54 protein-coding genes and 3 tRNA genes (2 of these 57 only partly in view) are annotated in these 55937 nt (G+C 71.2%); 35 read left to right on the top strand and 22 right to left on the bottom strand.

The genetic code is table 11. The features are described 5' to 3' along the window. Both IQ251_RS08970 and IQ251_RS08975 read right to left on the bottom strand, forming a co-directional pair. Window positions 1–45, bottom strand: the beginning of a protein-coding gene (locus tag IQ251_RS08970; RefSeq protein WP_193928022.1) for a Fur family transcriptional regulator. 369 nt of this gene lie to the left of the window's left edge; 45 of the gene's 414 nt are visible here — the first part of the coding sequence; the start codon lies at window positions 43–45; the stop codon falls past the left edge of the window. Further along, window positions 42–542, bottom strand: coding sequence for an ArsR/SmtB family transcription factor (locus tag IQ251_RS08975; RefSeq protein WP_193928023.1), 501 nt, complete (start codon window positions 540–542; stop codon window positions 42–44). Before IQ251_RS08975 ends, IQ251_RS08970 begins: the two co-directional genes overlap by 4 nt. 326 nt (window positions 543–868) lie before the next feature. Between IQ251_RS08975 and IQ251_RS08980 the strand changes: the two genes are divergently transcribed. From IQ251_RS08980 to IQ251_RS09010, 7 genes are all read left to right on the top strand, one after another. Further along, on the top strand, window positions 869–2254 hold the full coding sequence (locus IQ251_RS08980; protein WP_193928117.1) for a glycine--tRNA ligase: 1386 nt from the start codon (window positions 869–871) through the stop codon (window positions 2252–2254). Between the two features lie 52 nt (window positions 2255–2306). Beyond that, window positions 2307–2954 carry a YdcF family protein gene (locus tag IQ251_RS08985; RefSeq protein ID WP_370591292.1) on the top strand — a complete coding sequence of 216 codons (648 nt, stop codon included), beginning with the start codon at window positions 2307–2309 and terminating at the stop codon, window positions 2952–2954. Window positions 2955–2994: 40 nt separating this feature from the next. Further along, window positions 2995–4287 carry a deoxyguanosinetriphosphate triphosphohydrolase gene (locus IQ251_RS08990; RefSeq protein ID WP_193928025.1) on the top strand — a complete coding sequence of 431 codons (1293 nt, stop codon included), beginning with the start codon at window positions 2995–2997 and terminating at the stop codon, window positions 4285–4287. 187 nt (window positions 4288–4474) lie between these two features. Then, window positions 4475–4660 (top strand): hypothetical protein, encoded by a 186-nt coding sequence (locus IQ251_RS08995; protein ID WP_193928026.1) that lies wholly within the window; start codon window positions 4475–4477, stop codon window positions 4658–4660. 149 nt (window positions 4661–4809) lie between these two features. Next, a complete protein-coding gene (locus tag IQ251_RS09000; protein ID WP_370591293.1) occupies window positions 4810–5901 on the top strand; it encodes a serpin family protein in 1092 nt (363 codons plus the stop codon). Between the two features lie 81 nt (window positions 5902–5982). Next, the gene (locus tag IQ251_RS09005) at window positions 5983–6576 is read left to right on the top strand and encodes a carboxymuconolactone decarboxylase family protein (RefSeq protein ID WP_193928028.1); all 594 of its coding nucleotides are present in this window, start codon (window positions 5983–5985) and stop codon (window positions 6574–6576) included. After that, a complete protein-coding gene (locus IQ251_RS09010; RefSeq protein WP_193928029.1) occupies window positions 6573–7700 on the top strand; it encodes an NAD(P)/FAD-dependent oxidoreductase in 1128 nt (375 codons plus the stop codon). The genes IQ251_RS09005 and IQ251_RS09010 overlap by 4 nt, the downstream gene beginning before the upstream one ends. Before the next feature lie 13 nt (window positions 7701–7713). Here IQ251_RS09010 and IQ251_RS09015 read toward each other — a convergent pair whose 3' ends face one another. Further along, on the bottom strand, window positions 7714–8601 hold the full coding sequence (locus IQ251_RS09015) for a sigma-70 family RNA polymerase sigma factor (RefSeq protein WP_193928030.1): 888 nt from the start codon (window positions 8599–8601) through the stop codon (window positions 7714–7716). A 79-nt stretch (window positions 8602–8680) separates the two neighbouring features. Between IQ251_RS09015 and dnaG the strand changes: the two genes are divergently transcribed. The 5 genes from dnaG (at window position 8681) to IQ251_RS09040 (ending at window position 12349) form a co-directional block, all read left to right on the top strand. Continuing rightward, window positions 8681–10576 (top strand): DNA primase, encoded by a 1896-nt coding sequence (gene dnaG / locus IQ251_RS09020; RefSeq protein WP_193928031.1) that lies wholly within the window; start codon window positions 8681–8683, stop codon window positions 10574–10576. After that, window positions 10573–11106: a hypothetical protein gene (locus tag IQ251_RS09025; protein WP_193928032.1), complete on the top strand. Its 534-nt coding sequence runs from the start codon at window positions 10573–10575 to the stop codon at window positions 11104–11106. The genes dnaG and IQ251_RS09025 overlap by 4 nt, the downstream gene beginning before the upstream one ends. A gap of 105 nt (window positions 11107–11211) precedes the next feature. After that, window positions 11212–11283, top strand: a tRNA-Asn gene (locus tag IQ251_RS09030). 586 nt (window positions 11284–11869) lie between these two features. Beyond that, a complete protein-coding gene (locus tag IQ251_RS09035) occupies window positions 11870–12076 on the top strand; it encodes a hypothetical protein (protein ID WP_193928033.1) in 207 nt (68 codons plus the stop codon). Between the two features lie 198 nt (window positions 12077–12274). Beyond that, a tRNA-Ile gene (locus tag IQ251_RS09040) sits at window positions 12275–12349 on the top strand. Window positions 12350–12361: 12 nt separating this feature from the next. Here IQ251_RS09040 and IQ251_RS09045 read toward each other — a convergent pair. After that, complete coding sequence (locus IQ251_RS09045; RefSeq protein ID WP_193928034.1) at window positions 12362–12751, bottom strand: hypothetical protein; 390 nt, start codon at window positions 12749–12751, stop codon at window positions 12362–12364. A gap of 138 nt (window positions 12752–12889) precedes the next feature. Between IQ251_RS09045 and IQ251_RS09050 the strand changes: the two genes are divergently transcribed. From IQ251_RS09050 to IQ251_RS09065, 5 genes are all read left to right on the top strand, one after another. After that, window positions 12890–13084 carry a MerR family DNA-binding transcriptional regulator gene (locus IQ251_RS09050; protein ID WP_370591294.1) on the top strand — a complete coding sequence of 65 codons (195 nt, stop codon included), beginning with the start codon at window positions 12890–12892 and terminating at the stop codon, window positions 13082–13084. Window positions 13085–13161: 77 nt separating this feature from the next. Next, entirely contained in the window at window positions 13162–13296 is a 135-nt protein-coding gene (locus IQ251_RS19965; RefSeq protein WP_255526571.1) for a hypothetical protein, read from the top strand. A 308-nt stretch (window positions 13297–13604) separates the two neighbouring features. Then, the gene (locus IQ251_RS09055; protein WP_193928035.1) at window positions 13605–15350 is read left to right on the top strand and encodes a type I restriction-modification system subunit M; all 1746 of its coding nucleotides are present in this window, start codon (window positions 13605–13607) and stop codon (window positions 15348–15350) included. Beyond that, a complete protein-coding gene (locus IQ251_RS09060; RefSeq protein WP_193928036.1) occupies window positions 15347–16585 on the top strand; it encodes a restriction endonuclease subunit S in 1239 nt (412 codons plus the stop codon). The genes IQ251_RS09055 and IQ251_RS09060 overlap by 4 nt, the downstream gene beginning before the upstream one ends. After that, window positions 16585–19713 carry a type I restriction endonuclease subunit R gene (locus IQ251_RS09065; RefSeq protein WP_193928037.1) on the top strand — a complete coding sequence of 1043 codons (3129 nt, stop codon included), beginning with the start codon at window positions 16585–16587 and terminating at the stop codon, window positions 19711–19713. The genes IQ251_RS09060 and IQ251_RS09065 overlap by 1 nt, the downstream gene beginning before the upstream one ends. 308 nt (window positions 19714–20021) lie before the next feature. On the opposite strand, the gene IQ251_RS09070 is transcribed toward IQ251_RS09065, so the two are convergent. Further along, window positions 20022–20408 carry a hypothetical protein gene (locus IQ251_RS09070; protein WP_193928038.1) on the bottom strand — a complete coding sequence of 129 codons (387 nt, stop codon included), beginning with the start codon at window positions 20406–20408 and terminating at the stop codon, window positions 20022–20024. 263 nt (window positions 20409–20671) lie between these two features. Here IQ251_RS09070 and IQ251_RS09075 point away from each other — a divergent pair, with 263 nt between their 5' ends. The 3 genes from IQ251_RS09075 to IQ251_RS09085 all read left to right on the top strand — a co-directional run bounded on the left by IQ251_RS09075 (window position 20672) and on the right by IQ251_RS09085 (window position 23225). After that, window positions 20672–21052, top strand: coding sequence for a hypothetical protein (locus IQ251_RS09075; protein WP_193928039.1), 381 nt, complete (start codon window positions 20672–20674; stop codon window positions 21050–21052). A gap of 108 nt (window positions 21053–21160) precedes the next feature. Then, entirely contained in the window at window positions 21161–22378 is a 1218-nt protein-coding gene (locus tag IQ251_RS09080; protein WP_193928040.1) for an amidohydrolase family protein, read from the top strand. A 70-nt stretch (window positions 22379–22448) separates the two neighbouring features. Beyond that, window positions 22449–23225, top strand: coding sequence for an SDR family NAD(P)-dependent oxidoreductase (locus IQ251_RS09085; RefSeq protein WP_193928041.1), 777 nt, complete (start codon window positions 22449–22451; stop codon window positions 23223–23225). Here the strand turns inward: IQ251_RS09085 and IQ251_RS09090 are convergent. The 4 genes from IQ251_RS09090 to IQ251_RS09105 all read right to left on the bottom strand — a co-directional run bounded on the left by IQ251_RS09090 (window position 23182) and on the right by IQ251_RS09105 (window position 26934). Then, on the bottom strand, window positions 23182–24600 hold the full coding sequence (locus tag IQ251_RS09090) for an APC family permease (RefSeq protein ID WP_193928042.1): 1419 nt from the start codon (window positions 24598–24600) through the stop codon (window positions 23182–23184). The genes IQ251_RS09085 and IQ251_RS09090 overlap by 44 nt on opposite strands. Continuing rightward, window positions 24600–25391, bottom strand: a complete 792-nt coding sequence (locus tag IQ251_RS09095) for a carbon-nitrogen hydrolase family protein (RefSeq protein WP_370591295.1) — start codon at window positions 25389–25391, stop codon at window positions 24600–24602. Before IQ251_RS09095 ends, IQ251_RS09090 begins: the two co-directional genes overlap by 1 nt. Before the next feature lie 111 nt (window positions 25392–25502). Beyond that, on the bottom strand, window positions 25503–26198 hold the full coding sequence (locus IQ251_RS09100; RefSeq protein WP_193928043.1) for a class I SAM-dependent DNA methyltransferase: 696 nt from the start codon (window positions 26196–26198) through the stop codon (window positions 25503–25505). 46 nt (window positions 26199–26244) lie between these two features. Next, window positions 26245–26934, bottom strand: coding sequence for an HAD family acid phosphatase (locus IQ251_RS09105; protein WP_193928044.1), 690 nt, complete (start codon window positions 26932–26934; stop codon window positions 26245–26247). Between the two features lie 223 nt (window positions 26935–27157). On the opposite strand from IQ251_RS09105, the gene IQ251_RS09110 reads away from it, so the two are divergent. After that, window positions 27158–28138, top strand: coding sequence for an adenosine deaminase (locus IQ251_RS09110; RefSeq protein WP_370591296.1), 981 nt, complete (start codon window positions 27158–27160; stop codon window positions 28136–28138). Window positions 28139–28178: 40 nt separating this feature from the next. Here the strand turns inward: IQ251_RS09110 and IQ251_RS09115 are convergent, their stop codons facing one another. Together IQ251_RS09115 and IQ251_RS09120 are read right to left on the bottom strand one after the other, a co-directional pair. Beyond that, window positions 28179–28571 carry a Zn-ribbon domain-containing OB-fold protein gene (locus tag IQ251_RS09115; RefSeq protein WP_193928045.1) on the bottom strand — a complete coding sequence of 131 codons (393 nt, stop codon included), beginning with the start codon at window positions 28569–28571 and terminating at the stop codon, window positions 28179–28181. Between the two features lie 20 nt (window positions 28572–28591). Then, on the bottom strand, window positions 28592–29761 hold the full coding sequence (locus IQ251_RS09120; protein ID WP_193928046.1) for a thiolase family protein: 1170 nt from the start codon (window positions 29759–29761) through the stop codon (window positions 28592–28594). Window positions 29762–29850: 89 nt separating this feature from the next. Here IQ251_RS09120 and IQ251_RS09125 point away from each other — a divergent pair, with 89 nt between their 5' ends. The 4 genes from IQ251_RS09125 (at window position 29851) to IQ251_RS09140 (ending at window position 35385) form a co-directional block, all read left to right on the top strand. Continuing rightward, window positions 29851–30459: a TetR/AcrR family transcriptional regulator gene (locus tag IQ251_RS09125; RefSeq protein WP_193928047.1), complete on the top strand. Its 609-nt coding sequence runs from the start codon at window positions 29851–29853 to the stop codon at window positions 30457–30459. A 149-nt stretch (window positions 30460–30608) separates the two neighbouring features. Continuing rightward, window positions 30609–33023: a CaiB/BaiF CoA-transferase family protein gene (locus tag IQ251_RS09130; protein ID WP_193928048.1), complete on the top strand. Its 2415-nt coding sequence runs from the start codon at window positions 30609–30611 to the stop codon at window positions 33021–33023. 42 nt (window positions 33024–33065) lie between these two features. Further along, window positions 33066–34163, top strand: a complete 1098-nt coding sequence (locus tag IQ251_RS09135) for an acyl-CoA dehydrogenase family protein (protein ID WP_193928049.1) — start codon at window positions 33066–33068, stop codon at window positions 34161–34163. 43 nt (window positions 34164–34206) lie between these two features. Next, on the top strand, window positions 34207–35385 hold the full coding sequence (locus IQ251_RS09140) for an acyl-CoA dehydrogenase family protein (RefSeq protein ID WP_193928050.1): 1179 nt from the start codon (window positions 34207–34209) through the stop codon (window positions 35383–35385). A 66-nt stretch (window positions 35386–35451) separates the two neighbouring features. Here the strand turns inward: IQ251_RS09140 and IQ251_RS09145 are convergent, their stop codons facing one another. From IQ251_RS09145 to IQ251_RS09155, 3 genes are all read right to left on the bottom strand, one after another. Next, on the bottom strand, window positions 35452–35661 hold the full coding sequence (locus IQ251_RS09145) for a YbdD/YjiX family protein (protein WP_193928051.1): 210 nt from the start codon (window positions 35659–35661) through the stop codon (window positions 35452–35454). Continuing rightward, window positions 35658–37802: a carbon starvation CstA family protein gene (locus IQ251_RS09150; RefSeq protein ID WP_193928052.1), complete on the bottom strand. Its 2145-nt coding sequence runs from the start codon at window positions 37800–37802 to the stop codon at window positions 35658–35660. Before IQ251_RS09150 ends, IQ251_RS09145 begins: the two co-directional genes overlap by 4 nt. Window positions 37803–38126: 324 nt before the next feature. Beyond that, a complete protein-coding gene (locus IQ251_RS09155) occupies window positions 38127–38951 on the bottom strand; it encodes an LLM class F420-dependent oxidoreductase (RefSeq protein WP_193928053.1) in 825 nt (274 codons plus the stop codon). Window positions 38952–39148: 197 nt separating this feature from the next. Here IQ251_RS09155 and IQ251_RS09160 point away from each other — a divergent pair, with 197 nt between their 5' ends. From IQ251_RS09160 to IQ251_RS09180, 5 genes are all read left to right on the top strand, one after another. Next, entirely contained in the window at window positions 39149–39694 is a 546-nt protein-coding gene (locus IQ251_RS09160; RefSeq protein WP_370591297.1) for a SigE family RNA polymerase sigma factor, read from the top strand. After that, window positions 39691–40695: a hypothetical protein gene (locus IQ251_RS09165; protein ID WP_193928054.1), complete on the top strand. Its 1005-nt coding sequence runs from the start codon at window positions 39691–39693 to the stop codon at window positions 40693–40695. The genes IQ251_RS09160 and IQ251_RS09165 overlap by 4 nt, the downstream gene beginning before the upstream one ends. Before the next feature lie 123 nt (window positions 40696–40818). Further along, window positions 40819–41463 carry a hypothetical protein gene (locus IQ251_RS09170; protein WP_193928055.1) on the top strand — a complete coding sequence of 215 codons (645 nt, stop codon included), beginning with the start codon at window positions 40819–40821 and terminating at the stop codon, window positions 41461–41463. Window positions 41464–41779: 316 nt separating this feature from the next. Beyond that, window positions 41780–42289 (top strand): DUF3145 domain-containing protein, encoded by a 510-nt coding sequence (locus IQ251_RS09175; protein WP_193928122.1) that lies wholly within the window; start codon window positions 41780–41782, stop codon window positions 42287–42289. Between the two features lie 81 nt (window positions 42290–42370). Next, entirely contained in the window at window positions 42371–42916 is a 546-nt protein-coding gene (locus tag IQ251_RS09180; protein WP_193928056.1) for a hypothetical protein, read from the top strand. Window positions 42917–42938: 22 nt separating this feature from the next. Here IQ251_RS09180 and IQ251_RS09185 read toward each other — a convergent pair whose 3' ends face one another. The 6 genes from IQ251_RS09185 to IQ251_RS09210 form a co-directional block, all read right to left on the bottom strand. Next, on the bottom strand, window positions 42939–44375 hold the full coding sequence (locus tag IQ251_RS09185) for an acyl-CoA carboxylase subunit beta (protein ID WP_193928057.1): 1437 nt from the start codon (window positions 44373–44375) through the stop codon (window positions 42939–42941). A gap of 97 nt (window positions 44376–44472) precedes the next feature. Further along, window positions 44473–45717, bottom strand: a complete 1245-nt coding sequence (locus IQ251_RS09190; protein ID WP_193928058.1) for a beta-ketoacyl-[acyl-carrier-protein] synthase family protein — start codon at window positions 45715–45717, stop codon at window positions 44473–44475. Next, on the bottom strand, window positions 45714–45965 hold the full coding sequence (locus tag IQ251_RS09195) for an acyl carrier protein (RefSeq protein ID WP_193928059.1): 252 nt from the start codon (window positions 45963–45965) through the stop codon (window positions 45714–45716). The genes IQ251_RS09190 and IQ251_RS09195 overlap by 4 nt, the downstream gene beginning before the upstream one ends. 58 nt (window positions 45966–46023) lie before the next feature. Next, a complete protein-coding gene (locus IQ251_RS09200; protein WP_193928060.1) occupies window positions 46024–47007 on the bottom strand; it encodes a beta-ketoacyl-ACP synthase III in 984 nt (327 codons plus the stop codon). After that, window positions 47000–47923, bottom strand: coding sequence for an ACP S-malonyltransferase (locus IQ251_RS09205; protein WP_193928061.1), 924 nt, complete (start codon window positions 47921–47923; stop codon window positions 47000–47002). The genes IQ251_RS09200 and IQ251_RS09205 overlap by 8 nt, the downstream gene beginning before the upstream one ends. A gap of 193 nt (window positions 47924–48116) precedes the next feature. Continuing rightward, window positions 48117–49325, bottom strand: a complete 1209-nt coding sequence (locus tag IQ251_RS09210; RefSeq protein WP_193928062.1) for a PucR family transcriptional regulator — start codon at window positions 49323–49325, stop codon at window positions 48117–48119. Window positions 49326–49520: 195 nt separating this feature from the next. On the opposite strand from IQ251_RS09210, the gene IQ251_RS09215 reads away from it, so the two are divergent. After that, window positions 49521–50393, top strand: coding sequence for a peptidoglycan recognition protein family protein (locus IQ251_RS09215; RefSeq protein ID WP_193928063.1), 873 nt, complete (start codon window positions 49521–49523; stop codon window positions 50391–50393). Between the two features lie 3 nt (window positions 50394–50396). Here IQ251_RS09215 and IQ251_RS09220 read toward each other — a convergent pair whose 3' ends face one another. Further along, complete coding sequence (locus tag IQ251_RS09220; RefSeq protein WP_193928064.1) at window positions 50397–50606, bottom strand: DUF3263 domain-containing protein; 210 nt, start codon at window positions 50604–50606, stop codon at window positions 50397–50399. A gap of 114 nt (window positions 50607–50720) precedes the next feature. Next, window positions 50721–53495, bottom strand: coding sequence for a pyruvate dehydrogenase (acetyl-transferring), homodimeric type (gene aceE / locus IQ251_RS09225; protein ID WP_193928065.1), 2775 nt, complete (start codon window positions 53493–53495; stop codon window positions 50721–50723). A gap of 293 nt (window positions 53496–53788) precedes the next feature. Between aceE and IQ251_RS09230 the strand changes: the two genes are divergently transcribed. The 4 genes from IQ251_RS09230 to IQ251_RS09245 all read left to right on the top strand — a co-directional run. Beyond that, entirely contained in the window at window positions 53789–54223 is a 435-nt protein-coding gene (locus IQ251_RS09230) for a DUF3052 domain-containing protein (protein WP_193928123.1), read from the top strand. Between the two features lie 137 nt (window positions 54224–54360). Beyond that, window positions 54361–54825 (top strand): peroxiredoxin, encoded by a 465-nt coding sequence (locus IQ251_RS09235; RefSeq protein WP_193928066.1) that lies wholly within the window; start codon window positions 54361–54363, stop codon window positions 54823–54825. A gap of 85 nt (window positions 54826–54910) precedes the next feature. Beyond that, a tRNA-Val gene (locus IQ251_RS09240) sits at window positions 54911–54982 on the top strand. Between the two features lie 180 nt (window positions 54983–55162). After that, window positions 55163–55937, top strand: the 5' portion of a protein-coding gene (locus IQ251_RS09245; protein ID WP_193928067.1) for an NAD-dependent epimerase/dehydratase family protein. 137 nt of this gene lie beyond the right edge of the window; the window shows 775 of its 912 coding nt (coding positions 1–775); its start codon is at window positions 55163–55165; its stop codon lies off the right edge, out of view.

Raw genomic sequence — 55937 nt, forward strand, 5'->3', positions numbered from 1 at the left:
CCGCAGTCCCGGTACCCCGACCGCGGGACGCTCGCCGGTGGTCACGCTGTCTCAGTCTCCTGTCGGCTCAGGGGCACCGCGGTGCCCGCAGCAGCCTCGGACCGGGGAACCTCGGTGTCCGGTCCGGACTGCCGTGCTGCGGTGGTCTCCTCGGCGTGCGCCGCCGCGTCCACGACGATGTGCGCGAGGTGCTCGTCGACGAGGCGGTAGACGACTTCGCGCCCCTGCCGCCGACCCTGCACGACACCGGCCGACTTCAGCACGCGCAGGTGCTGGCTGATCAGCGGCTGGGCGACGCCGAGCGCGTCGACGAGTTCGTGCACGCAGCGCCCGCCGACCCGCAGCTGCAGCACGATCGCGATCCGGACCGGGGCGGCCAGCGCCCGCAGCAGCTCACCCGCTTCCACCAGGGTCTGCTGGTCGCGCAGCGGCGCGGGGCTGGCCGCGCGGTCCGGCGAGTGCACGTGGTCGGCGGTGGTGTCCAGCCCGCCGTCTGCCCCGGGAGTCGGTTCCGCAGCGGGATCCGGGCTGTCGGCGGCCATGGTCTTCCTTTCCGGGGCGGCCCGACACGGGGTCGCCTGCCTGCGCTGTCTGCTGGCTGGAGCGCGGTCACCTGCCTGCGGGGTCCGCCTGCCGGTGCTGCGCGACGGGCGCCACGACCACCATCTTACGGGTAAGGTCACCCGCCCCGGCGGCTCAGCCGCCACCGCCGCCCACGCACCGCACCGGTCCGGGTGCGCCGCGTCGCCGCGGGCGGGCCGGACCGGGCGCGCGAACCGGAGTCCGCCATCGGTACGCTGGGAGATCTCACCAGCAGTCATACCAGGGCAGCTGGACCTTTCCCGTCGAAGATGATTCCGGAGTGACCGTGCCCGCCGACCAGATCGACACGATCGTCAATCTCTGCAAGCGCCGTGGTTTCGTCTACCCGTCCGGGGAGATCTACGGCGGTACCCGCTCGGCGTGGGACTACGGACCGCTCGGGGTCGAGCTCAAGGACAACATCAAGCGCCAGTGGTGGAAGTCGATGGTGCAGGGCCGCGACGACGTCGTCGGCCTGGACTCGTCGGTGATCCTGCCGCGCCAGGTGTGGGAGGCCTCCGGGCACGTGACGGCCTTCCACGACCCGCTGGTGGAGTGCACGCACTGCCATCACCGGCACCGCGCGGACCAGCTGGCCGAGGAGTACGCGGCGCGCACCGGCAAGGACGTGGACGAAGGCGACCTGTCCGACGTGCCGTGCCCGAACTGCGGCACCCGCGGCCAGTACACCGAGCCGCGCGAGTTCAACATGATGCTCAAGACCTTCCTCGGTCCGGTGGAGAGCGAAGAGGGGCTGCACTACCTGCGGCCGGAGACCGCCCAGGGCATCTTCGTCAACTTCGCGAACGTGATGACCACGGCGCGCAAGAAGCCCCCGTTCGGCATCGGCCAGATCGGCAAGTCGTTCCGCAACGAGATCACCCCGGGCAACTTCATCTTCCGCACCCGCGAGTTCGAGCAGATGGAGATGGAGTTCTTCGTCGAGCCGGGTGATGACGAGCAGTGGCACCAGTACTGGATCGACGAGCGCACGCGCTGGTACACGGACCTCGGGATCGACCCGCAGAACCTGCGGCACTACGAGCACCCCAAGGACAAGCTCTCGCACTACTCCAAGCGCACGGTCGACATCGAGTACCGGTTCCGGTTCGGCGGGCAGGAGTTCGGCGAGCTGGAGGGGGTGGCCAACCGCACCGACTTCGACCTCAGCACGCACTCGAACCATTCCGGTGTGGACCTGTCCTACTTCGACCAGGCCAGCGATTCCCGCTACCGGCCGTACGTGATCGAGCCGGCGGCCGGGGTGGGGCGTCCGATGATGGCGTTCCTGGTCGACGCGTACTACGAGGACGAGGCCCCGAACGCCAAGGGCGGGGTGGACAAGCGCACCGTGCTGCGTCTGGACCGCAGGCTGTCGCCGGTGAAGGTCGCGGTGCTGCCGCTGTCCCGCAACTCCGACCTCTCGCCGAAGGCCAAGGACGTCGCCGCCGAGCTGCGCAAGAACTGGAACGTCGACTTCGACGACGCCGGTGCCATCGGCCGCCGCTACCGCAGGCAGGACGAGATCGGCACGCCGTTCTGCGTGACGGTCGACTTCGACACGCTGTCCGACCACGCGGTCACCGTGCGCGAGCGGGACACCATGTCCCAGGAGCGGGTCGCGATCGACAAGCTCCCCGAATACCTGGGAGCCCGCCTGGTCGGCTGCTGAGGAGATGCGCCGCTCGCGGCGGGCCGATCCGCGGATCTGGGACGATGCGAAGGTGAATCATCAGCGATCCGCCCCGGTCGGGTTCGGCCGGATCCTGCGCCGGGTTCTGGTCGGGGCGCTGCTCGTGGCCTTGCTGGTCGGTGGCGGTACCGCCATCCGCGTGTGGCAGGTGGCGCGCACCGACGACCGGCGGCCGGTGGACATGGTGGTGGTGCTCGGCGCCGCCCAGTACCACGGCGAGCCCTCGGACGTGCTGCGCGCGCGACTGGAGCAGGCGCTGGACCTGTACCGGGCGGGGCTCACCCAGCACATCGTCACGGTCGGTGGCAGGCAGTCCGGCGACGTCTACACCGAGGCGCAGGCCGGCCGGGAGTGGCTGGTCGAGCACGGCGTGCCGGAGCAGCGGGTGCTCGACGTGGATACCGGCAGCGACACGCTCGGCAGCATCTCGGCGGTGGCGCGGCTGGCCGGCGCGCACGGTTGGGACAGCACGCTGATCGTCAGCGACCCGTGGCACTCGCTGCGTGCCCGCACCATGGCGGGCGATTTCGGGCTGGACGCCTGGGCCTCGCCGACGCGCTCCGGTCCGGTCGTGCAGACGCGGGCGGCGCAGAGCTACTACATCGGCCGGGAGACGGCCGCGCTGCTGTACTACCGGCTGACGCACTCCTCGGCGGAGGCGATGTTCGTCGGCTCGTGATGCCGCCGCGGTGTCGGCGCGGGCTCGTAGGCTGGCAGCGATGAGCTCCAGCCCCGCCCGATCCGACCCCGCCGGCTACGCGGCGCACGACGTGCAGCGCCGGTTCGCCGAGCCGACCAAGCTCGCCGCGGAGGACGACGGGGACGCGCGCTCGGCCTTCGCCCGGGACCGGGCCCGGGTGCTGCACTCGGCGGCGCTGCGCAGGCTGGCGGGCAAGACCCAGGTGGTCGGCCCGGAGGAGGGCGACGTCCCGCGCACCCGGTTGACGCACTCGCTGGAGGTCGCGCAGATCGGGCGCGGTATCGCGAGTGCGCTGGGTGCCGATCCGGACGTGGTCGACATGGCGGGCCTCGCGCACGACATCGGGCACCCGCCGTTCGGGCACAACGGCGAGCGGGCGCTGGACGAGCTGGCGGCCGGGATCGGCGGTTTCGAGGGCAACGCGCAGACGCTGCGCATCCTGACCCGGCTGGAGCCCAAGGTCGCCGAGCCCGCGGAGGTGCGGCACGGGCTCAACCTCACCCGCGCGTGCCTGGACGCGGCGACGAAGTACCCGTGGCCGAAGCATCCGGAACACGCCAAGTTCGGTGCCTATGCCGACGACCTCGCGGCGTTCGAGTGGATGCGCGCGGGTGCGCCGGAGGGGCGCCGGTGCTTGGAGGCGCAGATCGTGGACTGGTCCGACGACGTCGCCTACTCGGTGCACGACCTGGAGGACGGCGTCGTCTCGGGGCGGATCTCGCTGCGCTCGCTGACCTGCCCGGATGAGCGCGCCGAGATCGTGCGGATGGCGGCCGAGCGGTTCTGGCCGAGCGGTCCGGGCAGCGAGCCGGGGGTGCTGGAGGAGGCGGTGGACCGGCTGCTCCGGTTGCCGGTGCTGGCCGCCGCGCTGGACTTCGACGGCGGGTTCGCCGCCCAGGTTGCGCTGAAGCGGCTGACCAGCGAGCTGGTGGGCCGGTTCGTGGCCGCGGCGGTGTCCGGGACGCGGGAGGCGTTCGGTCCCGGCTCGCTGACCCGGTATTCCGCCGACCTGGTGCTGGATCGGCCGGTGGTCGCGGAGGTGGCGGTGCTCAAGGCGGTGGCGCTGCGCTACGTGATGAGTGATCCGCGCAGGCTGCGCATGCAGCGCGAGCAGCGCGCCCTGCTCGCCGAGCTGTTCCGGGCTCTGGTGGCGGGGGCGCCGGGCTCGCTGGACCCGGTGGCGGCCGAGGCGTGGTCGCGGGCCGGGGATGCGGACGCCCGGCTGCGCGCGGTGGTGGACCAGGTGGCCTCGCTCACCGATGCGCAAGCGGTGGCCTGGCACCGCCGGCTTGTACTCTCCGAAGCAAGGTAGATGTGACGTTCACCGGTTAGGGATGAGTTGATCTGGGTCTTTCCCGGAGAATACTCACTCAGCGTGATGCGTGGCGTGGTCCGACGCCGAGCAACGCGCGGACCTGCACCCCCGTCAGGTCGTTCGGTGGCCGTGCGCCGCGGGCGACCACGGCGCGGCTCCGGCCCGCGCCGCGAGGAGACCCCCGATGCCCAACCGGCACTACATCCAGAAGCTCGTCGTCAGCGGTGAGCCCTACATCAACACCGACAACCTGGCCGACTGGGTCAGCGACCTGCACTGGGACGACCCCTCGGCCCAGCACGCGGCCAACTACATCGCCCAAGAACTGCGGCTGATGGGCCTGTCCGACATCGAGGAATCGCTGCGCTGACCGCGGCCCCCTGATCCGCCGGTGGCGCTCGGACCCCCCGACGTCCGGGCGCCACCGGCATGCCACCCGCCGCACGGGCACCACCGGGCGCACGCGGCTGGCAGACTCGGCGTGCGCCTGGTCCCGACGCGGAACGGAGCACGCCGGCCGTGCGAGAACACCTCGACTTCTGCCTGTCCCTGCACCAGCGGTTCCCCGCGAGCGGTGCGGCATCGACGTGCTGGTCGCCGTACTCGGTGGTCAGCGCGCTCGGACTCGCCGCTGCCGCCACGGCCGGTGCCACGCGGCAGGAACTGGTCACCGCGCTGCGCAGCGACCCCGGACCGCTCGGGCGCGCGGTCGGCGCTGCAGCGGACCTGCCGGGCGCCGGCGACGGTGGTCCGGAGCTGGCGGTGGCCAACACGCTCTGGACCCGTTCGGACGTCCCGGTCGAGGACGCCTACCTGCAGCAGCTGCGCGGTTGGCCGGGCAGCGCGGTGCGCAGCGCACCGTTCGCCGAGGACCCGGACGGGGCGCGGCGCTCGATCAACGCCGATGTCGCCGACACCACCCGCGGACTGATCCCGGAGCTGCTCGACGCGGGCTCGGTACACCCAAACACGGTCGCCGCCCTGGTCAACGCGCTGTACTTGAAGCTCGCCTGGCAGCACCCGTTCGACACCGCGGCCACCAAGCGCCGCGCGTTCCACGCCCCCGGCGGTCGGCGCGAGGTCGCCACGATGCGGCACACCCGCACCTTCGGGTACGCGGCGCAGCACGGGTGGCAGGTGGTCGCGCTGCCGCTGGCAGGCGGCGCCGAGGCGGTGGTGCTGCTGCCGGACGGCGAGCTCACCGCGGCCGAACCGGACCTCGACGCCGCCCGGCTCACCGACCTGCTGCAGGCCCCGCAGGACCGCCGCCTGGACCTGTACCTGCCGAAGTTCGAGGTCACCGGACGCGCCGAACTGCAGCAGCCGCTCGGCGCGCTCGGCGTGCGGACGCTGTTCACCCCGGCCGCCGACTTCTCCGCGCTGACCTCGCTGCCGCTGCGGGTATCGACGATCGTGCACCAGGCGGTGCTGGAGGCCGATGAGAGCGGGATCGAAGGCGCGGCCGCGACCGCGGTGATGATGCGGCTGACCTCGGCGGTGCGCGAACCCGATCCGCTCGTGGTCCGGGTCGACCGGCCGTTCCTGTTCCTGGTGCGCCACCCGGGAACCGGGCTCGTGTACTTCCTGGCGCGGGTGACCGACCCGAGCTGACCGGCTGTCACACCGCGGCTCACCGCCCCGTCACCCCGGTACGGCCCGAATCGCGCGGGCCGACGGCGAAAGGGGCGCGTCATGCCGAGGATTCCACGCAGGCGCAGCGACCAGGACGGGCCGCTGGTCCGGCTGATCTACGCGTTCTGCAAGCGCAAGTACGGTGCGGTGCTCGATCCGGTGGCGGTGCTGGCGTGGCACCCCCGGTTGGTGCTGGCCGGTGCCGCCGGTGAGTTCGCCGCCGAGCGGGCGCTGCGCGTGCTGCCGGGCGAGTTGCGCGAGATCGCGCAATACCGGGTGGCCACCGAGATCGGCTGTTCCTGGTGCGTCGACTTCGGGCAGATGCAGCAGCGGCACCGGGGACTGGACGTCGAACGGCTCGCCGAGATCGGCGACTACCGCACATCGCCGGCGTTCACCGCGGACGAGCGGCTGGTCATCGCCTACGCCGATGCCATGACCGCGGTGCCGATGCAGGTCACCGACGAGCAGGTCGCCGAACTCGACCGCCGGTTCGGGCACGCGGGCGTCGTGGAGCTGACCTATGCGATCGCGTTGGAGAACGAGCGCACGCGGGTCAACCACGCGCTGGGCATCACCGAGCAGGGCTTCACCTCGGGGACGGCATGCCGGGTGCCGGAGCCCGGTGCCGCGACCGCCGGGAGTGGTTCGTGACCCGGCGGATCGTCGTCGTCGGCGCCGGGTACGCGGGTGTGGTCGCCGCGCACCGCATCGCCGCGCGCTCCGCGGCCCGGGTCACGGTGCTCAACGAGCGGGAGCACTTCGTGGAACGCGTCCGGCTGCACCAGTGCGCCGCCGGGCAGCAGCTGCGCGCGCGGCGGCTCGGGGAGGTCGTCGGTCCGCGCGCCGAGGTGCTGGTCGGCCGGGTGGCGGCGATCGAACCGGAGGCGCGGAACGTGCGGTGGTCCGGCGGGGGAGCGGTGGGCTATGACCTGCTGGTCCTGGCCACCGGCAGCGTCCCGGACGTCGGCCGGATCCCCGGTGCGGCCGAAAATGCCTGCCACATCGGCGATCTCGATGGGGCGGTGCGGGCGCGCGGTGCGCTCGCGGCGGCCCGCGAGGTCCTCGTGCTCGGCGGCGGGCTCACCGGGATCGAAGCCGCCACCGAACTGGCCACCGAGCGGCGGTCGGTGCGGCTGGTCAGCGCGGGACCGGTGGGCGCGGACCTGTCCGCACGCGGCCGCGAGCATCTCGCCCGGGTGTTCGCGCGGCGCGGGATCCGGGTGCACGAGGGCCGCGCGGTCCGGCGGGTCCGCGCCGACGGCGTCGAACTGGCCGACGGTGCGCGGCTGTCCGCGGACGTCGTGCTGCTCGGCGCCGGGTTCACCGCGGCACCGCTGGCCGCCGCGGCCGGGCTGGCGGTGGACTCCACCGGGCGGGCGCTGGTCGACGCCGGTCTGCGCTCGATCTCCCACCCGGAGATCCACGCGGCCGGTGATGCCGCGCACGTCGTCGGTTCCGGGGGCGAACCGCTGCGCATGGCCTGCGCGGTAAGCATCCCGGCCGGCCGCGCCGCGGCGGATGCGGTGCTGGCCCGCATCGCCGGACGGCCGCCGGAGCCGTTCCGGTTCGGGTTCCTGCTGCAGTGCATCAGCCTCGGCAGGCGTGACGCCCTCGTCCAGCCGGTCCGGCCGGACGACTCGCCGCGCGAACTGGTGCTGACCGGACGCCCGGCCGCCGTCGTCAAGGAGACCATCGTGCGCGGAGCGGCAACGGCCGCGCGGAACCCGGTGCTGTCGGCCTTCGGCGCCACGGGCGCGCCGGTGCTCGGCAGCTGACCGGCGCAGTGGATCAGAACGGGACGCGGGTGAGCTTGTCCGGGTTGACCACGTCGTAGATTTCGCCGACCCGGCCGTCGCGCACCGCCAGGCACATCACCCGCGGTTCGACGTCGGCCGAGCCCGGCAGCAGCAGGCCGAGATCGCCGTTGACCAGTACCGGACGCCCCCCGGCGAACAGCTCGGCCCCGTACTTGGCCACCAGGCCGGCCGCGAACCGGGCCACCTTGTCCGCGCCGACCACCGGCCGTCGGGCGGTTCGGGCCCGCCCGCCGCTGTCCCCGTAGACGACCGCGTGCGGGTGCAGGGCCCGGCTGATCGCCGCCAGGTCGCCGGAGCGCACGGCGGCCAGGAAGTCGTCGAGCAGCTGCTGCTGCACCGGCAGCGGCGCGCGCTCCGGCGGATCGGCCGCGGCCAGCGAGCGGCGTCCGCGGGACGCGTGCTGGCGGGCGGCCGCAGCGCTGCAGCCCAGCACCTCGGCGATCTCGCCGAACGGCACCTGGAACCCGTCGTGCAGCACGAGCGCGAACCGCTGGTCGGCGGGCAGCTCGTGCAGCACCCGCAGCACCGCCATCCGCAGGTCGTCGCGATCGGCGGTGATGCTGCCCGGATCGTCTTCCCCGGTGCGCACCAGCGGTTCGGGCAGCCACGGCCCGACGTACTCCTCGCGCCGGGCCGCCGCCGAGCGCACCCGGTCCAGGCAGAGCCTGCTGACCGCGGTCGTCAACCACGGCCCGAGGTCGCGCACCTGGTCGGGACCGGTGCGCACCAGGCGCAGCCACGCCTCCTGCACCGCGTCCTCCGCGTCGGCGACGCTGCCGGTGAGCCGGTAGCCGATGCCGATCAACCTGCCGCGGTGCTGGTCGAACTCGGTGGCCAGCGCACGCTCGTCGGTGGGCACGCCGCCGATTCTGCCGCACCTGCGGCGCTAGGTCCCGGGCAACGGTGGAACCGCGCGCCGGTGCGCCTAGACTGGTGCCGTGACGGGAAGGATCCGGGAGAGCGATATCGCGCAGGTGCGCGAGCGCAACCGGATCGACGACGTCGTCGGCGAGTACGTAGCGCTGCGCAACGCGGGCGGCGGCACGCAGAAGGGCCTGTGCCCGTTCCACGACGAGAAGACCCCGTCGTTCAACGTCCGGCCCAGCCACGGCACGTTCCACTGCTTCGGCTGCGGTGAGGGCGGCGACGTCATCGCGTTCCTGATGAAGACCGAGCACCTGGGCTTCGTCGAATCGGTCGAGCGGTTGGCCGACAGCGCCGGGATCGAGCTGCAGTACGAGGGCGGCACGCCCGGGCCGAAGCGCGATCGCGGCACTCGCGCGCGGATGGTCGAGGCGCACCGGCTGGCTGCCGAGTTCTACGCCGAGCAGCTGCGTTCGGCCGAGGCGCGGCCCGCCCGCGAGTACCTGGCCGAGCGCGGGTTCGACGAGGCCGCCGCCGACAAGTTCGGCTGCGGATTCGCTCCGTCCGGGTGGGACAAGCTGACCAAACTCCTGCTGTCCAAGGGTTTCGAGCCCGAGGAGCTGATCAAGGCCGGGTTGTCCAAGGAAGGCCGCCGCGGGCCGATGGACCGGTTCCACCGGCGACTGCTGTGGCCGCTGAAGGACCTCAGCGGCGATGTGGTCGGTTTCGGCGCGCGCCGGATCTTCGACGACGATCCGATCGAGGCCAAGTACGTCAACACCTCGGCCACCCCGATCTTCAACAAGTCCCAGGTGCTGTTCGGCATCGACCTGGCCAAGCGGGAGATCGCCAAGCGCAGGCAGGCCGTCGTCGTCGAGGGCTACACCGATGTGATGGCGCTGCACCTGGCCGGGGTGCCCAGCGCGATCGCCTCCTGCGGCACGGCGTTCGGCGACGAGCACATCTCGGTGCTGCGGCGGCTGATGATGGACGAGGACACCTTCCGCGGCGAGGTCATCTTCACCTTCGACGGCGACGAGGCCGGGCAGAAGGCGGCGCTGAAGGCGTTCGAGGGCGAGCAGCAGTTCGCCGGGCAGACCTACGTGTCGATCACCCCGGATGGCATGGACCCCTGCGAGCTGCGCCAGGCCAAGGGGGACGCGGCAGTGCGCGATCTGGTCGCGCGCAGGCGCCCGCTGTTCGAGTTCGCGATCCGCAGCCTGCTCGGCGACTACGACCTGGATTCGGTGGACGGCCGGGTCGCCGCGCTCAAACGCACCGTGCCGCTGGTCGCGCAGATCAAGGACCCGGCCAGCCGGGACGGCTATGCCGCCAAGCTGGCCTGGTGGGCGGGCTGGAACGACGAGAACCAGGTGGTGCGCCGGGTCCGCGAGTCGTCCGGCGCGCCGGTCAAGCCGAACCGCAAGCGCCCGCGCCGGGACACCGGCCAGCAGTCGCTGGGCGTGGAGGCCGAGCTGCCCCAGCGCCCGCCCAGGCATGATCCGCGCTGGCTGCAGCGCGAGGCGCTCAAGGCCGCTCTGCAGGTTCCGGCGCTGGCCGGTCCGGTGTACGACGCGCTGCCGGAGGACGCGTTCACCGAGCCCCTCTACGCCGAGCTGCACCGCGCGGTGCTCGCCGCCGGCGGGACGACCTGCGGGCTGGCCGGCGCGGAGTTCGTGGACGCGATCGGTCAGCAGTGCGCGAGCCAGCCCGCGCGGTCGCTGCTGACCGGGCTGGCGGTCGAGCAGCTGGAGATGAAGTCGGCCGACGACCCGAAGTACGTCTCCGCGATCGTCGCCCGGCTGCAGGAGCAGCTGGTGAGCGGGCAGATCGCGGACATCAAGTCGAAGGTGCAGCGCATGTCGCCGCTGGAGGACGCGGAGGAGTACAACGCGCTGTTCGGCGATCTCGTCGCGCTGGAGGGCTACCGCAAGGCGCTGCTGGAGCAGGCGATGGGCGGTTTCGAATGATCGCGCCGCTGCGCAGGCTGGTGCGCCGGCTGTCCGGCGGCGGAGTTCCGGACGGTTTCGCGGGGGAGCTGGCCGCCGACGAGCACGTGCTGGCGTCCGCGCGCACCGCGGACGGCGGGGTGCTGCTGGCGAGCCGGTTGGGCGTGTGGCTGCCGGAGGGGCGGCGGGTCGGCTGGCACCTGCTGAGCAAGGTCTCCTGGAATTCCGGTTCGTTGTCGGTGATCGAGGCCGAAGAGGTGGACGCGGCGGGCGAGGCGGTGCTGCTGCGCGATCTGCCCGCGCGCCGGTTCCGGCTGGCTGAGCCGGGCCGGATCCCGCAGGTGCTGCGCGAGCGGGTGGACGGGTCGATCCGGTCCCGCGATCACCGCGAGCTGCCCGGCGGCGGGGTGTGGGTCGTGCAGCGCAAGGTGCCCGGCCGGGACGGGGTGCTGCTGCAGGTGCGTCCGGATCCGGGCACGGACGAGGCGGCGGTGCGCCGGGTGGCCGCCGAGGTCGCCGATCGGGTCCGCCGCGCGCGCGAAGCCCGCTGACGCTCGTCCCTGACCTGCACAGATGCTGGATCCGGGGGGTGGTTGAACCCCGGTGGCGCCGATCGGCTAGAGTGGAATCCGTCAGCGGGAGAGCTGACCGGACGTTCCTCCGTAGCTCAATGGCAGAGCATTCGGCTGTTAACCGAAAGGTTGCTGGTTCGAGTCCAGCCGGAGGAGCACTTCACCCCAGATCTGCGGATCTGGGGTTTTTTTCTCGTCTACCGCCCCGGTTGCGCGTTTGTGATCACCTCTTGCCGAGGTCGTTGTCCGGGCCTCGGGAGCCCGCAGTGGGCCCGCCGGACTGCGTTTCCGCCGGTCGCGGACGAGGTGGGGCCCATCACCGCACACCGTGGGACGGCTGCCGGTTCGGGTAATCTCGAAGCACGCGATCACGATCGATCGTCGGCGTTCGCACGACACTGCGAGTCGGTGCGCGCCGTCCCGGCAGAGTGGCCAGATCGCGGATGTGCCAAGAGTTTTCGCTCGTCCTGTCACCTGTTCAGGCGGATGGTCCGGGCGGCGGCTAACGGCGCGGAGCGTCTCTCCGATGCCTTGGTTGTCCGGCTCGCGGGCGCCGGTGCGGACGAGCACGATGTGCACAGGCCCTCGTTCGAGGTCCAGGCACACCACCGGTAGTTCCCGCGCGATCGTCGGCGACATCGAACCGTGATCGTGCGGATGCAACGCGCTCTCCGCTGCGCTCCGTCTCCGGCGCAGCGGGTGTTCCGCCCACGGAGGCAAGCGAAGGACGGGGGAACTCGACATGTCCGCACCGGGTATCGGCAAGCCACCACACCTCTCGTTGCCCGATTTCGACGCCGTGACCAGATTGCCGAAACCGATCAAGGCCGTCGTGTACTTGATCGGACTGTCGGTGCTGACGGTGGCCGGCCTGATCGTATTGGCGGCGACCACCCTGGTCATCGGGCAGCTGTCCGGAGTGTTCGACGTGTTCAGCATGCTCGGCTGAGCCCGCTCGGCGATTCCCCGGGGCCGGCGCACCGCGGATGCGCCGGCCCCGTCTCGTGCCCGCCCCGAGATCGAGGACCCCGCCCGCGCAACGGTGTTCGCGCCGGTCCCGCCCGCTCCGCCACGCCCGTGCCGCGCACCCGGAGACCGCTCAGCACCCGGACCTCGCTACGATCGCCGTGGTGTGCACAACACCGCGGGGGCAGTAGCTCAGCAGGTCAGAGCAGCGGACTCATAATCCGTCAGGTCGGGGGTTCAAGTCCCCCCTGCCCCACATATCCGCAGGTCATAGCTTTGCTGACCTTCGTTCGGTAGGACTGGACGAGCCGTTCGATCGGTGCACGCCGTCGTCGTTCAACGATGCCGCCGAGACGATGTGCGACGACGCCACCGGATTCCGGTGCGCGATGGACGCGGAGACGTTGGGAAAGCTGCTGACCTCCTCGCTCCGAAGCGGAGTCGGCGTGATCGGCTTCGGGGTCTGCCGTCGCGCCCGTTCCCGGCGATAAGCCCAGCACCACTGGCGGAACGCGTCGAAGTCCGCGAATCCGGGGACTTCGACGCATCGGTGCGCCTGGGCGTCGTCCTCCTCGCCGGAGACCCGTCGTACGTACTCGACCAGACCGAAGACGTAGACCGCCTCGCCGTGCGGCCGCACGTACACCTGGCCTTCCATGGCCAACACCCAGCTCGCTCGACTCACACGCACCCTCAAAACGGACAGATAGGCCAGTCGGGCCAAAGCTATAAGGCCAAACAGGCCCGAAAGGCCAGACAGGCAGCACAGGCCAGTGATCCGCCCTGCCTTCGCGGCGTGGCCAAGCGTTTGCTGTCGTCCGGGGAACTGGCGGATGAGCTCGGCATCTCCCGGCGCTCGATCAGCCGCTACGCCGACGAAGGACTCATCTCGGTCGCCCTGACCACTCCGGGCGGGCGCTACAAGTTCGACCTGAACACGGTCCGCGAAGAGCTCCGCAAGATGGCACAGGAACGCCGCGACCAGCGATAATCACGTCGTGCAGACCGCCAGGCTCTTCTCCCGTCGATGCGTGCCAGCGACGACAAGGTGTTCACCACCCGAACGCAGTGATCGTGCTCGATGGCGCCTCGGCGTCCCACTTGGTTCCGGTCCCCGCCAGCACCTACGCGGATCAGCTCGGCCAGGCCTTGCGTGACGGGCTCACCGAGGAGCCGGATCAGGACTTGCCGGACGCGTTGTAGCGCGCCACTGCGGGCCGACACCAGCCAGCAGAGATCCATACCGCGACGTTTACCGGCGACAGTTTGCAGCGAGTATCCGTCTCAGTCCACTGGGTCCGCGGCTCGCTGACGTCGACGCGCCGAACACGGGACACGGGGAACTGAGTACCCGTGCCTCCACAACTCCGCATGGGCTATGCCCTTACGGATGGTGGGGGCACGTTGGCCGCGCGTATAGGCTGTGGGGTCCGACCATGCCCGAGCGCCGGACCCCGCGTCCGTCTCCGGCAAGATGACAGTCCGCCTAGCTGATCTTCGTAAGGATTGTTGTGAGCACTCTCGGTAGCTTCATCTGGTCGATCGCCGACCAGCTTCGGGGCCCCTACCGCCCCAATCAGTACGGCAACGTGATCCTGCCGCTGACGATCCTGCGTCGCCTGGACTGCATCCTCGAACCCGACCGCGAAACCGTGCGCGAGCTAGCCGCGAAGTTCGGCAACCCGAACCGGCTCAGGGTTGAGGTCCGCAAGGCCACCGGCCGCTCGTTTTACAACACCTCGAAATACTCGTTCGCGAACCTGCTCGCCGACGCGGACGGCCTCGCCGACAACCTCACCGACTACATCGACCGCTTCTCCGACGACGTCGATGTGTTCACGTACTTCAAGTTCAAGGAGGAGATCGACGCGCTGGAGGCGGCCGGTTTGCTGCGCGAGGTCGTCAAGTCCTTCGGCGCCATTGACCTGCACCCCGACGAGGTGTCCAACGCGGACATGGGCGACGCGTTCGAATACATCATCCGCAAGTTCAACGAGGCAGCGAACGAGACCTCCGGGGACCACTACACCCCACGCGACGCGATCCGGCTGCTGGTCGACATGCTGTTCGCCGAGAAGGACGCCGACCTCACCGAGGCGGAGATTGTCCGGTCGCTCTACGACCCCACCGCAGGTACCGGCGGCATGCTCTCACTCGCCGAAGAGCACCTGCTCGCGCAGAACCCCGGCGCCAGCCTGAGTTTGTACGGCCAGGAGTACAACCCGCAGTCTTACGCCATCTGCAAGTCCGACCTGCTCGCCAAAGGGCACGACGCGACCAACATCGCGTTCGGCAATACGCTGACCGATGACGCGTTCAAGAATCGCCAGTTCGACTTCTGCATGTCCAACCCGCCCTACGGTGTGGACTGGAAGCAGTACGCCAAGGCAATCAAGCAGGAGAGCGAGTCCGCAGGCCCCTACGGCCGCTTCGCGCCCGGCCTCCCCTCCACCTCTGACGGTCAGATGCTGTTTCTGCTGCACCTGGCCCACAAGATGCGCAAGCCCGAAGACGGAGGCGGTCGGGCGGGGATCGTCATGAACGGTTCCCCGTTGTTCAACGGAGCCGCCGAGTCCGGCCCGTCGAACATCCGCAAGTGGCTGCTGGAGAACGACCTGGTCGAGGCGATCGTCGCGCTGCCGACCAGTATGTTCTTCAATACCGGCATCGCCACCTACATTTGGATCCTCGACAACACCAAGCACCCCGACCGCAAGGGCACGGTCCAGCTCATCGACGGCTCAGAATTCTGGACCAAGATGCGCAAGAGCCTCGGCTCCAAGAACCGTGAGCTCAGCGAGGAAGACCGCGCCAACATCGTCAAGCTCTACGCGGACTTCACCGACGCCGATCCGGACACGTCGAAGGTGCTGCGCACCGACGAGTTCGGCTACTGGACCGTCACCATCGAACGCCCCCTGCTCGACGACGAAGGCAACCCGGTCGTCGATCGGAAGGGCAAGCCGAAACCGGACGCCAAGAAGCGTGACACCGAGAACGTGCCCTTCACCTACGGCGGTTCCACCGCTGCCGACGAGGGCCGCACCGAGGTCGTCCAGGCGTACTTCGACACCGAAGTGAAATCACACGTCCCCGACGCCTGGATCGACTGGACCAAGATCAAGGTCGGCTACGAGATCCCATTCACTCGGCACTTCTACAAGTACGTGCCACCCCGACCACTCGCCGAGATCGACGCCGATCTGGAGAAACAGGTCTCGAAGATCCTCGACCTGCTGCGGGAGGTCGAGCAGTGACGGAGCCTCTTTGGACGGCGCTGCCCGACAACTGGCAGATCGGGCAGATCAAGAACGTCGCGACAGTCACACTCGGCAAGATGCTGCAGAGCAAGGACTCCGGGGGTGATGTATGCGCCCCGTACATGCGGGCCGCCAACGTGCAGCCCGACGGCGCGCTTTCCCTCGACAACATGAACGAAATGTGGTTCGGCGAAACCGAACTGGACCAGCTGAGCATCCGTTCCGGGGACGTTGTCGTCGTCGAAGGCGGACAGGGTGGGTTCGGTCGCGCCGCCTATATCCGCGAGGATCTTGCAGGCTGGGGATTCCAGAACTCCATCAACCGACTTCGACCAGTTGACAGCGAAATCGATGGCCGCTTCATTGCGTTCTACCTGATCGCTCTGCGCGCGAGTGGCTTCATCCGCGCGTACAGCAACGTGGTCTCGATGCCCCACCTCACGGCCGACAAGCTCGCACGTATTCCGATGCCGCTGCCCCCGCCGGACGAGCAACGCGCCATCGCCGACTACCTCGACCGCGAGACCGCCCGCATCGACACCTTCATCGAGGAGCAACAGCGCCTGATCGAGATGCTCCGGGAGCGCCGCCGTGCTGTTCTGACGGCGACGTTCAGCGCGAATGCCGGAACCGAGTCCACGAAGGTTGGAAGACTGCTGGAAGCTCGTCCTTCCTACGGTGTTCTGGTGCCGTCCTATGTTGAGGAGTCCGAGGGCGTCCCGTTTGTTCGCGCCGGTGACATCTTGAACCTGGCCCCAGAGCGCCCCATGTTGGCGATCGCACCGGCGCAGTCGGACGATTTTTCGCGCACCAAGCTCTATGGCGGCGAGGTTCTTCTTGGCGTCGTCGGCAAGATGGGGCAGGCAGCGGTGGCACCGGAGTGGCTCGCAGGCGCGAACGTCGCCCGCGCAGTAGCGGTCCTCCGCTGTAAGAACCCAACTACAACGAATCTTCTCTGTGCATGGCTCGGATCCGAGCATTTCCTGCGCCAAGCCGAGTTGGCGACGAGCGGAGACAGCATCCAACCGACCCTCGGAATGAAGGATCTCGCTCGCTTTGACATCAACTTGCCGACGGACGCCAACGCCGCTAACGAGTTGGCGGGGCAAACGCGCAGGATCGACACGCTCATCGCCGAGTCCGAGCAGTTCATCGAGCTGTCGCAGGAGCGCCGCTCGGCGCTAATTTCCGCTGCCGTGACCGGCCAGATCGATGTGCGGGAGGCTGCCTGATGGCTGATCACAATGAGGTCGTCTTCGAGTCTGAGATCTGCGATCATCTCCACGCGCACGGCTGGCTGTACTCGGAGAACGACGCCGGTTACGACCGCGAGCGTGCCTTGTTCCCCGACGACTTGTTCGCCTGGTTGGAGGCGACGCAGAAGCCCGCGTACGAAAAAGCATTGAAGGCCGCCGGTTCGCAGGCAAAGTTCCTGGACGTGCTGACCACGGCCCTGGACAAGCCCCTCGAACACGGCGGTGGGACGCTGAACATCCTGCGCAACGGTGTGCACTACATCGGTGGCGGCAAGTTGAAGATGGCGCAGTTCCGGCCGGAGACGTCGCTGAACGAGCGGACCACCGCCGACTATGCGGCGATGCGGGTGCGGGTGGTGCGGCAGGTGCATTTCTCCACCGCTGATCAGCGCAGCATCGACCTGGTGTTCTTCGTCAACGGGCTACCGGTCGCGACGGTCGAGCTCAAGACCGACTTCACGCAGTCCCTCGACGAGGCGATCAACCAGTACCGCAAGCACCGCAACCCGCAGACCAACGGGCGCGCGGAGCCGCTGCTGTCGTTCGGGCGTCGGGCGCTGGTGCACTTCGCGGTCTCGAACGCCCTCGCGGCGATGACGACCCGGCTGGAGGGCGAGAAAACGCACTTCCTGCCGTTCAACACGGGTTGCGACGGTGGGGCCGGGAATCCGCCCGCCGCGGACGGGAAGTCCGCGACCGCCTATCTATGGGAACGGGTCTGGGAGAGGCACGCCTGGCTGAACATCATCGGCCGGCTGATGATCGTGCAGACCAAGGACGAGTGGGACATCACCACCGGCACTTCTGTGCGGCGCACGAGCATGCTGTTCCCGCGGTTCCACCAGTGGGAGGCGGTCACGAACATCGCGACCACGGTCGCCGAGGAAGGCGTCGGGCACCGGTACCTGATCGAGCACTCGGCCGGATCCGGGAAGACCAACACCATCGCCTGGACCGCGCACCGGCTCGCTCGGCTGTATGTCGACGACAAAAAGCTCTTCGACTCGGTGATCGTCATAGTGGACCGGACAGTCCTGGACGGACAGTTGCAGGAGGCGATCCGGCAGATCGACGGCTCCGGCAAGATCGTGGCCACGATCAGCCCCGAGGACGTCAAGAAGGCGGGGGCGAAGTCGAAGTCCGGGCTGCTCGCGCAGGCGTTGCGCAACGGTGAGCTGATCATCGCGGTGACGGTGCAGACGTTCCCGTTCGCCATCGACGAGATCCGGACGCACTCCGGGTTGAAAGGCAAGAAGTTCGCGATTCTCGCCGACGAGGCGCACTCGTCACAGTCCGGGCAGATCTCCTCGAAGCTCAAGCAAGTGCTCACCGCCGAGGAGCTCCAGGATATCCGAGACGGCGGCGAGGTCGACATCGAGTCGGTGCTGGCCGCGGAGATGACCGAACGCGCGGAGTCCCCAAACGTCTCCTATCTCGCGTTCACCGCGACGCCGAAGAACAAGACCCTGGCGCTGTTCGGCCGCAAGGGTCCGGACGGCAAGCCGGTCGAGTTCCACCTGTACTCGATGAAGCAGGCGATCGAGGAGGGCTACATCCTCGATGTGCTCAAGGGCTACCAGTCCTACGACACCGCGATGAAAATCGCGGGCAACGCGACCAGCGAGCACGAGGAGGTTGACGAGGCCGCCGCCCGCAAGGGCCTCATGCGGTGGGTGCAGCTGCATCCGACGAACATCGCGCAGAAGGTTCAGATCATCGTCGAGCACTTCCACGCCAACGTCGCGCACCTGCTCGACGGCAAGGCCAAGGCGATGGTCGTGACGGCTTCCCGCAAGTCCGCGGTGAAGTACAAGAAGGCCATCGACGCCTACATCGCGAAGCGCGCCGCCGAGGACCCCACCTACGACTACCGGACGCTTGTCGCGTTCTCCGGCGGCGTGACGATGGCCGAGGACGAGACATGGGACTCGGACTGGGGTCCTGCGCCGTCGACGGACGACGAGTTCACCGAGGCGAACATGAACCCCGGTGCCGGGAGCGATCTGGCGACCGCGTTCGCCGGAGAGACCTACAAGATCATGCTGGTCGCCAACAAGTATCAGACCGGGTTCGATCAGCCCTTGCTGTCAGCGATGTACGTCGACAAGAAGCTGTCGGGCGTCACCGCGGTGCAGACGTTGTCGCGACTCAACCGGACCCACCGCACCGCCTCCGGTGAACAGAAGCGCAAGACGTTCGTCCTCGATTTCGCGAACAAGCCAGAGGACATCAAGGCAGCGTTCGAACCGTACTTCACCAACGCGACCCTGGAGAGCGAGACCGACCCGTACGTCGTCATTCACCTCGCGACCAAACTCGCGCAGGCCGGGATCTACACCGAGGACGACGTTCGCAACGTCGCCGGGCTCTGGGTCAGGCGCAAGGGCAACAACGCCCTGTCGGCCGCGATCAGTCCGGCGCAGCACGAGTTCGGACGCCGCTACGCCCGCGCGCTGGAAGAAGGCGACAAGGTCACGCTCAACGACCTCGACCTGTTCCGCAAGGACGTCTCCACGTACGTGCGGCTCTACGACTTCATGAGCCAGATCGTCAACTACGGCGACTCGTATCTGGAGATGCTGTCCATCTTCCTGCGGCTGCTGGAGAAGGTCATCGCCGAGTCCGCCTGGTCTGCCGAGGTCGATCTCTCCGACGTCGTGCTGGTCGGTGTGAAACACACCAAGGCGAGCGCGGTCGACATCTCGCTGAGCGGTGACGGCGAGCTGAGGGGCATCAGCGCGGCGGGCAGCGGCGCGAAGAAGGAGCCGAAATTCGTCGCGCTCCAGGTCGTCATCGACAAGATGAACGATCTCTTCGGAGCCGAGGCATTCACCGAGTCGCAGGTCAGGGAGTTCGTGAACGGCCTGGTGCAGCGTCTGCTCGTCTATCCCGAGCTGGTCAAGCAAACCAAGGTGAACTCGAAGAAGCAGTTCATGGAATCGCAAGACTTCCAGACTTTGGTGACCGAAGCCGTCGTCGACAACCAGGACGCGCACAACACCATGGCCGACTACTTCTTCAGCGACGGCCCCGCGATCAACAGCGTGATCACGGCCCTCGCCGACGCCTTCTACGAGGCGGCGATCGATCAGTCGGATAGCTGAGAGAAGAAGGCTGGGAGCCACTAGCATCCACTACGCCACACCCGTGGGTCGGGGGTCATCCTTGATGCACAAACGATGTCAAACGCCCGCAGAACGACCCACCACCTCCAGTAGGTATTTGCATTCGTGATTAGCGCAGGCAGTGATGGGTTTCGGCGGATGTCGTCAAACGTCAACTGAGGTCGCCTCGGGTCGGGGTTCAAGGCCCTGCCCTCACATTTCGCTGGTCAGAAATGCGCGGAAAAGCCGTGGAAGATTTCCCGTGTCGAGGCGGTTGACCGGGGGCGTGACGTCGCTGCGCCCCGGGATCAGTCCTCGCGAGGGCGGTGTTCGTCGCGGGTGTTGTGGTGCACGTGTTCGGCATCGGAGCGGTAGGACTCGGTGTGCCGGGCTGCTGTTTCCAGAGTGCGGCGGAGTTCGATCAGGTGGTCCACCGCCGTGTCGATGACTTCGTACGGGTGGTCGCTGAGCGTGCCCCGGTACAGCCGGTCGCGGTCGATGCGGTCGACCTGTTCGGACAAAAGGCGTGCCAGGTCGCCGAGGTTGTCCAGGGTTGCGCGCAGCGCCCGGCCGTAGGACGGCAGGTCTTGCTTGGTCAGGTCCATGTGCGGCTGCTCGGTCACCGCTTCCTGCAGGGCGTCCCGGGCCCGGTACACGGCTTCCAGCGGATGGGACGGCTCCCAGCTGTGATCCATGCCGGCCTCCTTCCGCGTTCGGCCCCGGCGCGGGGCCTCGGTGTCCAGGTTGCTCGCATCGTCGCTGGTCGGCCAGCCCGTGCCGCCCCGGTCGAGGGGACGACCCCAGCCGCGATGTCCGCCGAGGAGCGCGTACCCGCCTGGTTGCCGGTCGCCGGTGTGCGCGCAGTGCGGTCGCCGCGGGCGGCCGGCGGGATGGTCCTGTTCACGCCGAATCCGCGTGCTGTTGCTGATGATCAGACGACCTGTGCAGGATTCCGGGCATGGCAGCGGACGGCGGTGAGCACGGGAGGCGGGTCCCGGCCGAACCCGCGCTGCTGGCGCCCCGCCCTCGTCCGAAGCGCCGGGAGCGGGACGCCGAACCCGGTGAGCGGCGCGAGACGGTCTGGAACGTGGCGCCGATCGCGCTCAGCCTGGTCGCTGGTGTCAGCGCGGGGATCTTCGGGCGTTTGTTGCCTCACGGCGGAGTGCCGGTGTGGTTGGCCTGGGGAGCTGCCGCCGCACTGTGGCTGCTCGTCGAGTACCGGTTGCAGACGTGGTACGCGCGTCGGTTGCGCAGGCAGCGCGCCGAGGACGATCGGACGTCCGGTGCGGGGTCGGGCGACGTGGGTGGCCGGTTCCGGTCGGGCTTCGACGAGCGCTGACCCGACGTGCGGCGCGACCGGGTCTCGCGACCGGTGCCCGGTGCGGATGATCTCGTCGCGGCGAGCGAGGTGCGGATCCGCTGATCGGTGCGCGGCGGTGGTCCGGGGATGCCGCTGTCCGGCACCGTGGTGCGTGTGCTGGAACTGATCACCGCCGACCGGGTGCTGGTGGGGCCGCCCGGAGAAGAGATCGCCGCAGGCGCCGTGCTGTTCGACGGGGAGCGGATTGCCGCGGTGGGGCCGCGCGCCGCGCTCCGGCAGCGATCCCCCGGGGCCATCGTGCGGGAATTCCCCGGGCACACGGTGCTGCCCGGGCTGATCAACGCGCACGTGCACCTCGCGTTCGACGCGACCACCGACTTCCGGGACAACGTGCGCGGTGCGTCCGACGAGCAGCTGCTGGACGGTATGGCCGAGCGCGCCGCGCAGCTCGCCGCGTCCGGGGTGACCACCTGTCGGGACCTGGGGGACCGCGGCGGCGCGGCGGCTCGGTTGCGCCGGGAGATCGGCAGCGGTGCGCGGGCCGGGCCGCGCGTGCTGGCCGCGACGAGCCCGATCACCATCCACGATGGACACTGCTGGTTCCTGGGTGGCGCCGTGGACGGCGGCGAGAGCTCGTTGCGTGAGCAGGTCCGGCACAACGCGCGGCTCGGCGCCGACCTGATCAAGGTGATGGTCTCCGGCGGGCAGATCACCCCGGAATCACCCCCGATGTGGGCCAGCCAGTTCGACACCGCGCAGTTGGCGATCATCGCGGACGAAGCCGCCGCGCACGGCCTCCCGGTCGCGGCGCACGCGCACGGGGTGGACGCGATCCGGTCGGCCGTCGAAGTCGGCGTACACACCATCGAGCACTGCACCTGGATGACACCGGACCGCGGCTCGGACCTGCGCCCGGACGTGGTCGCCGAGATGGTGCGGGCCGACATCTCGGTGTGCACGGCGATGTCCGCCGCGTGGCGGACGTTCGGCGACCGGGTCGGCCACGAGCGCGCCGAGGCGAACTTCGCGCGGACCCGGCGCATGGACGAACTCGGGCTGCGGCTGTTGTTCGGCACCGACGCCGGGCTGACCGGATCGACCTTCGACGACCCGGTCGGCGCGCTGGAGCTGTACGAATACCTCGGCTTCGACGCGGAGCGCGTGCTGCACCTGGCCACCGGCCGGACCGCGGAAGGGCTCGGCATCGCCGACCGCACCGGCAGCCTGCTGCCCGGCAAGAGCGCCGATCTGCTGGTGGTGCCGGACGATCCGCGCGCAGACCTGCAGGTGCTGCGCCGCCCGGCGCTCGTGCTGTGCGCGGGGCGACCGGTAGCGGGGGAGTAGCCGGCGGGATCCCCTCGGGCCGGCGGTATTCCGGTTGCGCGCCGCGGCGCCCGGTCGCGATGCTGGCTCGATGATCGATGCGGGACTCGACGGCCGGGTCGTCCTGGTGACCGGTGCCGGTGGCGGGATCGGTGCGGCGATCGCGCGGGCGTTCGCGGCCCAAGGGGCGCGGGTGGCGCTGCACTTCCGCGAGGACGAACCCGCGTCGCCGGATGACGCGCAGTACCACCACCGCGCACCGGACCGGGCTGAGGTCGAGCGGCTGGCGTCCGAATGGGACGGAGCGGTCGCGGTCGAAGCCGATCTCGCCCGGCCCGATGCCGCGGTCGACCTGTTCGACGAGGTCGAGCGGAAGCTGGGGCCGGTGGAGGTGCTGGTGAACAACGCCGCGCACTGCGAAACCCCGGACGAGATCGGCACGGTGACCTTCGACGGGCTCGAACGGCACTACCGGGTCAACGCGGTCGCCCCCGCGCTGCTGATTAGCGAGCTGGCCAAGCGCACCGGTGCCGGGCAGCGCTGCGCGGTGAACATCTCCACCGACGCCGCGCGCGCCTTCCCCGGGCAGGTCGGCTACGGCACGTCGAAAGCCGCGCTGGAAGCTCTGACCCGCTCGACCGCGCTGGACCTGGCGAGGGAGTCGATCCGGGTCAACGCGGTGGCCCCCGGTCCGGTGCAGACCGGCTGGATGGACGAGGCCACGGCCGAGCGGGTGCGCACCATCGTGCCGATGGGCACGGTGGGCGCGCCCGCGGACATCGCCGATGCGGTCGTCTTCCTGGCCTCGCACCAGGCGCGGTGGATCACCGGTCAGGTGGTGCAGGTCGCCGGCGGGCACGCGCTGTGAGCTGCCGGTAGGTCAGCAGGCAGCCGAGACCGAAGGCGAGCACCGGGATCGCGCCCAATCCGTACGCGGCGGCGACCGAACTGTCCGCCACGAGCGGGAAATGCGACACCACGAGCCAGAGCGCGACCAGCAGCACCGCGATCGCGGCGGCGGGAGTGAGCCGGCGCACCCGGCCCGTCCCGGCCGGTCGTTCCCGGGCGAAGAACACCAGTGCCGCCACCGAGGTCAACAGCATCAGCAGCACGACGCCCAGCGTGGCGACCCCGGCCATCGACCCGAAGATCTCGGTGAGCGGGTCCAGTCCCAGCACCGCGAACAGCGCGATCAGCGCGGCGGCGGTCGCGGTCTGCACCAGCGAGGACGTCGCGGGTGAACCGTGCCGGGGGTGCACCCGGCCCAGCGCCGCGGGCAGCGATCCCCGCCCGGCCAGCGCGAACTGGTAGCGGGCGAGCACGTTGTGGAAGGACAGCACGCAGGCCACCAGGCTGGTCAGCAGCAGCACCTGCAGCACATCGCCGGCCACCGGACCGAGGTAGCGCTCCGCGGTGGCCAGCATGAGGTCGTCCGGGGACTGCCGGGCGCGCTCGCGCACCGCGGCCACGCCCCAACCCTCCACGATGGACCAGCTGGACAGCGCGTAGAACAGGCCGATGATCAGCACGGCCGTGTAGGTGGCGCGCGGGATCGAGCGGTCCGGATCGCGGACCTCGTGCCGGAACACGGCGGTGGCCTCGAACCCGATGAACCCGGTGATGGAGAACAGCACCGCGATGCCCAACGGTCCGCTGCCGATCTCGGCCGGGGTGAACGACGCGCCGCTGATCCCGGAAGCACCGCCGCCGGCCAGGATCGCCGCGTCCAGCACCAGCACGATGCCCAGCTCACACACCAACGCGACGCCGAGCACCTTCGAGGAGAGCTCGATGCGCCGGTAGCCGAGCACGCCGACCAGGACCAGCAGCACCGCCGAGCACGCCCACCACGGCGGTGCCGCACCCAGGTGGTGCTGCAGGAATCCGGACGCGGCTCCGCCCAGGTAGCCCCAGATCCCGGCTTGGATCGCGGTGTAGGCGGCCAGGGCGAGGAACGCGGTGCCGCCGCCCGGCACCTCGCCGAGACCGCGCTGCACGTAGGCGGAGAACGCGCCGGGTCGCGTGACGTGCGGGGTCATCGCCACGAAGCCGACCGAGAAGATCAGCAGGACCGCCGCGGCGATCAGGAAGCCGACCGGTGCCCCCGCGCCGTTGCCCAGCCCGATGGCCAGCGGGACGTTGCCGCCGATCACCGTCAGCGGCGCCGCGGCGGCGAGCACCATGAACACGATCGAAGCCGTGCCCAGCCGTCCGGAGAGCCGGGGTCGCGCGCCGGTGCGCATCAGCGGTCCCGGCCGGTGGGCAGGTCGGTGCGCAGGTCGGTCAGGTAGGGGTTGTCCCGCTGCGCGCGGCGCACCCGGTCCGGGTCGATATCGGCGAGCAGCAGCGCGGGTTCCTCGACGGCGTGCGCGATCCTCGTCCCGTCCGGAGCCACCACGCTGCTGCGGCCCACGTAGGTGGTGTCCCGCTCGCGGCCGATCCGGTCGGCGTAGCAGACGTAGACCTGGTTCTCCCACGCCCGGACCGGGACGACCTGCTCGGCGACCCGGGCGAACGGCGTCATCTGCGCGGTGGGTACGACGATCAGCTGCGCGCCGTCCAGCGCTGCCCGGCGCGCCCATTCCGGGAATTCGACGTCGTAGCAGATCAGCAGCGCGATGCGCACGCCCTCGTGGTCGACCGCGGTGACCGCGCGGTCGCCGGGGGTGAACCGGCTGCGGTCGAGGTCGCCGAACAGCTGGATCTTGTGGTGCTCGGCGCGGACCGCGCCGTCCGCGCCGAGGAAGACCGCCGCGTTGACGAGGTTCCCGTCCCGCAGCAGCGGAGTTCCCACGACCAGCGCGATCCCGTGCCGCGCGGCGATCCCCGCGCAGGGCTCGACCGGGTTCCGGCGGGCCAGTTCGCCGGCCAGTTCCCCGATGTCGTAGCCGGTGAGGAACAGTTCCGGGGTGACCAGCAGGCCGGCTCCCGCCTCCGCGGCCCGCTGCGCGGCGCGGTCGAGTTCGGCCAGATTGGCGTGCAGGTCACCCGGAGTGCCCGCGGTCTGCAGGCATGCCAACCGGAATGCGGCCACAGCAGCGTCCTTCCACCCGAGGAGGTGGGCTCATCGTGGACGCTGCCCGCCCCGCGCGGAACCGGCGGAGTGTGCGCGGCGAGCGGTCCGGCTGGACGGGTTGTGCACCGCTCAGCCGAGTTCCCAGACGTGCGCGAAGGAGACCGGGTGGTTGCGGAACCGCTCCCACTTCGGTTTGCGCTCCAGCCACGCCTCGTCCACGACGCCCTCCTCCATCTCCACCAGTCGCCAGCCGTTCTCCCGCGCGGCTCGCACGTGCTCGCTGACCAGGTGGACGTGCGTCGCGATGGCCACCGAGCGCCCGGTGTCGTCGGTGTAGTGCGTGGGCATGCCGGAGGTCATGATGAAGTGCGGGTGGAATCCGACGATCGCGAACAGCGCGCCAGGAGCGGCCAGCCGGCGCGCCTCGCGGTAGAGCGGAGCGAGATCAGGTAGGTGCTCGTCGATGAGCGAGGCGATGACCAGGTCGTAGCGGCCGGAGTCGAAACCGGTCGCCGTGGCGTCGGCGTCCACCAGCCGGTCGTGCGCGCCGCGGGCGCGGGCGGCGTCGAGCATTTCCGGCGTGATGTCGGCCCCGTCGATCGCGGCGACCCCGCGCTCGCGCAGCCAGCTCCCGGTGCGGCCGGTTCCGCAGCCGAGGTCGGCGGCCCGCCGCACCGACGACCACGCCGGGGTCCGCAGCCGGTCGAGCAGCGCCAGGTCCATGGTGTCCTCGACGGTGTCCTCGTAGGTCGCGGCCCAGCCCGCGTAGCCGGTGCGCACGTCGACGATCGGGTAACCGCGCGCATCGAACGAAGTGAACTCCATGCTCGCGAGCATGCCGGACGGCAGGACCCGCGCGATACGTGGTTTTTCACGGCAGCCGGTACATCGGGTTGGGCAGCTTGATGCCTCGCTCGGCGTGCCCGCCGAGCAGATCGCTGTGCTGGTCGCCGACCGACAGCAGCACGTCGTAGCCGCGTTGCTCCAGCCCGGCCCGCGTCGCGGACTTGTACGGCACCGCGGAGTCCTGCTCGTCGTCGGCCGGGCGCAGGTACAGCCCGTCGAACGGGCCGAATCCGCGGTCGTGCAGGTTGCGCGCGGTCGCGGCCCGCAGATCCGGATCGTCGCGGCGCCCGGTGATGAAGAACACCGCAACGCCTTCGCCGCGCGCGTGCTCGACGAGGTCGCGGGTCGGTGCGATCGCGGGCAGTTCGGCGGCCAGCTCCACCTCGCGGAACGCGTCCTCGTCGAAACCGAAGTCCGCGTCCTTCTCGAACGCGTAGGTGGACAGCGCGGTGTCGTCGATGTCCAGCACGATCGCCGGGCGGCGCACCCCGTCGTCGAGCCTGCCGTCCAGGTGCGCCCGGGCCTCGTGCACAGCGCCGGTCACGTCCGCGTGCCAGTCACCGGATTCGTAGTAGTGCTGCACCGCGTCCTTGGCGCCGGTCAGGTTCGCCGGTCCGGTCTCGTCGGTGCCGCTGCCCGCGGCCAGCGCGGTGCCCGCGCCGAGCAGCCCGGCGGTGGTCAGGGCGATGGTCAGGCGCGCGGTGCTGCGGGACATGTGTTCCTCCTCGCTGTCGGGCGGGCCCGGCTGACCGGTGGCCCGCGAATCTTGCGAGGATCGCCGAACCGACCGTCCGCGCGCGTGTGCCACACCGGTGATCTGCGCGCGAGCGCACCATCGCGCCCGCCGTGCGAACCTGGCGTGCGCGGGGGTGCGGCGGGTTCCGGTGCGGCTGCGCGGCCGCGGCCGGTGCTCGTGAACCTGCTGAGGAGGAGATTCCGTGTCGTTGGGTCTGAGCCTGCCCAAAGCCGAGTTGCACGTGCACATCGAGGGCACGCTGGAGCCCGAGCTGGTGATGGCCTGCGCGCAGCGCAACTCCGTGGACCTGCCCTTCCGCAGCGTGGAAGAGCTGCGCGCCCGGTACGTCTTCGACGATCTGCAGTCGTTCCTGGACCTGTACTACCTGGCCATGGACGTGCTGCAGGTGGCGCGCGACTTCACCGAGGTCGCCGACGGCTACCTGGCGCGCGCGGCCGCGCAGGGCGTGCGGCACGCGGAGATCTTCTTCGACCCGCAGGCGCACCTGGTGCGCGGCGTTCCGCTCCGCGAGGTGGTGGACGGGCTGGTCGCCTCGCTGCGCACCAGCGAGCAGCGCTTCGGCGTCTCCACCCGGTTGATCGCCTGCTTCCTGCGGGACAAGGGCCCGCAGGCGGCGGAGGAAACCTGGGAGGCGCTGCAGCCGCACCTGGAGCACATCGACGGCGTTGGCCTGGACTCGGCGGAGGTCGGCTACCCGCCGGAGGACTTCCGCGGCGTGTTCGAGCGGGCCCGCGCCGCGGGGCTGCACCTGGTCGCGCACGCGGGGGAGGAGGGGCCGCCGGCGTACGTCTGGCAGGCCCTGGACACCCTCGGCGTCGAGCGGGTGGACCACGGCGTGCGTTCCGTCGAGGACCCGGAGCTGGTGCGCAGGCTCGCTCGCGACCGCACGCCGCTGACCGTGTGCCCGCTGTCGAACGTGCGGCTGCGCACCGTGGCCGCGCTCGACGAGCACCGGCTGCCGGAACTGGTCGACGCCGGGGTGCTGGCCACGATCAACTCCGACGACCCGGCGTACTTCGGCGGTTACGCGGGGGACAACTTCGACGCCGTGCAGCGCGATCTGGGCTTCTCGGACGCGGCGCTGCGCGAGTTCGCGGCGAACTCGTTCCGCGCCTCGTTCCTGCCCGAGGAGCAGCGCGCGGCGTACCTGCGCGAGCTGTGAGCCCGCCGCCCGGGCGGGATCTGCGCCTGCCCGGGCCGGGTCAGCCGGGGGCGAACACCGGGATCGCCTCGCCGCCCGCGGGCTGCTCGAATTCGACGGTCACCGCCATGCCGGTGCGGACCTCGTCCGGTGCGGTGCGCACGATCTGCGCACGCAGCCACGGTCCTTCCGCCAGTTCCACGATCGCCACCACCAGGGGATTCGTCCGGCCGTCGGCATCGGGCTTGTCGTGCACCACCGCCCAGGAGGTGATGGTGCCGCTGCCTGCGGCGGGCACCCACTCCAGGTCCGCCGAGCCGTCCGGTCCGGTCTGCTCGGTGGGCGAGATGAGCGCCCCGGTGGTCCGGTCGCGGCGGATCAGCAGCCGCCCCTCGGCGGCGGCGTCGAAGAACGGTGCGGATTCCGCGTCGCGCTGCAGCGGGTGCACGGGCATCGTCGGGCTCCTTCCCTGCGTCAGCTGCGGGCGTGCGGGCTCAGCAGCAGCGTCGAGTGGTGGTCGAGGATCCCGCCGTTCCCGCTGACCAGCACCACATCGTTGTCGGCGACCTGGCGCTGTCCGCCGTGCCCGCGCGCCTGCAGGACCGCTTCGGACAGCGGCGTCATGCCCCACATGTAATAGCTGGACAGCTGGCCGCCGCCGGTGTTGGTGGGCAGCGAGCCGCCGGGGCCGAGCGCGCCGCTGGACGCCAGCTGCCCGCCTTCGCCCTTGGCGCAGAAGCCGTAGTCCTCCAGCGTGACCAGCGTGGTGTAGGTGTAGCAGTCGTAGATCTCGCGGATGCCGACGTCGGCGGGACGCAGGCCGGCCATGCCCAGTGCGGTTCGCCCGGACTGCGCCGCGCCGGTGACCAGACCGAACTCGCTGCCGCCGTGCTCGCGGTAGCCCGGATGGCCCTGGCCCCAGCCGAGCACGTGCACCGGCGGGTTGCGCAGGTCCCGGGCACGTTCGCCGGAGGTGACCAGCACCGCGATCCCGCCGTTGGAGACCATGCAGCAGTCCAGCAGGTGCAGCGGTTCCACGATCCAGCGCGAGTCCTGGTGGTCGGCGACGCTGATCTTGTCCCGGAAGCGGGCCAGCGGGTTGAGCACCGCCCATTCGCGGGTGCTCACCGCCACGTGCCCGAGTTGCTCGCTGGTGGTGCCGTAGCGGTCCATGTGCCTGCGCGCGGCCAGCGCGTACCCCGCGTTCGGCGACAGCGCTCCGCCCGCGGCGCCCAGTCCGGCCAGTCCCGGGCGGATCCGCTGGGCCGGGTCGGCGTAGGCGCTGCCGCTGGACCCGCTGGGCCGCAGCGGCGCGTCGGCGAACACGCAGGCGACGGTGGAGGCCATGCCCGCGCCGATCGCCAGCGCGGCCTGGGTCACCATCGCACCCGCCGAGGAGCCGAAAGCCTGCAGTTGCGCGGCGAATCCGAGGTCGGTGAGCCCGAGCGCGCGCTGGATCTGCAGGTCGATGCCGCCGCTGATCCCCGGGTTGATCAGCAGTCCGTCGATGTCCGGGATGCCGATGCCGGCGTCCTCGGCGGCGAGCCGGATCGCGTCGATCCCGAACTGGGCGCTGCTGCGGTCGTAGACCTTGCCGAGCTCGGTCATCCCGAGTCCGGCGATGGCCACGTCGGGCACGTGCATCGGCGACCTCCGCGTCGGATGGTCACCGATCCTATTGCCGACGGACATCGTCGTAAATGGTCGCCGTGCGAATGCGGGAGGATGGGGCGGTGAGCACCACGCAGCGCGCCGGTCGTCCGCGGGACCCGGCGGTCGAGGACCGGGCCCGCCGGGCGGCGCGGGCCGTCTACGCCGAGCGCGGGTGGAGCGGGTTCACCCTCGACGAGGTGGCCCGCCGTTCCGGGATCGGCAAGGGGTCGCTGTACCTGCGCTGGCCGGACAAGGCCGCGCTGCTGGTGGAGGCGGTGCGCGAGCGGACCCGGTTCATCGCCGAGATCGACACCGGAGCCCTGCGCTCCGACCTGATCGAGTTCGCCACCGGCTGGCTGGAGTACATGACCACCGACGACGGGGTGCTCACCTACCGGCTCAACGTGGACTCCCGGTTCGTGCCCGAGGTCTGGGAGGCGCTGGCCGACGATCCCTACCCGGAGCACGTGCGCGCCACGCGGGCGATGGTGCGGCGCGGCATCGCCCGCGGGGAGCTGCCGCAGGACGCCTCGGTGGCGCTGATCGCGGACCTGGTGGCCGGCGCGGTGTCCAACCACGTGCGTGCCACCCCGCAGTACCTGCAGGGGCGGGTGCGGGCTCGATCGGCCGAGTACGTGGCGCACCTGGTGGACACCGTCCTGGCCGGGGTGGCGGCGCGCTCGGTCTGACCCGTCGTCCAACGCGGCGTACCTCGCTGCGCGGAATCGGTTCTGCCTGGTGCTACCGGGTGGACGTGCGGCGTGACGGGTGTTGCAGACGGCGATCGTCGGAAATAGTCGCGCGGACGCACCCCGGCACGAAACCAGCGGAGGTTTCGATGAGCCAGCACCGCGAACCGGACGACGAGCCCGCCCCGCTGCGTTCGCTGCGGGTCATCGACACGGCCGACGCCCCGGCGGAGATGTGCGCCCGGTACCTCGCCGACCTCGGTGCCGAGGTCGTCCGGGTGGAGCCCCCGGGCGGATCCGCCTCGCGCACCGCTTGGCCGCGCTGGAACGGGATCGGGCTGCGCGAGGCCACCCGTGCTGCGGGCAAGCTCGGTGTGCTGCTCGACCCCGCCGACGGTCGGGACCGGACCGACTTCCTGCGCCTGCTGTGCACCGCCGACATCTGGATCACCACCGCCACCGCCGAGCAGCTCGACCGGATCGGCATCGACGAGATCCGGCGCCGCGCACCGCATCTGGTGATCGCGTCGGTGACGGACTTCGGGCTGACCGGGCCGTACCGGGACTACGCGGCCACCGAGTGGGTGCACGCGGCGATGTCCGGGCTGCTGTGCCGGTCCGGGATCCCGGGACGCAGACCGCTGCTGCCGCCGCGGGAGATCCTGGAGCAGGCCGCGGCCGCGCAGGCCGCGTGGTGCGCGCTGTTGGCCCACTTCCGGCGGTTGCGCACCGGCGGCGGCGACCACCTGGACATCTCGCTGCACGAGACGCTGACCCAGGTCATCGACCCGCCGTTCGGCGCCGGGCCCACCGCGGGCTACGGCCGGTCGTGGTGGGACTTCCCGCACGACCGCCCGGACGCCGGCTCGTACTACCCGGTGCTGCCCTGCGCGGACGGGCACGTGCGGATCTGCGTGCTCAGCAAGGCGCAATGGACCGCCATGCGGGCCTGGCTCGGCGAACCGGTGGAGTTCCAGGCCCCCGAGTACGAGCTGATCATCGAGCGGCAGAAGGCCGACGCGCGGCTGCGCGAGCTCATCGGCGCGCTGTTCGCCGACAGGTCCAAAGAGGACCTCGCGGTGGAGGGACAGCGGCGCGGGATCCCGGTCGCCCCGGTGCTGGACCTGCGAGAAGTGCTGGACACCGAGCACTTCGCCGAGCGCGGCTGCCTGCGCCCCGTCGACCTCGGCGCCCGCACCGGGCGGATGCCCGGCTGCAGTGTGCAGATCGACGGGCACCGGCCGGCCACCGCCGCGCGGGCACCGGAACTCGGCGAGCACACCGAGCAGGTGCTGTCCGGACTGCCGCCGCTGCCGCCGCTGCGGTCGGCGGGCGAGGACGCCCCGGCGGCCGTGCCGTTCGCCGGTCTGCGGGTGCTCGACCTCGGAGTGATCGTCGTCGGTGCCGAGGCGGGCCGGATGTTCGCCGACTACGGCGCCGATGTCGTCAAAGTCGAGCACAGCACGCACCCGGACGGCAGCCGCGCACCGTTCGACGGCACGGTCAGCAGCGGTTTCGCCTGGGGACACCGCGGGAAGCGCAGCCTCGCCGTCGACCTGCGCGATCCGCGCGGGCACGAGATCGTCGAACGGCTGGCCGCCACCGCCGACGTGCTGCTGAGCAACTTCAAACCCGGAACGCTGGACCGGCTGGGCCTGGACGAGGACAGGCTGCGCTCGCTGAACCCCGGACTGGTGATCGTGCGCAGCAGCGCCGTCGGGCACACCGGGCCGTGGCGCGGCTGGATGGGCTACGGCCCGCTGATCCGGGCCGCGACCGGGCTCACCGCGCTGTGGCGCGATCCCGAGATCCCGGACGGCTTCTGCGATGCGGTGACGGTCTACCCGGACCACCTCGTCGGCAGGCTGGTGGCCACCGCGGCGCTGGCCGTGCTGGTCGAGCGGGAGAACACCGGCCGCGGCCGCGCGGTCACCTGCGCGCAGTCCGAAGCCATCCTGGAAGGGCTGTCCGCCCAGCTGCTCCGCGAGTCGCTGGAACCCGGATCGGCGCAGCCGCACGGCGGAGTCGCCGAGGAGGAGGCGCCCTGCGGGGCTTACCCGTGCGCGGGGGACGACGAGTGGTGCGTGATCACCGTGCGCGGTGACGCCGATTACGAGCGGCTGCGCAAGGTCGTCGAGCTGCCCGACGTGCCCGACCGCGTCGCGCACCGGGACCGCATCGACGCGCGACTGGCCGCCTGGACCGCTCGCCGCAGCCCGCAGCAGGTGATGCACGAGCTGCAGGCCGCCGGCGTGCCCGCCGGGGCGATGAACCGGATCCCGGACTGCGCCGCCGATCCCGCGCTGCGCGAGCGGCGGGCGTTCACCACCGTGCACCAGCCGACCGTCGAGGCGCCGCTGCCCACCGAGAACGGCCAGTTCCTCGCCGAACGCACCGCCGCGCGCCCACCCCGGCCGGCTCCGGTGCACGGCCAGCACACCCGCGAGGTCTGCACCGGAACGCTGGGCATGTCCGAGCACGCGGTGGACGAGCTCGCGGCGGCCGGTGTGCTGGAGGAACCGGATCCGTTCGGACCGGTCCGCGGCGGCCGGCCCGGCCCGTGACCGCCCGCAGCAGCCCCTTCCACCGATCATCGGGAGTTCCGCATGCTTTTCGAGTTCACCGAGGAACAGCGCGCGCTGCGCAGCGCCGTGCGCGAGCTGCTCGCCGACCACGCCGACGAGCAGCGGGTGCGCAGCACCGCCGCGGGCGAGCTCGGCCACGACCCGCAGCTGTGGAAGCTGCTCGCCGAGCAGCTGGGCGTGACCGGGCTGGCCGTGCCGGAGCGCAGCGGTGGTGCCGGTGCCGGGCCGGTCGAACTCGCCGTGGTGCAGGAGGAATTCGGCCGCGCGCTGTTCTGCGGGCCGTACCTGGGCAGTTCCGTGCTGGCCGCGACCCTGCTCGACGCGCTCGGCGACGAGACCGGGCACCTGACGGAGATCGCCGCGGGCCATCGGATCGCCGCGGTGGCGCTGGCCGAGGACACCGCCGGGTGGGACGTCCCGCGGCTGGGCGCGACGGCCACCGAGGACGGCGGGACCTGGCGGGTCTCCGGTGCGAAGCGGTTCGTGCTGGACGCCGCCTGCGCGGACGTGCTGCTGGTGGTCACCCGCGGCCCGCGGGTGTTCGCGGTGGATCCCGCCGACCGCGGGGTCACTGTGCAGCCGCTACAGGTGTTCGACCCCACCCGCAGGCAGGCCGATGTGCGGTTCGACCGCGCCACCGCGCAGCCCGTCGGCGATCCGGACCGCAGCGCCGCGGCGCTGGACCGCGCGCTGCGCACCGCCGAGGTCATGCTGGCCGCCGAGCAGGCGGGCGGTGCGCGCGCGGCCCTGGACATGGCCGTGGACTACGCCCGCACCCGGTTCCAGTTCGGCCGCGCCATCGGCAGCTTCCAGGCCGTCAAGCACCTGTGCGCGGACCTGCTGGTCGAGGTGGAATCCGCGCATTCCGCCGCGTTCGCCGCGGCCTGGGCGCTGGCCGAGGACGCACCGCAGATCGACGAGCACACCGCGCTGGCCCAGGCGTTCTGCTCGGAGGCGTTCGAGAAGGCCGCTGCGGACAACATCCAGATCCACGGCGGGATCGGCTTCACCTGGGAGCATCCCGCGCACCTGTACCTGCGCCGGGCGCGCACCGGAACCCGGTTGTTCGGTTCCCCGGACCAGCACCGCGAGCGCTACCTCGCGGCCACCGGATGCTGAGCCGCGCGGCAGGCCCGTTCCACGCAGCTGAGGGGAGAACACCATGAGCACGCCCGATGATCCGGATGCCCTGCGCGCCGAGGTGCGCGGGTGGCTCGCGCAGCACCACTCGGCCGACCTGGACCGGCGGGAGTGGCTGTCCGCCGTGGTCGACCGCGGGTACGCCGTACCGCGCTGGCCCGCGGACGCGTTCGGACTCGGGCTGCCCGACGAGCTGGCCCGGGTCGTGGAGGAGGAGTTCCGCCGCGCCGATGCGCCCGGCAGCGGTCAGGACCGGTTGAACCTGTGGGCGGGCACCGTGCTGGCCTACGGCAGCGCGGACATGCGCGCCCGGTTCCTGCGCCCGCTGCTGCTCGGCGAGCTGAACATGTGCCTGCTCTACAGCGAGCCGGGCGCGGGGTCCGATCTCGCCGGGGTGCGCACCCGTGCGGTGCGCGACGGGGACGGTTTCCTGGTCGACGGCCAGAAGGTGTGGACCTCGCACGCCGCCCAGGCCGACTACGGGATGCTCGTGGCGCGCACCGACCCCGGGGTGCCCAAGCACGAGGGGATCAGCTTCTTCTTCCTGCCCATGCACCAGGACGGGGTGCAGGTGCGGCCGCTGCGCCAGATGACCGGTGAGCGGCACTTCAACGAGGTCTTCCTCACCGGCGCCCGCGTACCGGCCGCCAACATGCTGGGCGAGCCGGGGCAGGGCTGGCGCGTGCTGCAGACCGCGCTGGCCTACGAGCGGGTCATGCTGGGCGAGACGAACCGCGGGGCGAGCACCCGCAGCGCCAAGCAGGGCAGCGGGGACGCCGATCTCGTGGAACTGGCCCGCAGCCGCGGGAAATTCGACGATCCGGTGCTGCGCCAGGACATCGCCCGGGTGCTGATGCTGCGCCAGGTGAACCGGTGGAACGGCAGGCGGGCGGATTCCGAGCTGGCGGCCGGCACGTCGTCGCCGCTGGTCTCGCTGGGCAAGCTGGTGATGTCCCGGTTGCTGCACGAGACCGGGCGGGTGCAGTCGGCGATCGCCGGCCCGGAGGCGATGCTGGAAGGCGAGGGGAACCCGGAGGGCGACGACGCCAATTTCGCGGCGATGAACGCGTTCTTCACCTCGATCGGCGGCGGAACCGACCAGATCCAGCGCAACATCATCGGCGAGCGGGTGCTCGGCCTGCCCAAGGAACCGGACCCGTACCGCGGAGTGGCCTTCGAGGACGTGCCCCGCTCCGGGTAGGGACTGGCGCGCGGGGCGGTCCCGCTACCGGTACCGCCCCGCGGGCCTCGCGCAGTTCTCCCGGGCTCAGCAGCAGCGCGATCCGGGGTTGGTGTCGCCCCGGTCGATGTGTCTGCGCCAGAACTCGCGCTCGCCGAGCGGCGGTTCGTCCGGGTGGTGCGCGCGGTGGTGTTCGAGGTAGCGCTCGTAGGCGGTCTCGCCCATCACCCCGCGCACGATCTGCCAGGCCGCGCGAGCGGATTCGCGCAGCCTGGCAGTCGTCGACCGTGCCGTCACGCGCCCCGGTCCGGCTCACCGGCCGTGGCGAGTTCGCGCTGGTGCGCGCGCTCCTCGGCGGTGGGGATCAGTCCGGACGGGGCCCACCGCTGCGATTCCACGTAGGGCTCCTCGGTGGTGGGCAGCGGTTCCGGTGCGCGCAGGGCCTTGATCCACACCCGCACCGAGTCGACCAGGACGATGATGATCAGCACGGCGAACAGGATGCTGAGCACACCGTCCACAGTGGAGTTGACCACCACCTTCTGCATGTCCTCGACGGAGGTGGCTTCGCCCATGCTGGTCTCGCCCGCGTCCAGCGCGGCCTGGTAGGCGTTGCGCTGCGCGAAGAAGCCCAGCAGCGGATCGGGGGAGAAGATCTTCTGCCAGCTCGCGGTCAGCGTCACCGCGACGTCGAAGGCCAGCGGGATGATCGTCACCCAGGCGTACTTGGCCCGGCCGCTCTTGATCAGCAGCGTCGTGGCCAGAGCCAGCGCCACCGCCGCCAGCAGCTGGTTGGCGATGCCGAACAGCGGGAACAGCTGGTTGATCCCGCCCAGCGGGTCGTTCACCCCGGCCCACAGGAAGTAGCCCCAGCCGCCGACGATCGCCGCCGAAGCGATCCAGTTGGCCGGCTTCCAGCTCACGTCACCGAAGCGCTTCCACACGTTGCCGACCGTGTCCTGCAGCATGAACCGGCCGACCCGGGTGCCGGCGTCCACAGTGGTCAGGATGAACAGCGCCTCGAACATGACCGCGAAGTGGTACCAGAACGCCTTCATGGCGTCCCCGCCGAAGACCTCGGAGAGCACTTCGGACAACCCCACCGCCAGGGTGGGGGCACCGCCGCTGCGGCCCACCAGGGTGCTCTCCTCGACCGAGGCGGCCGCGGCGGCCAGCTCCTGCGGGGATATCTGGAAGCCGATCCCGGCCACCGCCTGCGAGGCCGATTCGAGGGTGTCGCCGAGCTGGGCCTCGGGCATGTTCATCGCGTAGTACAGGCCCGGATCGATGATGCAGGCCGCGGCCAGCGCCATGATCGCCACGAACGACTCGGTGAGCATCCCGCCGTAGCCGATGACCCGGACCTGCGATTCCTTATCCAGCATCTTCGGCGTGGTGCCCGAGGACACCAGCGCGTGGAAGCCGGACAGTGCACCGCAGGCGATCTGGATGAACACGAACGGGAACAGCGCGCCGGCGAACACCGGTCCCTGCCCGTTGAACGCGAAGTCGGTGACCGGGGCGGTCTGCATCGCCGGCATCGCGATCACGATCGCGATGGCCAGCAGCACCACCACGCCGACCTTCATGAACGTGCTCAGGTAGTCGCGCGGGGCCAGCAGCATCCACACCGGCAGCACCGAGGCCACGAACCCGTAGATCACCAGCGCGGCGGTGAGCTCGTTGCCGGTCAGCGTGAACGTCTCGGCCAGGCCGGATTCGGCCACCCAGCCGCCGCCGACGATCGCCAGCAGCAGCAGCGCGACACCGATCAGCGAGACCTCGACGATCCGCCCGGGCCGCAGGTAGCGCAGGTAGAAGCCCATGAACAGCGCGATCGGGATGGTCATCCCGATGGAGAAGGTGCCCCACGGCGAGTCCTTCAGCGCGTTGACCACGACCAGCGCCAGCACCGCGAGCAGGATGATCATGATCGCCAGCACGGCGATCAGCGCGGCCACGCCGCCGACCGGCCCGATCTCGTCGCGGGCCATCTGGCCGATGCTGCGCCCGTTGCGCCGGGTGGAGAAGAACAGCACCACCATGTCCTGCACGGCACCGGCGAAGATGACGCCGACGATGATCCACACCGTGCCCGGCAGGTAGCCCATCTGCGCGGCCAGCACCGGCCCGACCAGCGGGCCCGCCCCGGCGATCGCGGCGAAGTGGTGGCCGAACAGCACCCGCCGGTCGGTGGGTTGGAAGTCCGTGCCGTTGTCGTACTTCTCGGCCGGGGTCGCTCGGGTGTCGTCCACCTTGAGCACCCGGTAGGCGATGAACCGGGCGTAGAAGCGGTAGCCGATCGCGTACGACGCCAGCGCCGCGAACACCAGCCACGCCGCGGAGATCTCCTCGCCGCGCGCGAGCGCGATCACGCCCCAGGCGATCGCTCCGGCGATCGCCACCAGGACCCAAACGACGATCTCCTTGGTCCCCATCCTCTTCCGAGCCGGCCCGCTGCTCGGTGCCTGTGTTGTTGCCACCGTCCCCTGACTCCTGTTCGGCTGCGTCGAGCTGTGCGGAGCGGTACCCGGTGCACAGCAGTCCTGAGGATCTGCCCGGCACGGTGAGATGTCCAGAGCGCTGCCAGGACGTAACCAGGATGTAAGGGACTGGTGCCGCATCCGCTGCACGCGGCGGGTAGTGGGTTCGACCCGCGGTGACCGCCCGATCGCCGATCGCGAAAAGCGCGGCGCAGACCGGTAAAACGGATCTATCGGTCGAACCGGGCGGAGCGGATCGCGCTCCGCCCGGTGCGGGGATCAGCCGAAGTCGGCCGCGATCCCGGCGAACTCGTCCAGCCGTCGCAGCGAGTCGTCCCGGTCCCGGGTGGGCAGGAAGAACAGCGTGCGGTCGACCCCGGCGTCGGCGTAGTGCTGCAGCGTCGCCGCATCGCGCGGCGCCGCGTAGACGCTCACCGGTACCCGCCAGCCCGCCCGGTCGCGGACCTTCCCGATCAGCTCGCCCAGGTTCTCCGTGCCCCCGCGCGGCAGCCAGCCGCCGCCGTACTCGGCCACCCGCGCGATCGCGCGCTCGCTCTCCCCGCCCACGTAGATCGGCGGGTGCGGCTGCTGGACCGGTTTCGGCCAGGCGTAGATCGGGGCGAAGTCCACGTGCCTGCCGTGGAACTCGGCCTGCTCGGCGGTCCAGATCTCGCGCATCGCCCGGATCCGTTCGTCCATCAGCGCACCGCGGGTGGCCGGATCGGTGCCGTGGTTGCGCATCTCCTCGCGGTTCCAGCCCGCGCCGATGCCGAACAGCACCCGCCCGCCGGAGACCAGGTCCAGGCTGGCGACCTCCTTGGCCGTGGTGATCGGGTCCCGCTCGACCTGCAGCGCGATACCGGTACCCACCAGCAGATTCTCGGTCACCGACGCGATCGCGGTCAGCGCCACGAACGGATCGAGGGTGCGGTAGTACTCGCGCGGGAGCTCGCCGCCGCCGGGGTAGGGGCTCTCGCGGCTGGCCGGGATGTGCGTGTGCTCGGCGATGAACAGCGCGTCGAAACCGCGCTCCTCCAGGCCCCTGCCCAGATCGGTGGGCCGGATCCCCTCGTCGGTGATGAACGTGGACACGCCGAATTTCATCCGGGTTCCCTTCGCGTCGCGGGCTCTGCCGCGATCGACCGTAGTCCAGCGCGCGTGGTGTGGCATCCGCCCTGCCGCCACGATGATGATCTCGGACCGGGTTGGCCGGTAGGCTGCGGCGCCGATGGTCGGGGCGATGGCGGGGCGCCGGAATCCGGCCGCAACCGCGGAGGGGGACTCGCGCGTCGTGAACGGGTGTGACCGCGTCGATCGCAGTGCGTGCCGCCCCCGGCGACGGGTCGGTGGCCATGATGGATGAGCTGACCGGCAAGCTGACCGACCTCTACCAGCAGCACTATCGCCAGCTGCTGCGGATCGCGTTCCTGCTCGTCGACGACCGCCCCAGTGCCGAGGACATCGTGCAGGACGCCTACCTGCGGGTGTTCGACTCGCGGGCGCGGTTGCGCGATCCGGACAAGGCGCTGGCCTTCCTGCGCCAGGCGGTGCTCAACCGGGCCCGCTCGACGCTGCGCAGGCGCCTGGTTGCCAAGAAGTACCAGCCCCGGCTCGCCGATCGCGGCGTCCAGCCCGATGACACCGGCCGCGGCCTGGACCGGGCGGTCCTGGGGCAGGCGCTGGCCCGGTTGCCGCGCAGGCAGCGGGAGGCCGTCGTGCTGCGCTACTACGCGGATTTCAGCGAGGCGCGCACCGCCGAGACCATGGGCTGCAGCCCGGGCGCGGTGAAGTCGTACTGCTCGCGCGGGGTGGCCAGGTTGTCCGAACTGCTAGGGGAGCGGGTGTGAGCGACGCCGACCGCGAAGAGCTGATGCGCGAGCGCCTGCACCGGCTGGCCGACGACGTCGACCCGCGTCCGGACGCGCTGCCGACCCTGCTGGCGGCGACCCGAAGACGCCACCGCAGACGGCACGTCCCGCTGCTGGTCGCGGTCACCGCGGCCGCGGCCGTGGCCGTGCTCTCCGCGGTCGTGCTGGTCGTGCCGGGCCGCAACGCCGCCGAACCGGTCAGCGTCGGTCCGGACAGCTACCTCGCCCAGCCCCGGCCGGGCGTCGTCGCCGAGTTCGACCTGGGTTCCGGTGCGCACGACCGGCGGCTCGCCGAAGTCCCGGCCGCGACCGGTGCACTGGCCGCCGACGGCGAGCGCGTCTACGCGGGCACCGCGGACGGGATCGTGCAGCTCGCCCCGGACGGGACCGGACGCGCGCTGCCCGGTACCGATGACGTGCCGGAGCGGATCAGCGCAGCGGGCGGGCGGGTCGCCTTCCCGACCGCCGGTGCGGTGGCGGTCCTGCACGGTGGGGCGCGCACCTCGGTTCCGCTCCCGCCGGGCCTGCGGGTGCAGGACCTGGCCCTGGCACCGGACGGTGCCCTGGCGGTGCTGGCCGCCGCGCCGGGGGAGTCCGCCGCCCGTCTGTACGTGCTGCCCGCCGGTGCGCACGACTGGCGCCCGCTGCCCGACCCATCGGGGTGCGGTCCGGTGGCGGTCTCGTTCAGCGGTGCGGATGTCGCCGCGCTGCAACCTGTTTCGTGCACCGATCCGCGGCTGCGGGTGACGACGCTGCGCGCGGAGGACGGCCGGATCGTCGGCGGCGGTGCGGTGCTGCCCGCCGAGCGCCCGCTCGAACCGGGCGAGGCCGGGCTGTCCACCGATGCGCTGGGCCGGCACCTCGTGTCGGTCCCGGGCGGCGGCCAGTGGCTGGTGGACGGGGCCGAGGTGCGCGACGTGCCGTGGCCGTGCACCCGGGAGGGGGAGTGCGCGCCGGATCCCGGTGTGCTGCGGAGCTGATCTCGTGGCGCGGCGTGCCCGTCGGGCGAGCGGACACGCCCCTGATCTGCGCAATGCCGGGTCCGGCGCGCGGATCCTCGGCACGATCCGGGTGATCGCGCGCAGTCGACGGCGGAGGTGCCGATGCCGACCCACCGACACCAGCTGGTGCGGTTGTGCCGGGTGGCGCTGGACAGGCCGGGTTGGCAGCAGCTCCTCGCGTGCGCCGTGTCGGTGTGGGCGCTGGCCTGGATGGCCGGCCAGCTCCCCGACCGGCCCGGGGAACCGGGTGCGCTGACCGTGCTCGGCGAGCTGGCGGCCCGCGCCGGGCTGGCGGGCACCGGGTGGGCGGACCGGATCGCGCTGGCGTGGGCCGATTCCGGTGCCGGGCCGGCCGTGTTCAGCGGGTTGCTGTGGGCGGCCACCACGGAGCGCGGCCAGCTGCCCGCGCTGCTGGGCTGGGTGGGAGTGATGCTGTCCTCCGAGCAGCTCGGCTACCGGCCCGCGGTGCTCATCGCGCTGGGCTCGATGCTCGCGTTCATCACCGTGCTGTGGTTGGCGGCGCTGACCGGCAGCGGTTTCGTGGACCGCGCGCCCGCGCTGCTGCCGCGCGACGTGCTGCGCGCCGGGGCCACCGCAGCGGCGTTGTCGGCGGTGGTGCCGCTGTTCGCGCCGCTGCTGTTCGTCACCCGCGTCGCGCGCCCGTACGTGACGGTCGGACCGCGCAGGCTGGATCCGGCCGAGCCGCGCGAGCAGTTCCGCGAGGACAGTCCGCCGCCGGACCGGTGATCGTCGCGCTCCGCGCTGCGACATTCCCCCGTTCGAGTGGTATCGGACACTCGTTCGCCCAGCCCGCGCTGCTGCATCCGGGTCCCGCCGCCCCCGCGAACAACACCGCAGAGCTGGGGTTTTCCGCTGATCGGAGCAGCGTGTCGCGCCTCCCGGCAGGACCGGTCGCCACCGGGTCCGGCCCGCGGGCGAGAAACTCCGGTGTGGCGCGGTGCTCGGCGGTCCGTGCAGAATGATCCGGCAGCTGGTGATCGACCGTGCAGCGAGGGCGTAGGGGAAGACGTCCCTCGTCGAACAGCGGAGGTCAGCAGTGAGCATCCGTGGCAGCGACCGTGGCCTCACCAGTGGTGTCGTCTACGTCCATTCGTCGCCGTCAGCGGTGTGCCCGCATGTCGAGTGGGCGATCTCCGGCGCACTCGGCTTCCGGGCGGAACTCCGCTGGACGGCACAACCGGCCGCCCCCGGACAGTTGCGCGCCGAATGCGCGTGGTCCGGTGAGGCCGGTACCGGTGCGCGTCTCGTGGCGGCGCTGCGCCCGTGGCCGATGCTGCGCTACGAAGTCACCGAGGACCCCAGTCCCGGTGTCGACGGCCAGCGGTTCTGCCACGCACCCGGGCTCGGCATGTGGCGCGCGTGCACCGGGGCCAACGGCGACATCGTCGTCGGGGAGGACCACCTGCGCGCCCTGGCCGGCGAATCCGCGGGCGAGGACGCGTTCCGGCACAGCCTGCAGCAACTGCTCGGCACCCCGTGGGACGAGGCGCTGGAGCCGTTCCGCCGCGCCGGCGACGGGGCTCCGGTCACCTGGCTGCACCGGGTGGGCTGATTCGTCGACCCGCGACCGCGCCGGATCGCGGTGTGGGAAGCTCGCCGGGTGGGGTCTTCACGTCTCTGGCTGAAAGCGGGTGTGCCGACGGCGCTCCTGGTTCTGGTGGCCGCTGCGGGCAGCGGTGTGCTGGTGCAGCGGATCTACCCGGACGCGGCGGCGGCCCAGGACTCCGTCGAGCAGATGTTCCGCGACCCGGCGGCCGATCCGGCGCCCGCGCCGCAGGAGGTCACGCTGAGCCCCGCCGCGCAGCGGCATCCCGACCGCGACCAGGTCGTCCGGCTGCTGGACGCGCACTTCGCCGCGATCAACGCGATGGACTACGCGGCGTGGAAACCCACCGTGGTCCCGGAGAAGTGGGCCGAACTGCCCGAGGACGCGTGGCTGCAGGAGTACGCCAGCACGCAGGACAGCTTCATGCGCGTGCACCGCATCGAACCCGGCGTCGACGACTCGCTGCGGGTGCAGCTGACCTTCCAGAGCAGGCAGGACCCGGAACACGCACCACCCCAGCTGCCGGAGCGGTGCGTGCAGTGGAGCGTGGTGTACCCGCTGGTCACCGACGGGACGCACTTCCGGTTGGACGTCACCGCACTGCCCGGCAGCGCGCTCGTCTCCGAGTGCTGAAGCCGGCCGGGGGAGCCGGGGGCTAGAGCGGGATGTTGCCGTGCGCGCCGCGGCCCGCCGGCGCGGCGGCCAGCGCCTCGGCCAGGTGGCGGCGGGTCTCGGCCGGTTCGATGACCGCGTCCACGACGCCGATGGACATCGCGCGGCCGACCCCGCCGGCGACCCGCTCGTGCTCCTCGACCAGTTCGTCCTGCAGCGCCTCGCGCTCGGATTCCGGTGCGGCCGCGAGCTTCTTGCGGTGCAGGATGCCCACCGCCGCCTTCGCGCCCATCACCGCGGTCTCGGCCTCCGGCCAGGCGTAGACGGCCGTAGCGCCCAGCGCCCGCGAGTTCATCGCGATGTAGGCGCCGCCGTAGGACTTGCGGGTCACCAGGGTCACCCGCGGCACGACGGCCTCGCCGAACGCGTGCAGCAGCTTCGCCCCGCGCCGCACGACACCGCCCCACTCCTGGCCGACCCCGGGCAGGTAGCCGGGCACGTCGACCAGCACCAGCAGCGGCACGCCGAACGAGTCGCACATCCGCACGAAGCGGGCCGCCTTCTCCGCGGACAGCGAATCCAGGCAACCGCCCTTGCGCAGCGGGTTGTTCGCCAGCACGCCGACCGTGCGGCCGCCCAGCCTGCCCAGGCCGGTGACCATGTTCGGCGCCCATTTCGCCTGCAGCTCCTCGAAGTCCGAGGTGCCGTCGGCGCGGGTGTCCAGGATGCCGCGCACCAGCGGCTTCACGTCGTAGGCGCGTTGCGGGCGGTCCGGCAGCAGCGCACCCAAGTCCTGCTCGGTCCGAACCGAATGCAGGTCGAACAGGCCCGGTTTCGCGAACAGCCCGGTGAGCCTGCGGGCCCGCAGGTAGGCGTCCGGCTCGTCCTCGGCGACCACGTGCACGACACCGGAGGTCGTGCCGTGCGCTTCGGTGCCGCCGAGCCCTTCCTGGTCGATGTCCTCGCCGGTGACACTGCGCACCACGTCCGGGCCGGTGACGAAGATCCGCCCGTCCGGCGCCATGATGACCACATCGGTCAGGGCCGGTCCGTAGGCGGCGCCGCCTGCGGCCGGGCCGACGACGACCGAGATCTGCGGGATGCGGCCCGACGCGCGGATCATCGCCGCGAACATCTGGCCCATGCCGTCCAGCGATTCGACGCCCTCCGGGATGCGCGCTCCACCCGAGTGCCAGACGCCGATGACCGGGCAGCGCTCGCGGACCGCCATGTCGATGGCGTCGACGATGTGCCCGCAGCCCTCGGAGCCGAGCGCACCGCCCATCTTGGTGGCGTCGCTGCAGTAGGCGATCACCTTCGTGCCGCTGATGCGCCCGCGCGCGGCGAACATGCCGCTGGCGTCCCGGTGGTGCAGCGGTTCCAGCGAGCCCTCGTCGAGCAGCTGCGCCAGCCGCGCCTCCGGATCGCGCGGATCGCGTTCGGTCTCATCGCTCTCCGGCCGGGTGGCCAAGGCGGTCATCGCATCCTCCGGGAAGTCGGTGTGCTGGCGGCGGGTACGAACGCTCGGCCCGTACCCGCCCGCCGGTTGCGGGCGCCCCGCGGTGCGGGACGTCCGGTCATGCCGAGGCGAAGGCGAGCGCGACGTTGTGCCCACCGAAGCCGAACGCGTTGTTGACGGCGGCGGTCTGCTCGACGTGCCGCGGCTTGTCGGCCACCACGTCCAGTTCCACCTTCGGGTCCAGCTCCTCCAGGTTCTGCACGGCCGGGACGATGCCGTGGTGCAGCGACAGGATCGTCACGATGCTCTCCACGGCGCCCGCGCCGCCCACGAGGTGGCCCAGCGCTCCCTTCGGGGCGGTGACCACGGCGTCCTCGCCCACGGCCTGGCGCACCGAGTTCGCCTCGCCCACGTCACCGACCACGGTGGACGTCGCGTGCGCGTTGACGTGCCCGATGTCCGAGGGCTGCAGGTCGGCGGTGCGCAGCGCCTGGCGCATCGCGTTGACCTGCCCGATGCCGTCCGGGTGGCTCCCGGTGATGTGGTACGCGTCCGAGGTGATGCCCGTACCGGCGATCCGGCCGTAGATCCGCGCACCGCGGGCCTTGGCGTGCTCGGCGCTCTCCAGCACGACCACTCCGGCGCCTTCGCCCATCACGAAGCCGTCCCGATCGACGTCGAACGGGCGCGAGGCCCGCTGCGGATCGTCGTTGCGGGTGCTCAGCGTCCGGGCCTGGGTGAACCCGGCGATCGTGATCGGGTGGATGCAGGACTCCGCACCACCGGCCACGACGACGTCGGCCAATCCCTGCCGGATCATGTCCCAGCCCTTGGCCAGCCCTTCTGCACCGGACGCGCAGGCCGAGGCGGGCGAGTGCACGCCGGCACGGGCGCGCAGGTCCAAGCTGACCATGGCCGCGGGACCGTTCGGCATCAGCATCGGGACGGTCAGCGGAGAGACCTTGCGCAGCCCGCCGGCCTCCATCTGGTCGTCCTGCTGCAGCAGGGTCAGCGGTCCGCCGATACCGGTGCCGAGCGCGACGCCGAGCCGGTCCGGGTCGACGGGCTCGCTGTCCTCGGTGGGCATCTCCAGCCCCGCGTCCTGCCACGCCTCGCGGGCCGCGATGACGGCGATCGCCTCGCAGCGGTCCATCCGGCGCAACTGGACCCGGGGCAGCACCTCGGCCGGATCGACCTTCAGCGGGGCGCCGATCCGGGCGGGCAGCTCGTACTGCTCGACCCAGTCGGCCTCCAGCCGCCGCGCGCCGCTGCTCCCGTTGAGCACCCCGTCCCAGGTGGACGCGACGTCACCACCGAGCGGTGTCGTCGCGCCCAGCCCGGTGATCACGACATCGGCTGTCATGCGTGCTTGGTGATGTAGTTCACCGCATCACCGACGGTCTTGAGGTTGGCCAGTTCGTCGTCCGGGATCTTGACCCCGAACTTGTCCTCGGCCTGCACAGCGATCTCGACCATGGACAGCGAGTCGATGTCCAGGTTGTCCACGAAGGACTTCTCCGCGGTCACGTCCGCGGCGTCCACGCCCGCGACGTCCTCGACGATGCTCGCGAGGCCCTCGGTGATCTGCTCGTTGGTCTGCTCGTTCGACACTGCTGGTTCCTTCCTGGTTCTGCGAATTCCACCCACACGCCGATGTGGTGGCCGGTGCTCACGGGCACACCGCGACCTGGCCCCCGTAGGAGAGCCCCGCCCCGAAGCCCACGAGCAGCAGCACGTCCCCGCTGTTGATCTCCCCGGCGGCCCGCATGTGGTCGATCGCCAGCGGGATCGAGGCCGACGACGTGTTGCCGGAGTAGACGATGTCACGTGCGACGACGAGGTCGTCACGGGCTCCCTGGGACTGCAGCTTGCGCGCGATGGCCTCCACGATCCGCAGGTTGGCCTGGTGCGGGACCAGGACGTCCACATCGGACAGCTGGAGCCCGGCCCGCTGCACGGCGTCCGCGGCGACCGGGGCGATCTGCGTCGTCGCCCAGCGGAAGACCGACTGGCCCTCCTGGTAGATGTACTTGTTCTCCCGCAGGTAGATCGTGTCCACCAGGTCGCCGGCGCTGCCCAGCGACGCGGGACCGAGCTCGGGCTCCTCGGCCGGTCCCACCACGGCCGCGCCGGCCCCGTCGGCGAAGATGATGCAGTTGGCGCGGTCCTCCCAGTCCAGCCACTCCTGGAACCGCTCGGAGCCGATGACCAGCACGTTGCGCGCGGAGCCCGCCCGCACGGCGTCGGAGGCCACCGACAGCGCGTACACGAACCCGGCGCAGGCCGCGCTCACGTCGAAGGCGCTCTGCGCCCGGATGCCGATCCGGTCGGACACCTGCGCGGCGGCGTTGGGGATGTTGCCCGGCATCGTGCAGGTCGCCACGATCACCTGGTCGACATCGGCCGGGGACAGGCCCGCGTCGGCGACCGCCTTGGCGCCGGCCTCGACGGCCATGCTCACCACCGTCTGGTCGTCGTCGCCGAGTCGCCGGTGCACGATGCCCACGCGCTGCTGGATCCACTCGTCGTTGGTGTCGACGATGCGGGCGAGGTCGTGGTTGGTCACCACCCGGTTGCCCTGCGTGCTGCCGAAGCCCAGCAGCTTGGTGCCCGCCGCGGTGGCCGCGGTCTGCGCGATGGTCGGTCTAGTCACCCTGGCTCCCGATTGCGTCGGCGACCTGGTCCAGGTCGTCGGGGGTCTTCAGCGGAATGGTCCGGACACCCTTGAGCTCCTTGCGGACCAGGCCGCTCAGCGTGCCGGCGGGCGGCAGCTCCACCGCGGTCCGCACGCCCCGCTCGCCCAGCGCGGACATGCAGCTGTCCCAGCGGACCGGCTTGGTCACCTGCTCGACCAGCCGGCGCACGATGTCCGGGGCCGCGGTGACCTCCGCACCGTCCGCATTGGACAGCAGGGGCAGCGTCGCGTCGGTGGCGCCGACGCTCTCCGCGTGCTTGGCGAGCATCTCCTGCGCCGGTGCCATGAACCGGGTGTGGAAGGCGCCGGCGACCGGGAGCGGGCGCACCCGGGTGCCCGCGGGCGGCTCCTCGGCGAGCTGGGTCAGCGCCGGCTGCCGCCCGGCGGCGACGATCTGCCCGGCACCGTTGCGGTTGGCCGGGTCCAGGCCCGACTCGGTCAGGTGCGCGACGACGGCGTCCGGATCACCGCCGAGCACCGCGGCCATGCCGGTCGGCTCCAGCGCGCAGGCGGCCGCCATCTCGCGTCCGCGGACCGCCGCCAGCGCCACCGCGTCGTCCGGGGTCAGTGCACCCGCCAGGGCCGCGGCGGCGAGCTCGCCGACGGAGTGGCCCGCGACCGGGGTGCCCGCCGGGACCTGCACCCGCTGCTGCAGCGCCTCGGCCGCGATCAAGGACAGCGCCACCACCAGCGGCTGGGTGACCGCGGTGTCCTTGATCTCCTCCGCGTCGGCGGTGGTGCCCAGTCGCACCAGGTCCAGGTCGGTGCGCTCCGACCACGCCGCGAGCCGGGACTCCACACCGTCCAGTTCGAGCCACGGGGTCAGCATGCCGGGGGTCTGCGACCCCTGTCCGGGAGCGAGAAGTGCGATCACGTGCCCCACTGAACCATGTGCGACCCGGTTCGGATTGATGTCGGCAGTGACGAAGTCACGTCCGCAACGTTGTGGAGCGTCTACAACGCCGTGCCCCGCACCGGGCCGCGTCCCGGGCTCGGTGTTGTCGGACGTGTCCGAGGCGTGACGGTGCGGTGTACGCGGTGCCGGACGGGTGAACACGGCCGGGCGGTCACCACAGGCCGCGTGCCTTGGCCAACCGCCCCACGCCCAGACCCACCCGGAGCACGTACGCGTCCCGCGCGTTGGCCGGGGTGCGCCCGGTCAGCTCGGCGACCCGGCGCAGCCGGTAGCGCACCGTGTTCGGGTGCACGTACAGCTGGCGCGCGCAGTTCTCCAGCACCCCGCCGACCTCCAGGTAGGTGTCCACCGTCTCCAGCAGCGCACCCCCTGCGTCGACGAGCGGGAGCATCACGCTCTCCACCAGCCTGCGCTCGGCCTCCGGGTCGCCGGCCAGCGCGCGTTCCGGCAGCAGGTCGGCGGACAGGGCCGGTCGGGGAGCGCTCGGCCAGGCCACCACCGCGCGCAGAGCGGACATCGCGTCCCCGGCCGAACGGTGCGCTTCGGCGAGGCTGGCCACGGTCGGCCCGGCCACCACCGGCCCGTCGCCGAACGCCTCGGCCAGCCCTTCGGCCGCGTCCTGCCCGGCGCGTTCTTCCGCCGGGCCGCCGTAGACCACCACCAGCCGACTGCCCTGCACGCCGAGCAGCACCGGGCGGCCGACGCGCGCCGCCCGGGCGCGCACCTTGTACACGATCGTCGGCGGGTCCTCGGACGGGGCGTTGCCGACCAACACCGTGGCCTCCGAGGACTGCTCCCAGCCCAGCGCGGCCGCCCGGGACAGCAGCGATTCCTCGGCGTCCCCGCGCACGATCCCGTCCACGACCAGCGCTTCCAGCCGGGCGTCCCACGCGCCCCGCGCCTCGGCGGCCGCCGCGTAGGAGGTGGCCGCGGCGAACGCGATCTCGCGCGTGTAGCGCAGGATCGACTCCTTGAGCTCGGCGCGCTCGTGTTCCCCGGTGGCCAGTTCCGGCAGGCGCTGCTCGAACACGTCGATGGCCACCCGCACCAGTTCCAACGTCTGCCGCAGGCTGACCCAGCGGGACAGGTCGCGCGGTGCCGAGCGGAACGCCTCGGTGGTCAGCCGGATGGCTTCGGTCGGGTCCTGCAGCCACGCCACGAAGTTCGACACCCCGGTCTGCGTGACCAGCAGCACGCTCGCCCGCTGGTCGGCCGGGAGGCGCCGGAACCAGGGCAGCTCCTGCTCCATCGCCCCGATGCTCGCGCTGGCCAGCCCGCCCGAGGCGCGCTCCAGCTCACGCAGCGTGGTCGCGCTGACCCCGCACCGCCGTACCCCTCCCGACTCGCCTGACGTGCTCATCTGGCCAGAATCGCACGTCGTCGGCGGCGGTCTCCGGGCAGCGCTGCTCGCGTGCGCGGGATCACGGCCCGCACGCCGCGGATCACCCGGCGGAGTGGCAGCGATTTTTCATGCTCTTGGTCGTGGATGAGAACCGGGGCGCAGCGCGATCATGGCGGGTGCAGTGCCCGTTCGCGGACCGGGGAGTGATCGGTGATGGCGCTACCGCTGGAATGGCTCGGCGATGTGCTGCGGGATGCCCAGCTCGCCGTGCACGAGACCCCGGGCTGGCGCGAACGCAGCGCGACGTCCGGCGCCCTGCCCGAACCGGTGGGGGTGCTGGTGCACCACACCGCGACCAGGTCGTCGCCGGACGATCCCGCGCCGAGCGTGCAGCTGTGCATCGACGGCCGAGCGGACCTGGCCGGTCCGCTGTGCCACGCGGTGATCGGCTTCGACGGTTCGGTGCACCTGATCGCCGCGGGCCGGGCCAACCACGCGGGCCAGGCCCGGGAATCCGGGCCGAACCCGGCCGGGGACGGCAACACCCTCTACATCGGGTTCGAACTCGACTACCAGGGGGTGGACCAGGCACCGAGCCCCGAGCAGTACGCGGCCGCGCGCACCGCGACCGCGGCGGTGCTCGGCCACCTCGGCCGCCCGCCGGAGGCGGCGCGCGGACACCGGGAGACCAGCGTGACCGGCAAGGTCGATCCCGGGCACATCGATCTCGACCGCTTCCGCGCCGAACTGGCCGGCAGCGGACCCGGCGGCGACCAGGAGCAGAAGATGACCCCGGAACAGGACGGCATCCTGCGGCGGCTGGAGCACGAGCTGCTCGGACCGCGCGGGCCGAACGGCGAGATCCAGGGCTGGCGCACCGACGTCGGTCCGCGGACGATCGTCGCGATGCTGGTGGAACTGGTGAATGCGCAGCTCGGTGGCGGCCGGGCCGAGGGCGCCGCGGAGGGCGGTGTCGATGCCGAGGCGATCAAGCGGGCGTTCCGCGCGCTGCCGCCGGATCAGGCGGCACCGCTGCTGGCCGAACTGGTGCGCATCCAGCAGGAGCGGCAGCCCAGCGCGGGCTGATCATCAGCCGCTGCGGCGGCGTAACCGCAGCAGCCGGTGCACCAGAGCGGGGTTTTCGGCCAGGGCCGCGGGATCGTCCAGCAGCCGGTTGAGCTGCTGGTAGTAGCGGGTCGCGGAGAGCCCGAACCGCTCGCGGATGAGTCGCTCCTTGGTGCCCGGGTGCTGGAAGTGCTCGCTCTCGAAAGCGAGGATCGCGCGGTCCGCGTCGTCCACCGGTGCACCCCTTCCGCGTGAAGATCACGCCGAGTCTACCCGGGGGTGCACGCGTGTTCGATCGGCCGTCCGGGCAGCGCCCGCGCCCCGGGAACGGAGCGCGGGCGCCGGGGATCACGCGTCGCCGGGGTCGGAGGTCTGCGGTCCGGCCGCGCGCACGTCGTTGATCCGGTACTTGCGCGCCGCTTCCGCGGCCGTGCCCGCGGCCACCTGCCCGGACCGGGCCAGCGCGGACAGCACGGCGACGACGGTGGATTCCGCGTCGACGAGGAACACGCGCCGAGCGGCCGGGCGCGTGTCGGAGAAGCCGAACCCGTCGGTGCCCAGGCTGGCCATCTCGCCCGGCACCCACGGGCGGATCAGGTCGGGCACCGCGCGCATCCAGTCGCTGACCGCCACCAGCGGCCCCTCGGCGTCCCGCAGCGCGCGGGTCACGTACGGCACCTCCGGTTCGGCCTCCGGATCCAGCAGGTTGCGCCGGTCGGCGGCTTCGGCCTCGCGGCGCAGTTCGGACCACGAGGTCACCGACCACACGTCGGCCTGCACACCCCATTCTTCGGCCAGCATCCGCTGCGCTTGCAGCGCCAGCGGCATGATCACCCCCGAGGCGGCGATCTGCGCGCGGGGTCCGTCGCGGCCGGGTGCCGGGCGGAACCGGTAGAGCCCGCGCAGCAGCCCGTCCACGTCCAGGCCCTCGGGTTCCGGCTCCTGCTGGTACGGCTCGTTGTAGACGGTCAGGTAGTAGAAGACGTCCTCGGGGTCTTCGCCGTACATGCGGCGCAGCCCGTCCTGGACGATGTGCGCGACCTCGAAGGCCCACGCCGGGTCGTAGGCCACGACCGCCGGGTTGGTGGCGGCCAGCAGCTGCGAGTGCCCGTCGGCGTGCTGCAGCCCTTCCCCGGTCAGCGTGGTCCGGCCCGCGGTGGCGCCGAGCATGAAACCGCGGGCCATCTGGTCGGCCGCCGCCCAGATGCCGTCCCCGGTGCGCTGGAAGCCGAACATCGAGTAGAAGATGTAGACCGGGATCATCGGCTCGCCGTGCGTGGCGTGGCTGGATCCGGCCGCGGCGAACGAGGCCGTCGAGCCCGCCTCGTTGATGCCCTCGTGCAGGATTTGGCCCTGGTCGCTCTCCCGGTAGGCCAGCATCAGCTGGTAGTCGACCGGGGTGTAGAGCTGGCCCTGCGGGTTGTAGATCTTCTGCGACGGGAACATCGAGTCCATGCCGAAGGTCCGCGCCTCGTCCGGGATGATCGGCACGATCCGGTTGCCGATACCGGAATCCTTGGCCAGGTCCTTGAGCAGCCGGACGAACGCCATGGTGGTGGCGACCTCCTGCTTGCCCGAACCGCGCCGGATCACCTCGTAGACCTCGTCACCGGGCAGCACCAGCGGTTTCGACCGCTTCGGGCGCCGTTCGGGCAGGTAGCCGCCGAGCTGGTTGCGCCGGTCGTGCAGGTATTCCAGCTCCGGCGCGTCGGCGCCGGGGTGGTAGTACGGCGGCAGGTACGGGTCGAGCTGCTCGTCGTCGATCGGGATGCGCAGGCTGTCCCGGAACAGCTTGAGGTCGTCGAGGGTCATCTTCTTCATCTGGTGCGTGGCGTTGCGCCCCTCGAAGTGCGCGCCGAGCCCGTAGCCCTTGATCGTCTTGGCCAGGATCACCGTGGGCTGGCCGTGGTGCTCGGTGGCGGCCTTGTAGGCGGCGTAGATCTTGCGGTAGTCGTGCCCGCCGCGGCGCAGGCCCCAGATCTCGTCGTCGGTGAGGTTCTTGACCATGTCCTTGGTGCGCGGGTCGCGGCCGAAGAAGTGCTCGCGCACGAACGCGCCGTCGTTGGCCTTGTAGGTCTGGTAGTCGCCGTCCGGGGTGGTGTTCATCAGGTTCACCAGCGCGCCGTCCCGGTCGGCGTGCAGCAGGGCGTCCCACTCGCGCCCCCACACCACCTTGATGACGTTCCAGCCCGCGCCGCGGAAGAACGACTCCAGCTCCTGGATGATCTTGCCGTTTCCGCGCACCGGCCCGTCCAGCTGCTGCAGGTTGCAGTTGACCACGAAGGTCAGGTTGTCCAGGCCCTCGTTCGCGGCGACCTGCAGCAACCCGCGGGACTCGGGCTCGTTCATCTCGCCGTCGCCGAGGAACGCCCACACCCGTTGCTGCGAGGTGTCCTTGATCCCGCGGGCGTGCAGGTAGCGGTCGAAGCGCGCCTGGAAGATCGCGTTCATCGGGCCCAGGCCCATCGACACGGTGGGGAACTCCCAGAACTCCGGCATCAGCCGCGGATGCGGGTAGGACGGCAGGCCGCCGCCGGGCCCGGCGTGCGAGTACTCCTGGCGGAACCCGTCGAGCTGGTCGGCGGTGAGCCGGTCCTCCAGGTAGGCCCGCGCGTAGATGCCGGGGGAGGCGTGCCCCTGGATGTAGAGGTGGTCGCCGCCGCCCGGGTGGTCCTTGCCGCGGAAGAACCAGTTGAACCCGACTTCGTAGAGGCTGGCCGAGGACGCGAACGACGAGATGTGCCCGCCCACGCCGATGCCCGGCCGCTGCGCGCGGTGCACCATCACCGCCGCGTTCCACCGCATCCAGGCCCGGAAGCGGCGTTCGCTCTCCTCGTCGCCGGGGAACCACGGCTCCAGTTCGGTCGGGATGGTGTTCACGTAGTCGGTGCTGGTCAGCGACGGAACACCGACACCGGATTCCCGGGCGCGCTGCAACAGCCGCAGCATCAGGTAGCGGGCGCGCTGCTGGCCTCCCTCAGCGAGCGCGGCGTCGAACGACTGCAGCCATTCGCCGGTCTCCTCCGGATCGATGTCCGGCAGGTGCGAGGCGAGACCGTTGCGGATGACCCGGACCCGCTGCGTCGGGCGGGTGCCGTCGGAGTCGTTGTTGAGCGGGGACAAAGGAACTCCTCGACGAGGTCGTGGATGTGGCAGGGTGTCGATTGATCGTGATGTCCGACACCCGCATGGTCCCCCATTCTCGTCCGCATCGCGTCAACCGGCGGGCGTTCCGGACCGCTCCACTGTTGCCGGTGCCCCCGCCCGTCTACAGTCGGTGCGCAACGCGTGGTTGCGGCGTGTCGTGACGTCAGCGGTTGCGCGGGTGGTGGTCGGCAGTGTTCGCTATCGACCAGACCGAAGGGCGTGCGGTGCTCGGCAGTGCCGCACCGGTGCATTGGAGGAGTGAGAAAACCGTGGTCGCCGCGGGAGACGCCGGCAAAGGCGGGTCCGACGTCGCCGAGAGGCTAGACATCGAGCCCGAGATGATTGTCCAGGAGCTCGGCTGGGACGAGGACGTCGACGACGGCGTCCGGGCCGCGATCGAGGAACGTTGCGGCAGTGACCTGCTCGACGAGGATGCGGACGACGTGGTCGACGTCGTCCTGCTGTGGTGGCGCGAGGACGACGGCGACCTCACGGACACGCTCCTCGATGCCATGACCCCGCTTTCCGACGAGGGGGTCATCTGGGTCCTCACGCCGAAGACCGGGCAGGACGGGTACGTCGAGCCGGCCGACATCGCGGAAGCGGCGTCGACGGCCAACCTGGCCCAGACCGCGAGCCTGAGCATCAGCGACGGCTGGATGGGTACTCGGCTCGCGTACCGGCGGGCGAAGGCGCGCCGCTGACCGATCGCGTGCGCTGCCTGCGCACGCCCGTCAACCGCTGGCCGTGGGCCCGGTGGGTCGCCATCGGTGCCCGCGGCAGCCGCTGCGGTGTAGGTTCGGCGTCGGACAAGGTCACCTCCAGCAGAAGGGTGCGCTTCATGACGATCGAGGTCGGTGCGCAGGCGCCGGACTTCACGTTGCCGGACTACAACAAGCAGAAGGTGTCGCTGGCGGATTTCCGCGGCGACAAGAACGTGCTGCTGGTGTTCTACCCCTTCGCCTTCAGCGGCGTCTGCCACGGCGAGCTGTGCGAGATCCGGGACGACCTGTCGGAATTCCAGAACGACCAGGTCCAGGTGCTCGGCGTTTCGGTCGACTCGCCGTTCGCGCTCAAGGCGTGGGCCGACCAGGAGGGCTACACCTTCCCGCTGCTGTCGGACTTCTGGCCGCACGGCGAGACCGCGAAGGCCTACGGCGTGTTCAACGAGGACGCCGGCATGGCGGTGCGCGGCACGTTCCTCATCGACACCGAGGGCAAGGTCCGGTTCGCCGAGGCGAACCAGCCCGGCGAGGCGCGCGACCAGAGCGTGTGGAAGAAGGCCGTCACCGAACTGACCGGGTGAGGCCTCGTGGGGGCCGACCGGTAGGCTGACCGCCGCGGTCAGTCGGTCGCCGGATCTCTGCCGGTCGCGCCGGTCGGCCGTCACCGGGCGCATAGCTCAGCGGAAGAGCACTCGCCTTACAAGCGAGGGGTCGCTGGTTCGAACCCAGCTGCGCCCACTGCGTCGTACCCGACTTCACCTGCGAGAACAGAGCCCGACGGAGTTCGTCTCCGCCGGGCTCCGCTGCGTCCGGGTGCGGGTGTGGTGCCGGTCGGGGGGTCGTCGGTATTGAGTCCACTATGGACAATCTTGTGCGATCGGCGCGGCGCGGGGGCCGCTGAGCTGCTGCAATGGGCGGATGCGGGTTCTGGTCACCGGAGCGGGCGGGTATCTGGGGCGGGCCGTGGTGCGGCAGCTGGTCGCCGGCGGGCACCGCGTGTCGGCCTTGGTGCACCGCACCCCGGTCGCGCAGCCGGACGTCGAGCTCTTCCACGGCGACGTGCTCGATCCGGAGGCCGTGCTGCCCGCGGTGCGCGGTGCCGACGCCGTGGTGCACCTGGCCGGGCAGGCCGGGTCCGCCGCGCGGCCGGCCTGGCACTACCGGCTCAACGTGGGTGGCGCCGCCACCGTGCTCGACGCGCTGACCGCCGCGGCCGCTGCCGCCGACGAGACTCCGGCGTTCCTGCTGGCCTCCACCGGCGATGTTTACGGGCGCGCCGGGCGGCACCCGATCCGCGAGGACGCCCGCGCCCGACCGCGCGATGCGTTCGCCGACGCCAAGCTCGCCGCCGAGCACCTGCTGGGCTGGGCGGCGGGCACCGGCCGCATCGCGGCGGCGAGCCTGCGCGTCTTCAACGCGGCCGGGGCCGTCGACGGCGCGGGGGATCCGGACGATGCGCACACGATCCCCGGGATGCTGGCCGCCGCGCGCGGCCGGGTCGCGCACTTCGTCGTGTCCGGTGACGGGTCCGCGGTCCGCGATTTCGTGCACGTGCTCGACATCGGCAGCGCGTTCGCGACCGCGCTGCGCGGGTGCCGCGCGGGCGAGCACCACGTCTTCAACGTCGGCGGGCCGGGTGCGTCGGCCGACCGCATCGCGCAGCTCGCCGCGGAGCAGACCGGTGCCGCCCCCG

It is taken from the genome of Saccharopolyspora montiporae (assembly GCF_015209505.1).
GTDB lineage: Bacteria > Actinomycetota > Actinomycetes > Mycobacteriales > Pseudonocardiaceae > Saccharopolyspora > Saccharopolyspora montiporae.

Excerpts from the sequence above, each read along its gene's own strand:
- IQ251_RS09190 (WP_193928058.1), bottom strand. The coding sequence starts at position 45,717 with ATGACAGCCGATGTCGTGATCACCGGGCTGGGCGCGACGACACCGCTC.
- IQ251_RS09025 (WP_193928032.1), top strand. The coding sequence starts at position 10,573 with ATGATCGCGCCGCTGCGCAGGCTGGTGCGCCGGCTGTCCGGCGGCGGA.
- IQ251_RS09150 (WP_193928052.1), bottom strand. The coding sequence starts at position 37,802 with ATGGGGACCAAGGAGATCGTCGTTTGGGTCCTGGTGGCGATCGCCGGA.
- IQ251_RS09170 (WP_193928055.1), top strand. The coding sequence starts at position 40,819 with ATGCCGACCCACCGACACCAGCTGGTGCGGTTGTGCCGGGTGGCGCTG.
- IQ251_RS09115 (WP_193928045.1), bottom strand. The coding sequence starts at position 28,571 with ATGCCCGTGCACCCGCTGCAGCGCGACGCGGAATCCGCACCGTTCTTC.
- IQ251_RS09080 (WP_193928040.1), top strand. The coding sequence starts at position 21,161 with ATGCCGCTGTCCGGCACCGTGGTGCGTGTGCTGGAACTGATCACCGCC.
- IQ251_RS09005 (WP_193928028.1), top strand. The coding sequence starts at position 5,983 with ATGCCGAGGATTCCACGCAGGCGCAGCGACCAGGACGGGCCGCTGGTC.
- IQ251_RS08975 (WP_193928023.1), bottom strand. The coding sequence starts at position 542 with ATGGCCGCCGACAGCCCGGATCCCGCTGCGGAACCGACTCCCGGGGCA.
- IQ251_RS09065 (WP_193928037.1), top strand. The coding sequence starts at position 16,585 with ATGGCTGATCACAATGAGGTCGTCTTCGAGTCTGAGATCTGCGATCAT.
- IQ251_RS09105 (WP_193928044.1), bottom strand. The coding sequence starts at position 26,934 with ATGTCCCGCAGCACCGCGCGCCTGACCATCGCCCTGACCACCGCCGGG.
- IQ251_RS09075 (WP_193928039.1), top strand. The coding sequence starts at position 20,672 with ATGGCAGCGGACGGCGGTGAGCACGGGAGGCGGGTCCCGGCCGAACCC.
- IQ251_RS09185 (WP_193928057.1), bottom strand. The coding sequence starts at position 44,375 with ATGACCGCCTTGGCCACCCGGCCGGAGAGCGATGAGACCGAACGCGAT.
- IQ251_RS09120 (WP_193928046.1), bottom strand. The coding sequence starts at position 29,761 with ATGCACGTGCCCGACGTGGCCATCGCCGGACTCGGGATGACCGAGCTC.
- IQ251_RS08995 (WP_193928026.1), top strand. The coding sequence starts at position 4,475 with ATGCCCAACCGGCACTACATCCAGAAGCTCGTCGTCAGCGGTGAGCCC.
- IQ251_RS09215 (WP_193928063.1), top strand. The coding sequence starts at position 49,521 with ATGGCGCTACCGCTGGAATGGCTCGGCGATGTGCTGCGGGATGCCCAG.
- IQ251_RS09070 (WP_193928038.1), bottom strand. The coding sequence starts at position 20,408 with ATGGATCACAGCTGGGAGCCGTCCCATCCGCTGGAAGCCGTGTACCGG.
- IQ251_RS09140 (WP_193928050.1), top strand. The coding sequence starts at position 34,207 with ATGAGCACGCCCGATGATCCGGATGCCCTGCGCGCCGAGGTGCGCGGG.
- IQ251_RS09035 (WP_193928033.1), top strand. The coding sequence starts at position 11,870 with ATGTCCGCACCGGGTATCGGCAAGCCACCACACCTCTCGTTGCCCGAT.
- IQ251_RS09045 (WP_193928034.1), bottom strand. The coding sequence starts at position 12,751 with ATGGAAGGCCAGGTGTACGTGCGGCCGCACGGCGAGGCGGTCTACGTC.
- IQ251_RS09135 (WP_193928049.1), top strand. The coding sequence starts at position 33,066 with ATGCTTTTCGAGTTCACCGAGGAACAGCGCGCGCTGCGCAGCGCCGTG.
- IQ251_RS09235 (WP_193928066.1), top strand. The coding sequence starts at position 54,361 with ATGACGATCGAGGTCGGTGCGCAGGCGCCGGACTTCACGTTGCCGGAC.
- IQ251_RS09210 (WP_193928062.1), bottom strand. The coding sequence starts at position 49,325 with ATGAGCACGTCAGGCGAGTCGGGAGGGGTACGGCGGTGCGGGGTCAGC.
- IQ251_RS09130 (WP_193928048.1), top strand. The coding sequence starts at position 30,609 with ATGAGCCAGCACCGCGAACCGGACGACGAGCCCGCCCCGCTGCGTTCG.
- IQ251_RS09090 (WP_193928042.1), bottom strand. The coding sequence starts at position 24,600 with ATGCGCACCGGCGCGCGACCCCGGCTCTCCGGACGGCTGGGCACGGCT.
- IQ251_RS09100 (WP_193928043.1), bottom strand. The coding sequence starts at position 26,198 with ATGGAGTTCACTTCGTTCGATGCGCGCGGTTACCCGATCGTCGACGTG.
- IQ251_RS08990 (WP_193928025.1), top strand. The coding sequence starts at position 2,995 with ATGAGCTCCAGCCCCGCCCGATCCGACCCCGCCGGCTACGCGGCGCAC.
- IQ251_RS09085 (WP_193928041.1), top strand. The coding sequence starts at position 22,449 with ATGATCGATGCGGGACTCGACGGCCGGGTCGTCCTGGTGACCGGTGCC.
- IQ251_RS09155 (WP_193928053.1), bottom strand. The coding sequence starts at position 38,951 with ATGAAATTCGGCGTGTCCACGTTCATCACCGACGAGGGGATCCGGCCC.